The sequence below is a fragment of the Methanobrevibacter sp. genome, assembly GCF_050872065.1.
Taxonomy (GTDB): domain Archaea; phylum Methanobacteriota; class Methanobacteria; order Methanobacteriales; family Methanobacteriaceae; genus Methanocatella.
In genome coordinates this window covers 1-42,231 of record NZ_JBNMGD010000006.1, presented here as the reverse complement: position 1 = coordinate 42,231, position 42,231 = coordinate 1, and the positions used below count along the sequence as shown (strand labels likewise).

General features: G+C 32.4%; 57 protein-coding genes and 1 tRNA gene. 54 read left to right on the top strand and 4 right to left on the bottom strand.

Annotated elements, in window-relative coordinates:
* Both ACR0P1_RS01775 and ACR0P1_RS01770 read left to right on the top strand, forming a co-directional pair.
* On the top strand, positions 1-383 hold a 383-nt coding region (locus tag ACR0P1_RS01775; RefSeq protein ID WP_432644689.1), incomplete at its 5' end, for a hypothetical protein.
* Complete coding sequence (locus ACR0P1_RS01770; protein ID WP_432644688.1) at positions 384-1,538, top strand: TIGR03576 family pyridoxal phosphate-dependent enzyme; 1,155 nt, start codon at positions 384-386, stop codon at positions 1,536-1,538. It begins immediately after the preceding gene.
* On the opposite strand, the gene ACR0P1_RS01765 is transcribed toward ACR0P1_RS01770, so the two are convergent.
* Together ACR0P1_RS01765 and ACR0P1_RS01760 are read right to left on the bottom strand one after the other, a co-directional pair.
* Complete coding sequence (locus tag ACR0P1_RS01765; protein WP_432644687.1) at positions 1,528-2,445, bottom strand: biotin--[acetyl-CoA-carboxylase] ligase; 918 nt, start codon at positions 2,443-2,445, stop codon at positions 1,528-1,530. The genes ACR0P1_RS01770 and ACR0P1_RS01765 overlap by 11 nt on opposite strands.
* Before the next feature lie 15 nt (positions 2,446-2,460).
* Positions 2,461-3,948, bottom strand: a complete 1,488-nt coding sequence (locus ACR0P1_RS01760) for an acetyl-CoA carboxylase biotin carboxylase subunit (RefSeq protein WP_432644686.1) — start codon at positions 3,946-3,948, stop codon at positions 2,461-2,463.
* A gap of 346 nt (positions 3,949-4,294) precedes the next feature.
* Here ACR0P1_RS01760 and ACR0P1_RS01755 point away from each other — a divergent pair, with 346 nt between their 5' ends.
* The 33 genes from ACR0P1_RS01755 to ACR0P1_RS01595 all read left to right on the top strand — a co-directional run bounded on the left by ACR0P1_RS01755 (position 4,295) and on the right by ACR0P1_RS01595 (position 26,784).
* Positions 4,295-5,122: a putative RNA uridine N3 methyltransferase gene (locus ACR0P1_RS01755; RefSeq protein WP_432644685.1), complete on the top strand. Its 828-nt coding sequence runs from the start codon at positions 4,295-4,297 to the stop codon at positions 5,120-5,122.
* A gap of 338 nt (positions 5,123-5,460) precedes the next feature.
* On the top strand, positions 5,461-6,471 hold the full coding sequence (gene rpl3p, locus ACR0P1_RS01750) for a 50S ribosomal protein L3 (RefSeq protein WP_432644684.1): 1,011 nt from the start codon (positions 5,461-5,463) through the stop codon (positions 6,469-6,471).
* 2 nt (positions 6,472-6,473) lie between these two features.
* Positions 6,474-7,238: a 50S ribosomal protein L4 gene (gene rpl4p, locus ACR0P1_RS01745; RefSeq protein WP_432644683.1), complete on the top strand. Its 765-nt coding sequence runs from the start codon at positions 6,474-6,476 to the stop codon at positions 7,236-7,238.
* 21 nt (positions 7,239-7,259) lie between these two features.
* The gene (locus ACR0P1_RS01740; protein ID WP_432644682.1) at positions 7,260-7,520 is read left to right on the top strand and encodes a 50S ribosomal protein L23; all 261 of its coding nucleotides are present in this window, start codon (positions 7,260-7,262) and stop codon (positions 7,518-7,520) included.
* A gap of 12 nt (positions 7,521-7,532) precedes the next feature.
* Entirely contained in the window at positions 7,533-8,258 is a 726-nt protein-coding gene (locus tag ACR0P1_RS01735; protein WP_432644681.1) for a 50S ribosomal protein L2, read from the top strand.
* A 15-nt stretch (positions 8,259-8,273) separates the two neighbouring features.
* Positions 8,274-8,684, top strand: a complete 411-nt coding sequence (gene rpsS, locus ACR0P1_RS01730; RefSeq protein ID WP_432644680.1) for a 30S ribosomal protein S19 — start codon at positions 8,274-8,276, stop codon at positions 8,682-8,684.
* Between the two features lie 12 nt (positions 8,685-8,696).
* Entirely contained in the window at positions 8,697-9,161 is a 465-nt protein-coding gene (locus ACR0P1_RS01725) for a 50S ribosomal protein L22 (RefSeq protein ID WP_432644679.1), read from the top strand.
* Entirely contained in the window at positions 9,161-9,916 is a 756-nt protein-coding gene (locus ACR0P1_RS01720) for a 30S ribosomal protein S3 (RefSeq protein WP_432644678.1), read from the top strand. Before ACR0P1_RS01725 ends, ACR0P1_RS01720 begins: the two co-directional genes overlap by 1 nt.
* Before the next feature lie 34 nt (positions 9,917-9,950).
* Positions 9,951-10,157: a 50S ribosomal protein L29 gene (gene rpmC, locus ACR0P1_RS01715; protein WP_432644677.1), complete on the top strand. Its 207-nt coding sequence runs from the start codon at positions 9,951-9,953 to the stop codon at positions 10,155-10,157.
* Positions 10,158-10,496 (top strand): stress response translation initiation inhibitor YciH, encoded by a 339-nt coding sequence (gene yciH, locus ACR0P1_RS01710; RefSeq protein ID WP_069574692.1) that lies wholly within the window; start codon positions 10,158-10,160, stop codon positions 10,494-10,496.
* Between the two features lie 82 nt (positions 10,497-10,578).
* The gene (gene rnp1 / locus ACR0P1_RS01705) at positions 10,579-10,857 is read left to right on the top strand and encodes a ribonuclease P protein component 1 (RefSeq protein WP_432644676.1); all 279 of its coding nucleotides are present in this window, start codon (positions 10,579-10,581) and stop codon (positions 10,855-10,857) included.
* A gap of 11 nt (positions 10,858-10,868) precedes the next feature.
* Positions 10,869-11,186 (top strand): 30S ribosomal protein S17, encoded by a 318-nt coding sequence (locus ACR0P1_RS01700; RefSeq protein WP_432644675.1) that lies wholly within the window; start codon positions 10,869-10,871, stop codon positions 11,184-11,186.
* 5 nt (positions 11,187-11,191) lie between these two features.
* Positions 11,192-11,590, top strand: a complete 399-nt coding sequence (locus tag ACR0P1_RS01695) for a 50S ribosomal protein L14 (RefSeq protein WP_432644674.1) — start codon at positions 11,192-11,194, stop codon at positions 11,588-11,590.
* Positions 11,591-11,598: 8 nt separating this feature from the next.
* A complete protein-coding gene (rplX, locus tag ACR0P1_RS01690; RefSeq protein WP_432644673.1) occupies positions 11,599-11,949 on the top strand; it encodes a 50S ribosomal protein L24 in 351 nt (116 codons plus the stop codon).
* Position 11,950: 1 nt separating this feature from the next.
* Complete coding sequence (locus tag ACR0P1_RS01685) at positions 11,951-12,679, top strand: 30S ribosomal protein S4e (RefSeq protein ID WP_432644672.1); 729 nt, start codon at positions 11,951-11,953, stop codon at positions 12,677-12,679.
* The gene (locus tag ACR0P1_RS01680) at positions 12,676-13,188 is read left to right on the top strand and encodes a 50S ribosomal protein L5 (protein WP_432644671.1); all 513 of its coding nucleotides are present in this window, start codon (positions 12,676-12,678) and stop codon (positions 13,186-13,188) included. The genes ACR0P1_RS01685 and ACR0P1_RS01680 overlap by 4 nt, the downstream gene beginning before the upstream one ends.
* A gap of 9 nt (positions 13,189-13,197) precedes the next feature.
* Positions 13,198-13,341, top strand: a complete 144-nt coding sequence (locus ACR0P1_RS01675; RefSeq protein WP_069574686.1) for a 30S ribosomal protein S14 — start codon at positions 13,198-13,200, stop codon at positions 13,339-13,341.
* Between the two features lie 11 nt (positions 13,342-13,352).
* The gene (locus ACR0P1_RS01670; RefSeq protein WP_432644670.1) at positions 13,353-13,745 is read left to right on the top strand and encodes a 30S ribosomal protein S8; all 393 of its coding nucleotides are present in this window, start codon (positions 13,353-13,355) and stop codon (positions 13,743-13,745) included.
* Positions 13,746-13,753: 8 nt separating this feature from the next.
* Positions 13,754-14,290, top strand: a complete 537-nt coding sequence (locus ACR0P1_RS01665; protein WP_432644669.1) for a 50S ribosomal protein L6 — start codon at positions 13,754-13,756, stop codon at positions 14,288-14,290.
* 14 nt (positions 14,291-14,304) lie between these two features.
* On the top strand, positions 14,305-14,634 hold the full coding sequence (locus ACR0P1_RS01660; protein ID WP_432644668.1) for a 50S ribosomal protein L32e: 330 nt from the start codon (positions 14,305-14,307) through the stop codon (positions 14,632-14,634).
* A gap of 126 nt (positions 14,635-14,760) precedes the next feature.
* On the top strand, positions 14,761-15,216 hold the full coding sequence (locus ACR0P1_RS01655; protein WP_432644667.1) for a 50S ribosomal protein L19e: 456 nt from the start codon (positions 14,761-14,763) through the stop codon (positions 15,214-15,216).
* Positions 15,217-15,218: 2 nt separating this feature from the next.
* Complete coding sequence (locus ACR0P1_RS01650) at positions 15,219-15,800, top strand: 50S ribosomal protein L18 (RefSeq protein ID WP_432644666.1); 582 nt, start codon at positions 15,219-15,221, stop codon at positions 15,798-15,800.
* A 2-nt stretch (positions 15,801-15,802) separates the two neighbouring features.
* The gene (rpsE, locus tag ACR0P1_RS01645; protein WP_432644665.1) at positions 15,803-16,444 is read left to right on the top strand and encodes a 30S ribosomal protein S5; all 642 of its coding nucleotides are present in this window, start codon (positions 15,803-15,805) and stop codon (positions 16,442-16,444) included.
* Positions 16,445-16,455: 11 nt separating this feature from the next.
* The gene (locus ACR0P1_RS01640) at positions 16,456-16,914 is read left to right on the top strand and encodes a 50S ribosomal protein L30 (protein WP_432644664.1); all 459 of its coding nucleotides are present in this window, start codon (positions 16,456-16,458) and stop codon (positions 16,912-16,914) included.
* Positions 16,915-16,929: 15 nt separating this feature from the next.
* Positions 16,930-17,367, top strand: coding sequence for an uL15m family ribosomal protein (locus ACR0P1_RS01635; protein WP_432644663.1), 438 nt, complete (start codon positions 16,930-16,932; stop codon positions 17,365-17,367).
* A 33-nt stretch (positions 17,368-17,400) separates the two neighbouring features.
* Positions 17,401-18,762 carry a preprotein translocase subunit SecY gene (secY, locus tag ACR0P1_RS01630; protein WP_432644662.1) on the top strand — a complete coding sequence of 454 codons (1,362 nt, stop codon included), beginning with the start codon at positions 17,401-17,403 and terminating at the stop codon, positions 18,760-18,762.
* Between the two features lie 43 nt (positions 18,763-18,805).
* A complete protein-coding gene (locus ACR0P1_RS01625) occupies positions 18,806-19,366 on the top strand; it encodes an adenylate kinase (protein WP_432644661.1) in 561 nt (186 codons plus the stop codon).
* Positions 19,367-19,385: 19 nt separating this feature from the next.
* On the top strand, positions 19,386-19,955 hold the full coding sequence (locus tag ACR0P1_RS01620) for a DUF106 domain-containing protein (protein WP_432644660.1): 570 nt from the start codon (positions 19,386-19,388) through the stop codon (positions 19,953-19,955).
* A 113-nt stretch (positions 19,956-20,068) separates the two neighbouring features.
* Positions 20,069-20,335 (top strand): 50S ribosomal protein L34e, encoded by a 267-nt coding sequence (locus ACR0P1_RS01615; RefSeq protein WP_432644659.1) that lies wholly within the window; start codon positions 20,069-20,071, stop codon positions 20,333-20,335.
* Complete coding sequence (gene cmk / locus ACR0P1_RS01610; protein WP_432644658.1) at positions 20,335-20,856, top strand: (d)CMP kinase; 522 nt, start codon at positions 20,335-20,337, stop codon at positions 20,854-20,856. The genes ACR0P1_RS01615 and cmk overlap by 1 nt, the downstream gene beginning before the upstream one ends.
* Complete coding sequence (locus tag ACR0P1_RS01605) at positions 20,857-21,078, top strand: 50S ribosomal protein L14e (protein WP_303346877.1); 222 nt, start codon at positions 20,857-20,859, stop codon at positions 21,076-21,078. It abuts the gene before it with no gap.
* A gap of 75 nt (positions 21,079-21,153) precedes the next feature.
* Positions 21,154-22,119, top strand: coding sequence for an RNA-guided pseudouridylation complex pseudouridine synthase subunit Cbf5 (locus ACR0P1_RS01600; protein ID WP_432644657.1), 966 nt, complete (start codon positions 21,154-21,156; stop codon positions 22,117-22,119).
* 270 nt (positions 22,120-22,389) lie between these two features.
* Positions 22,390-26,784, top strand: a complete 4,395-nt coding sequence (locus ACR0P1_RS01595; RefSeq protein ID WP_432644656.1) for a right-handed parallel beta-helix repeat-containing protein — start codon at positions 22,390-22,392, stop codon at positions 26,782-26,784.
* Positions 26,785-27,076: 292 nt separating this feature from the next.
* Here ACR0P1_RS01595 and ACR0P1_RS01590 read toward each other — a convergent pair whose 3' ends face one another.
* Positions 27,077-28,849, bottom strand: coding sequence for a DUF2207 domain-containing protein (locus ACR0P1_RS01590; protein ID WP_432644655.1), 1,773 nt, complete (start codon positions 28,847-28,849; stop codon positions 27,077-27,079).
* A 24-nt stretch (positions 28,850-28,873) separates the two neighbouring features.
* On the bottom strand, positions 28,874-29,428 hold the full coding sequence (locus ACR0P1_RS01585) for a LemA family protein (protein ID WP_303346872.1): 555 nt from the start codon (positions 29,426-29,428) through the stop codon (positions 28,874-28,876).
* A gap of 205 nt (positions 29,429-29,633) precedes the next feature.
* Between ACR0P1_RS01585 and ACR0P1_RS01580 the strand changes: the two genes are divergently transcribed.
* From ACR0P1_RS01580 to idsA, 19 genes are all read left to right on the top strand, one after another.
* A tRNA-Ser gene (locus tag ACR0P1_RS01580) sits at positions 29,634-29,718 on the top strand.
* Positions 29,719-29,900: 182 nt separating this feature from the next.
* Positions 29,901-30,350, top strand: coding sequence for a 30S ribosomal protein S13 (locus ACR0P1_RS01575; RefSeq protein WP_303346871.1), 450 nt, complete (start codon positions 29,901-29,903; stop codon positions 30,348-30,350).
* Positions 30,351-30,413: 63 nt separating this feature from the next.
* A complete protein-coding gene (locus ACR0P1_RS01570) occupies positions 30,414-30,953 on the top strand; it encodes a 30S ribosomal protein S4 (protein ID WP_432644654.1) in 540 nt (179 codons plus the stop codon).
* 11 nt (positions 30,954-30,964) lie between these two features.
* Positions 30,965-31,357: a 30S ribosomal protein S11 gene (locus ACR0P1_RS01565; RefSeq protein ID WP_432644653.1), complete on the top strand. Its 393-nt coding sequence runs from the start codon at positions 30,965-30,967 to the stop codon at positions 31,355-31,357.
* A 14-nt stretch (positions 31,358-31,371) separates the two neighbouring features.
* A complete protein-coding gene (locus ACR0P1_RS01560) occupies positions 31,372-32,175 on the top strand; it encodes a DNA-directed RNA polymerase subunit D (protein ID WP_432644652.1) in 804 nt (267 codons plus the stop codon).
* Complete coding sequence (locus ACR0P1_RS01555; protein WP_432644651.1) at positions 32,175-32,540, top strand: 50S ribosomal protein L18e; 366 nt, start codon at positions 32,175-32,177, stop codon at positions 32,538-32,540. Before ACR0P1_RS01560 ends, ACR0P1_RS01555 begins: the two co-directional genes overlap by 1 nt.
* 8 nt (positions 32,541-32,548) lie before the next feature.
* The gene (locus ACR0P1_RS01550; RefSeq protein ID WP_432644650.1) at positions 32,549-32,971 is read left to right on the top strand and encodes a 50S ribosomal protein L13; all 423 of its coding nucleotides are present in this window, start codon (positions 32,549-32,551) and stop codon (positions 32,969-32,971) included.
* Between the two features lie 18 nt (positions 32,972-32,989).
* Complete coding sequence (locus ACR0P1_RS01545; protein ID WP_432644649.1) at positions 32,990-33,391, top strand: 30S ribosomal protein S9; 402 nt, start codon at positions 32,990-32,992, stop codon at positions 33,389-33,391.
* Positions 33,392-33,438: 47 nt separating this feature from the next.
* The gene (locus ACR0P1_RS01540) at positions 33,439-33,609 is read left to right on the top strand and encodes a DNA-directed RNA polymerase subunit N (protein ID WP_303346866.1); all 171 of its coding nucleotides are present in this window, start codon (positions 33,439-33,441) and stop codon (positions 33,607-33,609) included.
* A gap of 62 nt (positions 33,610-33,671) precedes the next feature.
* Positions 33,672-33,869: a DNA-directed RNA polymerase subunit K gene (locus ACR0P1_RS01535; RefSeq protein ID WP_432644690.1), complete on the top strand. Its 198-nt coding sequence runs from the start codon at positions 33,672-33,674 to the stop codon at positions 33,867-33,869.
* A gap of 135 nt (positions 33,870-34,004) precedes the next feature.
* On the top strand, positions 34,005-35,252 hold the full coding sequence (eno, locus tag ACR0P1_RS01530; RefSeq protein WP_432644648.1) for a phosphopyruvate hydratase: 1,248 nt from the start codon (positions 34,005-34,007) through the stop codon (positions 35,250-35,252).
* Between the two features lie 17 nt (positions 35,253-35,269).
* Positions 35,270-35,464, top strand: coding sequence for a 4Fe-4S binding protein (locus ACR0P1_RS01525; RefSeq protein WP_432644647.1), 195 nt, complete (start codon positions 35,270-35,272; stop codon positions 35,462-35,464).
* A gap of 12 nt (positions 35,465-35,476) precedes the next feature.
* On the top strand, positions 35,477-36,079 hold the full coding sequence (gene rpsB / locus ACR0P1_RS01520) for a 30S ribosomal protein S2 (RefSeq protein ID WP_432644646.1): 603 nt from the start codon (positions 35,477-35,479) through the stop codon (positions 36,077-36,079).
* A 9-nt stretch (positions 36,080-36,088) separates the two neighbouring features.
* Positions 36,089-36,937 carry an MEMO1 family protein gene (locus ACR0P1_RS01515; RefSeq protein WP_432644645.1) on the top strand — a complete coding sequence of 283 codons (849 nt, stop codon included), beginning with the start codon at positions 36,089-36,091 and terminating at the stop codon, positions 36,935-36,937.
* Positions 36,938-36,948: 11 nt separating this feature from the next.
* A complete protein-coding gene (mvk, locus tag ACR0P1_RS01510; RefSeq protein ID WP_432644644.1) occupies positions 36,949-37,911 on the top strand; it encodes a mevalonate kinase in 963 nt (320 codons plus the stop codon).
* 4 nt (positions 37,912-37,915) lie between these two features.
* Complete coding sequence (locus tag ACR0P1_RS01505; RefSeq protein ID WP_432644643.1) at positions 37,916-38,716, top strand: isopentenyl phosphate kinase; 801 nt, start codon at positions 37,916-37,918, stop codon at positions 38,714-38,716.
* A 1-nt stretch (position 38,717) separates the two neighbouring features.
* Positions 38,718-39,764 carry a type 2 isopentenyl-diphosphate Delta-isomerase gene (fni, locus tag ACR0P1_RS01500; protein ID WP_432644642.1) on the top strand — a complete coding sequence of 349 codons (1,047 nt, stop codon included), beginning with the start codon at positions 38,718-38,720 and terminating at the stop codon, positions 39,762-39,764.
* A gap of 3 nt (positions 39,765-39,767) precedes the next feature.
* Entirely contained in the window at positions 39,768-41,111 is a 1,344-nt protein-coding gene (locus tag ACR0P1_RS01495) for an RNase J family beta-CASP ribonuclease (protein ID WP_432644641.1), read from the top strand.
* Positions 41,112-41,122: 11 nt separating this feature from the next.
* Positions 41,123-42,103, top strand: coding sequence for a short chain isoprenyl diphosphate synthase IdsA (idsA, locus tag ACR0P1_RS01490; protein WP_432644640.1), 981 nt, complete (start codon positions 41,123-41,125; stop codon positions 42,101-42,103).
* Positions 42,104-42,231: the final 128 nt, after the last annotated feature.

Sequence of the window (42,231 nt, the reverse complement as noted above, 5' to 3'; positions counted from 1 at the left end):
TTTCATATTATATTTTAATAAAATTAGAGATTATAAAATTATGGTGTATTATCATGGCAGATATTAATGAACTAGCAGAAAAAAAATTGAAATCAAGAATGACAAAAATTAGAAAATGCAACAGGGAAAGTGAAGAAAAAGCAAAATTCTCAGAAAAATTAGGTGTTTCTTTTGATGTAGAATTCCATAATAAGAACCCTGATAAACTTGCAGATGGTATAACTTTCATTACTACTCCTGAAGGTAGGATTTTATTAGCTGAATATTATTATGAAATTCCTGAAACTCAGGAGTATACTTCCATATCTATTGATGAGAAAAAATTAAAATCAATATTGGAATTCTTTGATGATTATAAATTAGAAATTGATGACTCTGATTAGATGATAGTTAATAATTCTTTAGATGAAGTTAAGAAAAGAGAAAATGCTCTTTTCATCATCAAAAATTTTGTTGAAACAAAAGGACGTTCTTGTTTATTTGATTTGACTGGTCTTGCAGGTGGATTTATTGCATCATCTTCTGAGTTAAGTCTTTTGGAAACTTATGTTGGTCCTGCAATATTTGAAGATGCTATTCAAGAGGTTGGAAAGGAGCATATGGGTGGAGAAAAAATCCTTGCTGTAAACAGGACTTCTTCAGGTATACTTGCTACAATATTGTCTCTTGTTAGTAAGGATTCAAATGTGGTGCATTATCTTGCTGAACTTCCGGCACACCCATCTATTCCAAGAAGTTGTGAATTGGTTGGTGCTGATTACTCTGAAACCGATGTTTTTGAAGAGTTTGATATACCCGAAAACACATCACTTGTGGTAGTTACTGGTTCTACTATGGATCATAAAGTAATTGATGAAGATGAATTTAAAAAGGTAATTGAAATGGCACATGCAAAGAGTATTCCTGTTATGGTGGATGATGCTTCTGGTGCAAGACTTAGGACAGTTGTATTTGACCAGGAAAAAGCATGTGATTTAGGTGCTGATATTGCAATTACAAGTACCGATAAATTAATGCCAGGTCCAAGGGGAGGATTAATGGCTGGTCGTGAAGATTTAATTGATGAAATTAAGATTAAAGTTAATCAATTCGGTCTAGAAGCTCAACCACCAGCAGTTCTTGCAATGGTAAACGGTATTAAAAATTTTAAAGAAGAAAATTTAATTAAAAGTTTTACAAAAAAAGATGAATTATACGATTTATTATCAGTAAGGTTTGCTAACTTTAAAAAATCCCCGACTGGAGTTATGATTTCTCCTGAAGGGTTAGGAGATGAAGTCACTGTTTCACATAATTTATCAGATGATGATTTAGCATATGTATTCTCGTTTATTTTATTAAAAGATTATGGAATAATAACAATTCCACCAGTTTCAATGCCTGGTGCATCAGCTACAATAAGATTTGAATTATCATCAAGTGATGCAATTAATTTAGATTTAAAAGATTTAAATAAAAAAATAGAATCTTCATTTGAAAAATTACAAGAAGTAATTACAAATGAAGAAAAATGTAGGGAGATTGTATTTAATTTTTGATTATACATTCTCCAGAAATTACTTTTTCTAAGGTTCCGTCGATTTTTTCAACGATTAGTGCTCCTTCTCTGTTAATACCTATTACGTATCCGTCATAATATTTATTGAATGGTTCTCTTACTTCTACAATTTTTCCAATAGAATAGGAACGTTTTCTCCATTCTTTGAGTATTGCTTCAAATCCTTCGCCATCAAAGATATCTCTGATGCCTTCGAATTCTTCCAAGAAGGTTTTAATTAAATAATTTTCACTTATCTTTTCACCTAGTTCTCTTTCAACTGTTGTACTTCCATCTTTTAGGAGTTCAGGGAAATTATCAATATCGACGTTTGCATCAATACCGACACCGAGAATAATATGTTCGATGGTATTAAATTTTGCAACGGCTTCAGTTAAGATGCCGCAAATTTTTTTACCGTTAATCATTATGTCGTTTGGCCATTTGATTTCCGGATTTTTAATTCCAACTTTTTCAAGAGTTTTTGCAACTGCAACGCCGGTAGCTAGTGTTATTAATGGAAGTTTTGAATGGTCAACATTAGGATTTAGAACTATTGATAACCATACACCACCTAGTGGGGATTCCCATGATTTTCCAGATCTGCCTTTTGCAGCTGTTTGTCTCTCAGAGATTATGACACTACCATCAGGAATGCCGTTTGCTGATAGGAATTTAGCTACAGTATTGGTTGATTGAACTTCTTTGAATACATATAAGTTTTTTCCGATGTATTTGGTATTCAAATCTTTTGAAATTTCATCAGCGTTAATGTATTCTGTTTTTTCTTTTCCAATTTCTTCAACCATATTTGTGAAATCATTGATATTGATTTGTTGTATTTCATCAATGGTTTCATCGGAAAGTTTACCTTCCTTTTTTAATAAGTTTATTATTTCTTCTTTCATTGAAAAACCCCTAGTTTATTTTTGTATATGATTTTTTACCATGTTTTGATATGATCCTACAGCTGCAGATATTGCAGCTATTTTTTTACCAGGCATAAATGTTGATTTTAGTTTGTTAACATACTCAAGGTCTTCTGCGATAACATTTTCCATTTCTGCTTCAATACCTTTTTTATATGTATCAATAAAGTGAGTGTTTAAATCACCGGAAATAAAGTTAGGGTTTCTCAATATTGCCTTATGGAATGGTATTGTTGTTTTAATACCTAAAATAATATATTCGCTTAATGCTCTTTTCATTCTGTTGATTGCATCGTTTCTGTCACGTCCGTAAGTAATTAACTTGGAAATCATTGAATCATAGAATGTTGGAATTGTATAATTCATGTAAACTCCACTGTCTAAACGTACACCCGGACCTCCAGGGGATCTGTAACCTGTGATTTTACCTGGATTTGGTGCAAAATCATTAAGTGGATCTTCAGCATTAATACGACATTCGATAGCGTGTCCTGTTACTTTAATGTCATCTTGACTATAGCTTAATTCATCACCGTTAGCTATTAAAATTTGTTGTTTTATCAAGTCGGTATTAGTAACAAGCTCGGTAATTGGGTGTTCTACTTGAATACGAGTATTCATTTCAAGGAAGTAATATTGTCCATTGTCATATAAGAATTCAACAGTACCTGCACTGGTATATCTTATATATTCAGCAGCTTTAACCGCACTTCCTCCCATTTCTTCTCTTAACTCTTCAGTCATAATTGGGGATGGTGCTTCTTCTAAAAGCTTTTGATGTCTTCTTTGGATAGAACATTCACGATCACCGACGTGGATTACATTTCCGTGTTCGTCTGCTAGAAGCTGGAATTCAATGTGACGTGGTTTTTCAAGGTATTTTTCTATAAATACTGTTGAATCTCCAAAGTTAGTTGATGCAACAGATTGTGTTGATTCGATTGCACGTACAAGTTCGTCTTCTTCGTAAACTGCACGCATACCAATACCCCCACCACCTGCGGAAGCTTTTACAATTACAGGATATCCAATTTGGCGAGCTATATCTTTAGCATCTTCAATATCGCTAACACCTTCAGGTGTACCTTCAATCACTGGAACTCCTGCTTTTTTCATGAGAGCTTTGGAAGTAATTTTATCTCCCATTTTATTAATTACATCTCCAGTTGGTCCGATGAGTTTGATTCCATTTTTCTCACATTCTTCACCGAATTTTGGATTTTCAGCTAAAAATCCGTATCCTGGGTGAATTGCATCAGCACCAGATTCAAGTGCAATGTTTATAATTTTTTCAATATTCAAGTAAGATTTTGCAGGTGAAGGGTTTCCTAATGGGTAGCTTTCATCTGCATAATTTGTATAAAGAGAAGTTTTGTCTGCATCGGAGTATATGGATACACTTTTAATGTCAAGTTCACGACATGCTCGCATAACTCTTATTGCAATTTCTCCTCTATTTGCAACTAATACTTTTTCAAACATTTGAAACCTCAAAGTAATTTTTTTATAATAATTATAATATATAATAAACTTAATATATTAAATCTTTGTAATGGATTTATCAAAATAATTTTTTAGGGATTTAACATGCTTAAAAATTTCATTCCGTTGTGGTTTTTCCTATTTTTAATGTAAAAAGCAATATCTTTATATACTACTTTGTACATATTTTATATTAATATATTCTCTGAGTATAAAAAAGTTGGTAGCATAAAAAGAAGCTACGGATATTATAACTGATATAATATCTTGTAAATGTGTAAAATTAATTAGTAATATATAAATGTAGGGAAATCTTTATATACTTTATTTTATATAGATTATAGTAATGTATAAAGATGAGCTATCTGTATTTATTCCAAACTCATTTCTTTCTGAGTCTAAAGATCTTAAAATTCGTACTTATAAAGTAGGTATTTTAGGTAGAGCTTTAGCTATTTTTCAAGCAGACAATGTTGTCATTTATAATGATGATAATGTTAAGAACGAAGATGGGGAAATGGATGGAGAATTTATTGCTGAAATTTTGAATTATATGAATACTCCTCAATATTTGAGGAAAAAAGCATTTCCTATAAGATCTGAATTAAAGCATGTTGGTATTCTTCCACCGCTTAGAACTCCGCATCATCCTGTTAATAATCAACCAGACGTGGGCGATTATAGGCAAGGTTTCACTGTTAAGAGAAATAAGAAAGGAACTTATGTGGACATAGGTATGGAGAAACTTGCATTCTGTAAAGAGCAACTTTCTGTTAAAAGAATTTTTGACTTTAAGATTACTAAAATTGCTAAGAAAGAAGTAATAGTCACACCTGATAAACCAGATGACATTTACTGGGGATATAATGTTATATCTTCTACTAAGAGTCTTAAAAATAGCTTAAAATTAATTAAACCTAATCTTGTTGTTGAAACTACAAGATATGGAGATTATATTAATTCTATTTTTGATGAATTAAAACCAAAATTGGATGAATCTAAAAGTATTGCTATTTTATTTGGTGGCCCATATTCTTCAATCCAAGATGATGTTTCTAATCCAAATTGGGATTTATTTAAATTAAATACTATTCCAGGACAAGGAACTGAAACTGTTAGAAGCGAAGAGGCTGTTGTCGCTACACTTTCTTTATTCAATTGTATGAGATTTTAATTCTCGTGATTTATTAGTTTTACACTCTAATAAATAACTTGCTCAACTTTTTATACATGGATGTTTTTAGGACTTTCTAAAAATAATCTTAGCACAGAATTATTTATACATTAAGTATATTCTTTATTGTGCTCCAATTGAATTTAACTCAATAGAGTATATTAGAATTTAATATTTATCTAGTTGTGGGCTTGCTTACAGCTATTTATTAACTCGATGGGATTATAATATTATGATCTTGTCAAAGCTTATTAAATGGTCATTAAATGACTATTAGGCTACAAAAATTAAAATAATTTAAAAAATAAGGAAAAATATTAATAAGGAGGTTAAATTAAATGGTAAGACATCACCAGCCAAGAAAAGGGTCTGTTGCTTTTAGTCCAAGGAAAAGAGCAGCTAAAGAAACCCCTAGAGTAAAATCTTGGCCTCAAATTGATGAACCAAAATTACTCGGCCTCGCAGGTTATAAAGTCGGTATGACTCACGTCTTAATGACTGATTCCGATAAAAACTCTCCAACTAATGGTATGGAAGTTTTCACTCCAGTAACCGTATTGGAAGTACCTCCAGTCGTAGTAATGGGAATTAGAGCTTATGAAAAAACTTCTCGTGGATTGAAAGTAATCACCGAGGTTCTTGCAGACAATTTAGATAAAGAACTTTCAAGGAAAATTTCTCTTCCTAAAGAGTATGATAAATCTAAAGCTATTGCAAAAATACAAGGTGCATTAGAAAACACAGAAGAAATTAGGGTATTAGTACACACAAATCCAAAAGTAACTAGCGTACCTAAGAAAAAACCAGATATATTCGAATGTGGTATTGGTGGATCCAATCCTGAAGAAAAATTAAACACTGCATTAGAATTATTAGGTAATGAAGTGAAAGCTAGTGAAATCTTCAATGAAGGAGAATTTGTTGATGCTATCGCAACTACCAAAGGAAAAGGATTCCAAGGTGTAGTTAAAAGATGGGGAATTAGAATTCAATATGGTAAAGCTGTAAGAGCAGGTAAAGGTAGACACGTAGGTTCTATCGGACCTTGGACTCCTAGAAGAACCATGTGGACTGTAGCTCAAGCAGGTCAAATGGGATACCATAAAAGAACTGAATTCAACAAAAGGATTTTAAAAATCGCATCAGCAGATGAAGTTGATCAAATCAATCCTGACGGTGGATTTATAAAATACGGTCTTGTTAAAAACGATTACGTTTTAGTTAAAGGATCTCTCCCAGGACCTTCTAAAAGATTAGTGATTTTAAGACAACCTATTAGACCTAATAATAAAGCTGAGGATATCCCTCAAATTAATTATATTAGTACTAAATCTAAACAAGGGGTATAATCATGAAAGTTAATGTTTATTCTATTAATGGGGAAGTTAAAGAAGAAATTGAACTTCCAGCTATTTTTGATGAAGTATACAGACCAGATTTAATCAAAAGAGCAGTACTTTCCGCACAATCTGCAAGAGTACAACCATGGGGTAACGATCCAATGGCAGGTAAAAGAACTTCTGCTAAAGGATGGGGTTCCGGTAGAGGAACTGCTAGAGTACCTAGGATTAAAAATGGTTCTAAAGCAGCATTTGTACCAATGGCAATTGGTGGTAGAAAAGCACATCCTACTAGAGCTGAGAAAAATCATCATGAAAAAATCAACATAAAAGAAAGAAGACTCGCAATCAGATCTGCTGTTGCAGCAACTACTAATAAAGAAATTGTTGAAAACAGAGGTCACAAAGTTGCAGATTTAGAACAAGTTCCTATTATTGTTGAAGATGAAATCGAAGCTGTAAAAACTACTAAACAAACTCGTGAAATTTTCCAAAACTTAGGTGTTTACGACGATGTTGTACGTGCTAAAGAAGGAAAAAGAATCAGAGCGGGTAGAGGTAAAACTAGAGGAAGAAAATACAAAAAAGTAAAAGGACCTCTCGTAGTTGTTGGTGAAGATAAAGGCATTCATTTAGGAGCAAGAAACCACGCTGGTGTCGATGTGGTTGTTGCTGAAAACTTAAATGCTGAATTATTAGCACCAGGTACCCATGCAGGAAGACTTACTATTTACACTAAATCAGCAGTTGAAAAATTAGGAGGTTTATTCCAATAATTTTGGAAATAGGTGATTATTATGAATGCTTACTCAGTTATTATTAAACCTCATGTTACTGAAAAAACCATGAACTTAATTGATCAAAATAATGAAATTACTTTTGTCGTAAATCGTGAATCTAATAAAGGTCAAATTAAAAGAGCTTTTGAAGAATTATACGAAGAAAAAGTAGCTAGAGTTAATACTCATATTACTACTAGTGGTGTAAAAGTAGCATACATTAAACTTGTTGAAGAAGAAATGGCAGAAGAACTTGCTGTCAGAATAGGTGTATTCTAAGGAGGAATTTGAATGGGAAAACGATTAATACATCAAAGAAGAGGAAGAGGAACTCCTGCTCACCGTGTTGCTTCTCATCGTTTCAAAGATAAAATTAGATACCGATCTTACGATGCATTAGAAAAAGAAGGCAGTATTAAAGGTAAAGTTATTGATATTTTACACGATCCAGCAAGAACCGCTCCTATCGCAGAAGTAAAATTCGAAAATGGTGAAAAGAAATATATCTTAGCACCTGAAAGTATCCAAATCAATGATGAAATTGAATGTGGTATTTCTGCTCCTATTAAATTCGGTAATACCTTACCACTTGCTGAAATTCCTGAAGGTACTCCAATTTATGATATTGAAAACACCCCTGGTGACGGTGGACGTTTTGTAAGATCTTCTGGAACTTATGCTTCAGTAGTTACTCATGATGCAAATCAAGCTGTTGTTGAATTACCATCTGGTGAATTAAAATACTTAGATCCTAACTGCCGTGCAAGTATTGGTGTAGTTGCTGGTGGAGGTAGAAAAGATAAACCATTCCTTAAAGCTGGTAAAAAATGGCATGCTTATAAAGCTAAAGGTAAGAAATTCATGACTGTTAGAGGTGTAGCAATGAACGCTGTTGACCACCCTCACGGAGGAGGTAACAGACAACATCCTGGTCGTCCAACCACTGTTTCAAGACATGCACCACCAGGAAGAAAAGTTGGTTCAATTGCAGCTAAGAGAACAGGTTTAAAAAGATAGATAGAGGGTGTTTCATTGGCAAGAAAAATATTCAAATATAAAGGTTATACTCTTGAAGAACTTCAACAAATGTCTTTAGAAGAAGTAATGGAATTATTCCCTGCAAGACAAAGAAGATCTTTAAAAAGAGGATTCTTACCAAGACAACAAATTGTTTTGGATAAAATGAGAAAATTAAATAAAGAAGAAAGTAAAGATGGCCGTCCTGTTGTTATTAGGACCCATTGTAGAGACATGATTGTTATACCTGAAATGGTCGGAACCACTTTCGGTATTTATGATGGTCAAAATTTCGTTGAAGTCACTATTGAACCAGAAATGATTGGTCATTACTTTGGTGAATACGCACCAACAAGGAAAAGAGTTCAACACGGAGACCCAGGTATGGGTGCTACCAGATCATCCATGTTTGTACCACTTAAATAAGGAGATTAGAACATGGCTAACAAATATGCTTATAATGAAGAAGTTGATGAAGCAAAAACTGCACGTGCTATGGCAAAATCTCTTAAGATTTCTCCAAAACACAGTGTTGAGATTTGCAGCGCAATCAGAGGAATGGAAGTAGCTAAAGCTAAAAGTTACTTGGAAGATGTTATTGAAATGAAAAAAGCAGTTCCTTTCAAAAGACACAACAAAAAAGTTGGTCACAGAAAAGGACTCGAAGGATGGGCTTCCGGTAGATACCCTGTAAAAGCAGCTGAGCAAATTTTAAAAGTTTTAGAAAATGCAGAAGCTAATGCAGAGTACAAAGGTATGGACACTGAAAAATTAGTCATTGAACATATCTCTAGTCACAAAGGTGTTGTAATTCCGGGATATATCCCAAGAGCATTTGGTAGAATGACTCCATTCAATACACCTACTACCCATATTCAAATTGTATTACAGGAGGCTAACTAATGATAGAAAAAGATTTTGTCACAGAGGGCCTTAGAAGAACTAGAATTGATGAATACTTAGAAAAAGAACTTGAAAGAGCAGGATACGGAGGTATGGATGTTCAAATTACCCCTTTAGGAACCATGGTTGTTGTTTACGCAGAAAGACCAGGTATGGTTATTGGTAGAGGAGGTAAAAATGTAAGGGCTATTACCAACACTCTCAAATCCGAATTCGGATTAGATAATCCTCAAATTGAAGTTAAAGAAGTTGAAGTTCCTGAACTTAACCCTAAAATCATGGCTTATAAAATAGCTAACATGTTAGAAAGAGGTATGCACTTCAGAAGAGTTGCTTACTCAACTATCCGTAGAATTATGGGTGCAGGAGCTCAAGGTGTAGAAGTAACTATTTCTGGTAAAATCAGAGGTTCTAGATCTGCTGTAGCTAAATTCGTTGAAGGATACATTAAAAAATGTGGTGAACCTTCCATCAGATTAGTTGAAGAAGGTTTTGCTACTGCTCAATTAAAACCTGGTGTTTTAGGTATTTATGTAAGAATTATGCCTCCTGAAACTGTATTACCTGATTCAGTTGAAATTCTTCCTCCTACAATGATTATCGAAGATAATGATGAAGTTATTGAAGAAGAAATTGATGTTGAAACTGAAGAGATTATTGAAGAAGAAATCATTGAAGAAGTTGAAGATCTCGACGAATTAGAAGAAGTTGTTGAAGAAGAATCTACTGAGGAAGTAGCGGAAGATGATAGTTAAATTTCAATTTAATTATCTTTAAAGAGTTGGAACAATGGCAATTTTAAGAAGTAAAGAAATTTGGGACATGGAAGTTGATGAGATTCAAGATAAATTAGTTGAACTCAGAGCTGAATTATCCAAAAACGTTTCTAAAAGTGCAGCTGCTGGGGTAAATGAAAACCCTGGAAAAATTAGAGAATTAAAAAGAACTATTGCTCGTGTTCTTACAATAATGAACGAAAAACAAAAGGAGAATTAAATGTCAAAAATTTGTGATGTATGTGGGCTTCCTGAAGAACTTTGTGTTTGTGAAGAAATCGCACGTGAAGTTCAATCTTTAAAAGTTTTTACTGTTAGGAGAAGATTTGGGAAACTCATGACTATTATCGAAGGTATAGATGAACACGATATTGATATAAGAGAACTCACAAAAACCCTCAAAGCAAAATGTGCTTGTGGAGGAACTGCTAAAAACGGTCAAATAGAACTCCAAGGAGATCACAAAGTTAAAGTTAAAAAAGTTTTATCTGACATGGGTTTCTCATCTGATACTATTGAAATTCGTGAATCTAAAAAAAATAATAAGAAAAGGAGATAATTCATCTATTCGATATGTTTTTCAATTAAATTATTGTAATTCTGCATAATTTATTGTAAATGTTATATTAAGAGATGATTCTATGATTACTTCAAGGAATTTAGTTCATCATGAATTCATTGGATTAAAAGTTCATGCTATGAATCCTAATAATCCCTCTCTTAATTTAAAAGGAACAGTTATTGATGAGACAAAAAATACCATTAATATTGAAGAAGAGGACAACAGCGAAAAAATGATTCCTAAAAAAGGAACATTTTTCGTGTTCGAACTTCCGAACGGGGAAAAAGTTGAAGTTGATGGTAATATTTTGTCCATTCGTCCTGAAGATAGAATAAAAAAAAGATTTAAAAAAATATAAATGGTGATAATATGGTTGGGCTTAACGTTCAAGAACCAGAAACTACATGTGATGATCCTAACTGCCCTTTCCACGGAACTTTATCTGTAAGAGGTCAAGTTCTTGAAGGAATTGTTGTAAGTAACAAAGCAGAAAGGACTATTACTGTTGAACGTAGTTACTATAAATTCATTAAAAAATATGAAAGATATGAAAAAAGGAAATCTAAAATCAATGTTCACAAACCAGATTGCTTAAATGTGAATGTTGGTGATTCTGTAAAAATTGCAGAATGTAGACCATTAAGTAAAACTAAACATTTTGTTTTAGTTGAAGTTAAAGGAGAGTAAATATTATGAAACCATTAACCTCAAGTGTAACTAAAGCATTACCAATTGGAGCAACCCTTCAATGTGTTGACAATACTGGTGCTCGTGAAATCGAAATTATTTCCGTAAAAGGATTTAAAGGTGTAAGAAGAAGACTCGACGTTGCTGGTGTTGGAGACTTAGTTGTTGCTTCTGTTAAAAAAGGAACTGCTGCCATGAGAAGAGAAGTTGTCAACGCAGTTGTAGTTAGACAAAAAAAGGAATATAGACGTGCTGATGGTCTTCGTGTTAAATTTGAAGATAATGCTGCTGTTATTATTACTCCAGAAGGAATTTTAAAAGGATCTGAAATCAGAGGTCCTGTTGCTAAAGAAGCAGCTGACAGATGGCCTAGTGTAGGTAGTGCGGCTAATATTTTAGTATAGGTGAAAAAATGTCAATTCAACCAAGAAAACAAAGAAAAGCTCGTTATACTGCTCCTGCTCACTCACGTAGTAAATACTTAAGTGCTTCTGTAAGTAAAGATTTAAGGGAAAAAGTAGGTAAAAGATCTTTACCAGTTAAAACAGGAGACAAAGTTAGAGTTGTCCGTGGAGATTTCAAAGGACATGAAGGGGAAGTTCTCACTGTAGATTACGATTCTTACAAAGTTACTATTGATGAAGTTACTTTATCTAAACCTGATGGAACTGCTACTTTCCTTCCAGTTGATCCATCTAACTTAGTAATTATTGAAGCAGATTTAAAAGACGATAGAAGAATTAAAAATAAAGGAGATAATTAATATGGCTAAAATGGGATCTAGAAAACATCTTAAAAGATATAAAGCACCTAAATCTTGGCCTATTCATCCTAAAGAAGATACTTGGACTGTAAAACCTTCCGCAGGTTCTCATTCCATTAGCAAATCTATTCCATTAACTTTAGTTATTAGAGATGTTTTAAAATTAGCTGATAACGCTAGAGAAGCAAAAAGAATTATCAACTCTGGTAATATCTTAATTAATGGAATTGTTGTTAAAGATTATAAATTCCCAGTAGGATTTATGGATGTTATTGACATTCCAAAAACTGAGGAATCTTATAGAGTTCTTTTAGATAGAAAAGGAAGATTACAATTAAAATTAATCGAAGACGCAAGTGCTAAATTATCCAAAATTGTTAATAAAACCACTATCAAAGGTGGAAAAACTCAATTAAATCTTCATGATGGTAAAAATGTCATCATTGAAGAAGATGCTTACTCTGTTGGAGATGTAATTTGTTTAAAAGTACCTGAACAAGAAATTGTTGATGTATATCCATTAGAAGAAGGAGCTACTATCCTTGTTACTGGTGGTAAACACACTGGTGAATTAGGTACTGTATCTGAAATTATTGAAAATAAATCTACTAATCCTAACACTATTATTATTGAAAATAGTGCTAAAGATGAATTCTTAACTTTAAAAGAATATGCATTTGTAGTTGGTAGTGATGCACCAGTAATCGATTTATTGGAGGTTAATAAATGAACCCAATGAATGAAGTACGTATCGAAAAAGCTACTGTTAGTATCGGTGTTGGTGAAGCAGGTGAAAAATTATCTCGTGCTATTACTCTTTTAGAAAGTATGTTCGATCAAACTCCAGTTAAAACTTTTTCCAAAGTTACTAACCCAGAATGGGGAATTAGGAAAAAACAACCTATCGCATGTAAATTAACTTTACGTGGGGAAAAAGCAGAAAAAGCTATTAACATGGTTTTAGAAGGTATTAGTAGGAATATTAAACCTACTCAATTTGATGCACAAGGAAACCTTTCTTTTGGTATTAAAGAACATATTGATATCCCTGGTATGAGATATAATCCAGATATTGGTATTTTCGGTATGAATGTTTCTGTCACCTTTGAAAAACCAGGTTATAGAATATCTAAAAGAAAAATCCAACAAAAGAAAGTTCCTCAAAAACATAGAATTTCTAAAGAAGAAACTATGAAATTTATGGAAGAAAACTTTAAAGTTAATTACGTAACTGAATAAGGTGATATTTTGCCAAGAAAATACGGAAAAGCTGCTAAAAAATGTAGTCGTTGTGGAGACCACTCTGCTATGATTAGTAGATATGGATTAAACTTATGCAGACAATGTTTTAGGGAAATTGCTCCTAAAATTGGATTTAAAAAATATAATTAGAGGTAATTACTATGAGTCTTATGGATCCTCTTGCTGATGCTTTAACTAATATTAGAAATAATGAATTACAAGTAAATGATTCTTGTGTTATTTCTCCTGCTTCCAAATTAATTGGACAAGTTTTAAGCACAATGCAAAAAGAGAATTATATTGGTAATTTTGAATATGTTGATGACAATAGGGCAGGTAAATTCAATGTTGAATTAATCGGTAACATTAACAAATGTGGTGTTATCAAACCTCGTCATGCTGTTAAAAAAGATGAATTTGAAAAATTTGAGAAAAGATATTTGCCAGCAAAAAACTTTGGTATTTTAATCGTCACTACTCCTCAAGGAATTATGACTCACACTGAGGCTAAAGAAAGAGGAATTGGCGGACGTTTGTTGGCTTACATGTATTAGGTGATAAAATGGTAGTAGCTGCAGCTATAAGGGAAGAAATTGAAATCCCTGAAGGCGTTGAAGTTATAATTGATAATAATGAGGTCTCTGTAAAAGGACCTAATGGAGAAGACTCCAGAAAATTTACTTATCCTAATGTAAGTATTAAGGAAGAAGAAGATGTTGTTATTTTAGAAACAGCATTTCCTAAAAAGAAAGATAAAGCAATGATTGGAACTACAAGAGCACACATTAACAATATGATTGTTGGTGTAACTGATGGTTTTACTTACCATATGAAAATTGTATTCGCTCACTTTCCAATGACTGTAAAAGTTCAAAAAGATACTGTTGTAATTGACAACTTCCTCGGGGAAAGACACCCAAGAACTGCTAAAATTGTAGGTTCTGCTAAAGTATCAGTTAAAGGTGATGAGGTAACAATTACTGGTATTAATAAGGAACATGTTGGTCAAACTATGGCTAACTTAGAACAAGCAACTAAAATTAAAGGAAGAGATCCTAGAGTATTCCAAGATGGAATATACTTAATTAGCAAAGAATAAATTTGGTGATTTAAATGGCTAATAAAAGATTTAAAAGACAAGAATATGCTCGTTATAAAAAACTTGGAATCAAATGGAGACGCCCTAGAGGTAAAACCAGTAAAATGAGAAGATATGAAGCTGGTAAACCTGACATGCCAGCAATTGGTTACAGAACCCCTAGAGCTATTAGGGATTTACACCCTTCAGGATTCAAAGATGTTCTTGTTCACAATATGCAAGAATTAGAAGACTTAGATCCAGCTACTGAAGCTGCAAGAATAAGTGCTTCTATCGGGAAAAGGAAAAAAGATGTAATGCTTGCAAAAGCATTAGAACTTGGTATTAAAGTTTTAAATAAATAAATCATAATTATAAACCAGTCAATTCCGGGTTTTTTATGAATTGACATGGTTATTAAATTAAATTAAAATAAGGGAATTTAGATTATATCTAAATTTAACAGCTATGCTGTATGGAGGATTATATATATGAATCTTACAACTCAAAAAAGATTAGCTGCTAGTATACTCAAAGTAGGTCTTAATCGTGTTTGGATTGATCCAGAAAGATTAGAAGAAGTATCTATGGCAATTACTAGGGAAGGAGTAAAGCAGTTAATTAATGATGGTGCTATTAAAGCAAAACCTCAAAAAGGTATTAGTAGCTACAGATCTAAAAAAATTAAAGAACAAAAAGCAAAAGGAAAAAGAAAAGGTAGAGGTAGTATTAAAGGAGCTAAAAAAGCTCGTACTCCTAAAAAACAAGCTTGGATGACTACTATCAGGGCTTTAAGAAAAGATCTTAAAGAAATGCGTGAAGATGAAATAATTGATGTTACTACCTACCGTAAATTATATAAAATGGCTAAGGGTGGCGCATTCAGAAGTAAATCTTACATGAGAAACTATGCCCGTGACCATGATTTAATTAAAGGAGATGAGTAAACATGGCACAAGGAACTAATTATAAAGTAGCTTTCAGAAGAAGAAGAGAAGGTAAAACTGATTATGCAGTAAGGATGAAATTAGTCAATTATGACAAACCTCGTTTAGTTGTTAGAGTTTCTAATGCTCATGCTACTGTTCAAGTTATTAATTATGCTCCTGAAGGAGATTTAACTGTTGCTTCAGCTGTAAGTAAACAATTAGCTAAATATGGTTATTTAGGACATACTGGTAACCTTACTTCATTTTACTTAACTGCTTACCTTTGTGCTAAAAGAGCTTTAGCTAAAGGTATTGAAAACGCAATTTTAGACATTGGTTTAAAATCTCCAATTAAAGGATCAAAAGTCTTTGCAGCTCTCAAAGGTGCTATCGATGCAGGTTTAGAAGTTCCTCACGGTGATTTCATTTTCCCAGAAGATGATCGTATTAACGGAGGACACATTGCTGCATATGCTGAATCTTTAGAGTCTGAAGAAGTTGCTAAAAAATTCTCAAAGTATTTTGAAAGAGGTCTTGATCCTAAAGATTTACCTGCAAACTTTGAAGAAACTATTAAGAATATTGATGAGGCAGAGGAATAACTATGAGTTTTAATATTGATGAATGGGAACCTAAAACTAAATTGGGTAAATTAGTTAAAGATGGAACCATTACTGATATCGATGAAATCTTTGAAAAAGGTCTTCCAATTATGGAATTAGAAATAGTCGATGCCTTAATTCCGGATTTAGAAGAAGAAGTAATGGATGTTAACTTAGTTCAAAGGATGCACAAATCTGGTAGAAAAGTTAATTTCAGAGTAATTGTTGCTGTAGGTAACAAAAATGGTTATGTAGGATTAGGCCAAGGTAAAGCTAAGGAGGTTGGTCCTGCTATTAGAAAAGCTGTAGACAATGCTAAATACAATCTTATTAAAATAAGAAGAGGTTGTGGAGATTGGGGTTGTGTATGTGGAAGAGAACACACAGTACCATTCAAAGTACAAGGTAAAACCAGTAGTGTAAGTGTAAACTTAATCCCTGCACCTGCAGGAGTAGGTTTAGTAATTGGTGATGTTGGTAAAACTATCCTAAAACTTGCTGGTATTCACGATGTATGGTCTCAATCTTTCGGACAAACTCAAACTACTGTAAACTTTGCTAATGCAGTATTTGCTGCTTTAAAAGAGTTAAGTAATGTAAAAGCAAGTCAAGAAGACCTCAAAAAAATGGGCGTTAACTACTAAATGGTGATTATATGTTTTTAGTTATTAGAGTTAGAGGAACCACTGGTGTTATTCAAAATATTGCTAACACCTTAGATATGTTAAGACTTAACAGAATCAGCCATGCAGTACTCGTCGAAGAAAATCCTAGTTTTGAAGGTATGCTTCAAAAAGCTAAGGATTACATCACTTGGGGTGAAATTGATGCAGAAACTTTATCTGCTATCATCGCTAAAAGAGGAAGACTCCCAGGTAATGTAAAAGTTACTGATGAATACGTTGCTGAAAATACTGATTACAAAGACATCGCTGATTTAGCTCAAGCAGTAATTGAGTCTAAAGTTAAATTAGCTGATGTTGGAATTAAACCTGTATTCCGTTTACACCCTCCTAGAAAAGGATATGAAGATATTCGTTTATCTGTAAAAGAAGGTGGATCCTTAGGTTACAGGGGAGAAAATATTAAAGAACTCGCAAAGAAAATGCTTTAAACCGGGTGTATATTTATGATTAGAACAAAACGTAAAATTAACAAACAAAGAGGTTCTAGATCCAACGGTGGAGGCTGTACTAAAAAACGTAGAGGTGCAGGTAATAAAGGTGGAAAAGGAAAAGCAGGTATGGGTAAACAACATTGGACCTGGACTGTAATTCACGATCCTAAACACTTTGGTAAATACGGTTTCAAAAGACCTCAAAAAATGATTAATAAAATTAATGCTGTTAATTTAAATTATTTAGAAGAACAAGCTGATAAATTACTTGCAAATGGCAAAGCATCTCAAGATGGTGACGCTATTGTAATTGATGTAACTGAATTAGGTTACGACAAAGTTTTAGGTAAAGGTAAAATTACCAAAACTTTCAAAATTTCAGCTCCTCAATTTTCAGCATCAGCTGTTGAAAAAATTGAAGAATTAGGAGGAGAAGCTATAGAATTATAGCTTTTTTCTCTTTTATATTATTAGAGGAAAAAAATGTCATCACTAGAATTTTTAGAGCCGGTCTTTAGAATAATTCCTGAAGTTAAATCTCCTGTTCACAGAGAAGATTTTAATGAAAAACTTAAATGGACCGCTCTTGTTTTAGTTTTATATTTTATATTGACTGAAATTCCGTTATATGGATTAGCTCCTGGAGCTATTGATTCTTTTGCTCAGTTAAGAGCAGTTATGGCAGGAAGTTTCGGTTCTATTCTTACTTTAGGTATTGGGCCGATTGTTACTGCATCTATTGTTTTACAATTATTAGTTGGTTCGAATATATTGGATTTGGATTTATCTTCTCATAAGGACAAATCTCATTTTCAAGCTACTCAAAAAATTCTTTCTATTGTTTTTACAATTTTTGAAGCATCTGTTTTAGTATTAACTGGTAACTTATTACCAATTGATGGTTCGTATACTTTAATATTAATTGCTCAACTTGTTGTTGGGGCATTAGTAATTATTTATCTTGATGAAGTTGTTTCAAAATGGGGATTTGGTAGTGGTATTGGTTTGTTCATTGCTGCTGGTGTATGTCAAGCTATTATTGTAGGTACTTTCAGTTTCTTAAGTGGTGCAGATGGACTATTCGCAGGTATTATTCCTAAATTTATCCAACTTGTTGCTGGTGGTACTGTGGACCTATCTATTCTAGTTCCATTATTTGCAACTATCATTGTGTTTATAGTTGTTTTATATGGTGAGGCAATGAAAGTAGAAATTCCTATTTCCCATGGTCAAGTTAAAGGTCACGGTAGGATTAGAGGATCTGTTGGTAAATATCCATTGAAATTTGTTTACTCAAGTAACATGCCTGTAATTTTAACAAGTGCATTACTTGTGAATGTTACTTTATTTGCAAACATTTTCCAAAAAATGGGCATTCCACTATTAGGACATCTTGAAAATGGTAAAGCTGTTGATGGTATTGCTTGGTTGTTATCTACACCTAATTTATCCATGTTTATTACAGAACCAATTCATGTTCTTATATATGCAGTATTCTTCATAGCTTGTTGTATTTTATTCTCATACTTATGGGTAGAAATCAGTGGATTAAATGCTAAAAAGATTTCTGAGCAACTATATAAATCAGGTATTCAAATACCAGGATTTAGAAGTAGTAAACGTCAATTATATAAAATTTTGAAAAAATATATTCCTGCACTCACTATTATTAGTGGTATTTATGTGGGACTCATTGCTTTCCTTGCGGATTTAACTGGTGCTTTAGGTGGAGGTACTGGTGTTTTGCTTACTGTAGGTATTCTTCATAAACTTTATGAGGAAATGGCTCAAGAGCAACTCATGTCTACAAATCCTGTTCTTAGGAAAGTTTTAGGAGGAGATTAATCTTTCTCCTTTTTTTTCTTTTAACAATATGTGGGGGATTAAATTGAAATTAGTAGTATTAACTGGTATTCCAGGTTCTGGAAGTACAACTTTACTTAATAAAGCTTTAGAACAAGTTGATTATGTACATTTAAACTATGGAGACATAATGACTGAAATTGCAATTAAGGAAAATATTGTTGAAGATAGAGATTCTTTAAGAAAGTTACCAGCTGAAACACAAAAAGAAATTCAAGCTAAAGCAGCAAAAGAAATAAAACAAAGATCTGAAAATGATAATGTTATTGTAGATACTCATTGTACTATTAACACACCTGCTGGATTTTTACCAGGGCTTCCAAATTGGGTTTTAGAACAATTACAACCGGATCTTTTTATTTTAATTGAAGCTAATGCTGATGAAATCATTTACAGAAGATTAAATGATGAGTCTCGTCAAAGAGATATCCAAAAAGCTAAAGAAATTCAATTACATCAAGAAATGAACAGAGCAACTTCTATGGCTTACGCAACTTTAACAGGTGCTACCGTTAAAATAGTTGAAAACCATGATAATCATTTAGATTCTTCTGTTTCAAAATTAGTTGATGTTTTAAATTTATAAATTATTATTGGGGTATAATATGTTTGAAATTATCTATGATGCTTTGAATGCAGTTTTTAATCCGATTCTTGCTATGGATCCAAATCCAAGTAATCCTGCTTTAACTGTATTGATTATTGCATTTATTGTATCTTTAATTACAACTATTGCTAATAAGTATTTAGTTGATCAAGATGCTTTAAATGAAAGGCAAGAAAAAATGCAAAAGTTCAATAAAGAACTTAGGGATGCTCAAAAAAGAGGTGACGGTAAAAAAATGGCCGAACTTCAAGCTAAACAAGCAGAAATGATGAAAGAGAATACTGCAATGATGTCTGAACAGTTCAAACCAATGATTGTTACTTTTGTTCCTATTATTTTAATATTCTTTTGGATGAGAGCATCTGCAATTCATGATTTAGTCGTTATATTACCTTCCACTGTTTATTGGGTTACTTTGACTCCTCTTTGGCATTTTGTTGGTAGTATTTTCTATGGTGGTCAAGCTACTATTCCATATGGAATTGGTTGGCTATTGTGGTATATGATTTGTACTTTTGGTATGAGTCAAATTTTAAGAAAATTCTTAGGATTCAAACAAGGGTTCTAGATAACCCTAAAACTATACCTTTATTAATAATGAGGAATATATATTATAGTATTCTATTTTGAATACGCTATTACACAATTATTAAATTATTAAAAATTATTATAGGTGATTAAATGCCTGCTAATAGGTTTAGATCAAGATCATATAAAAGAGTTCATAAAAACACTCCTGGCGGAGAAAATGTTTTAAGATACAAAAAGAAAAAACCATCTAAGCATGTTTGTGCTGAATGTGGTGCAGTATTACATGGTGTTCCTCGTGGACGTCCATATGAAATTAGAAAATTATCAAAAACAGCTAGAAGACCTAGCCGTCCATACGGTGGGTACTTATGCTCAGCTTGCGCTCGTAAACATTTCAAAAACGAGGCTAGAAAATAATGATAATTACAATCGGCGGATTAGCTGGAACTGGAACAACTACACTTGCTGAAGTATTAAGTGAAAAGTTAAATGTTCCTTATATTTCTGCAGGTTTTATCTTTAGGGAAATGGCTGCAGAGAGGGGAATGAGTGTTCTTGAATTCAGTGAGTTTGCTGAAGGTAATGATGATATTGATAGGGAAATTGATGAAAGGCAAGCTGAAAAGGCCAAATCAGCAGATAATCTAATACTCGAAGGACGATTATCCGCATTTTTTGTTGAAAATGCTGATTTAAGGATTTGGTTAATGACTCCTTTTGATGTTCGCTCAGAAAGGATTGCACAAAGGGAAGAAAAATCTGTTGAAGTGGCTAGAGATGAAATTATCATTCGCGAAAACAGCGAAGCCTTAAGATACAAAGAAATCCATAATATTGACATTGGCAATATGGATATCTATGATTTAATTATAAATACTGATAGCTTTAATCCAGAAAGCATATCAGAAATCATTACAACAACATTAAAGGTGATATAAATGGTATCAATTGAAGTAGGTAGAGTATGTGTTAAAACTGCTGGTAGAGAAGCTGGTGAAAAATGCGCAATCGTCGAAATTATCGATGAAAATTTTGTAGAAGTAATTGGTGAAGCTGTAAAAAACAGAAGATGTAATATTGCTCACTTAGAACCAACTGCAGATTCTATCGATGTTTCCGGTGATGCAGATTCTATCAAAGCAGCTTTAGCTGATTTATAAGTGAATAATTAATTATTATTCATAATCTTTTTTTATTTAACTATTTTTTTTTATTTAATATTCAAGGTTTTTTTCATGAAGTTTAATATGGTCACTAAATCAAAAAGTTTTACTTCTCAGGATTTCGGTTGTAAACCTGAAGAACGGCAAATCGATGAGTATATTTCCAAAGGGGTAATTAATTTAGACAAACCCTCTGGTCCGACTTCCCATGAAATCGATTCTTGGATTAAACGCATTCTGCCATTAGGAAAATCAGGTCATGGCGGAACATTGGATCCTAAGGTAACAGGAATTTTGCCTGTTGGCTTAGATGATGCAACAAGAGCAATTCAACTACTTTTAACAGCTCCTAAAGAATATGTCTGTTTATTGACACTGCATCAGGATGTTTCAGAAGAAAGAATTCGGGAGGTCTTTAGTGAATTTACAGGTAAAATATTCCAACTTCCTCCTGTGAAATCTGCTGTAAAACGAGAATTAAGAACACGTAATGTCTATTATTCCACTATTTATGAAATAGATGGTCGTGATGTTTTATTTAGAATAGGTTGTCAGGCAGGAACTTATGTTAGAACTTATTGTCATAATATTGGTGAAGCTTTAGGTGTGGGAGCTCATATGGCTGAACTTAGAAGAACTCAAGTCGGTTCATTTACCGAAAAAAATAATTTAGTAACATTGCAGGATGTAACTGATGCATATCATTTCTATATTGAAGATGGTGATGATTCATTCTTACGCCAAGCTATTATGCCAATGGAGAGAGCTGCTGATTATTTGCCAAAAATTATAGTTAAGGATTCTGCTGTTGATGCAATTTGTCATGGCGCAGACTTGGCTTGTGGAGGTATTTCTGAGTTAGCAGACAATATTCAAAAAAACGATTTTGTCGTTATTAAAACACTTAAAAATGAATTGGTTGGTGCAGGACATTCATTATTGACTTCTCAAGAAATTTTGGAAGCAGATTCAGGCTTTGCAGTTAATGTTTCTAAGGTATTTATGAAACCTGATACTTATCCAAGATTTTGGAAGTAACCTTTTTATTTTTTCAGCATACACTTTTTTAAAGCACAACATCTAAATAAACAAGCTTTAATTTAACTTCTTTTTTATAATAAACGCTTATAATATTATTATTTTAAGAGTTTATTTATATTTTTTTTTTTTTTTTTTATCGTGATTGTAATCTATTTTTTATTAAAACGGGATTTTTCCGACCGAATAGTATATATACTATTTAATAACAATAAAGTATCATAGAAAGCTGTTTTTTTAGGGTTTTCTATTGTACGTTGGAGGTAAATTATGAAATTATTAAACAAATATTTTTTATCTGTATTTTTGATATTATTTGTTTTAGTTCTCGCTGTTAATTCAGTTAGTGCTGCTGATAATGATAATTTAACAGATATAAATGATGGTAATTCAGATTTATACGATGCAGTTGAAATTCCTTTTGATATTGAAAAAGATAATATTCAAACTGTTTTAATGGATAGTGATGATAATGATTTGCAAAATTTTTCTTCAAATAGTATGAATGATGAGTTAAGTATTGATAAGTTCGATTCAAATAATTCTATTGAAGTTTATGATGAGTTTAGCGATTTGAATGGTCCGTCACTCACATCTGTGGTTCCGGAGGATATCGTATTTAATGGAATTTACCATGTTGGTCCAGGTCAACAGTATGCAACCATACAGGCTGCATTAAATCAATGTAGAAATAATAATGGTAATTATCAGATTATTATACATGCAGGTACTTATACTGGATCAGGCAATATCGGTTTAGATATTAAACCGAATAAGTTCTTTTCTGGAAAATTTGGTTACTTAGATATTCGAACTGCAAATGATGGTGATGTTGTATTGAATGCCAATAGAGCTTCAAATATTTTCACCATCAAATCTAGAAATGTGCATATTACTGGATTAACATTTAAAAATGCTTATGTTTTAGGTGATGATTCTAACAGGTTTGCAGGTGTTGCTATAAGAATTAATTCAGGGGACGTGTCTATTGATAATTGTTCTTTTATTGATAATGAGGCTAAAAACGTTTGGGGTGGCGCATTACATATTCCATCTAGTGTTTCTAACGTGAATATTACAAATTCATTATTTATTAATAATAGTGCAGAGGTAGGTGGTGTTTTACGTGCTGAATCTAATTCCGGGAATATTAATATAATTAATAATACTTTTATTAATAATACTGCAACTTCTCATGGTGGCGTTTCTTGTGTATTTAGTACACATGTGACTTTTGCAGGATGTACTTTTATAAATAACTCCGCTCCTTCATCTGGAGCTATTCATTTCCATTCAGCAGGACATCTTGTTGATAATTGTACTTTCATAAACAATAGTGCTAATGGTACTGGTAATGATGGTTATGCGGGGGCTGTTGGTTTAGTTTACAGTACTAATGGTGGAGTTACTATTTCTAATTCCAAGTTCTTCAATAATTCTGCTAATAATTATGGTGGTGCTATTGAGGTAGAGGGTGGAGGTAGCAATGCAAAAATAGTGAACTGTACTCTTGAAAACAATACTGCAGGTTATGGTGGTGCTATCCGTATTCAAGGTTCTAACACTCTTGTTGAAAATAGCATCTTAATTAATAATAAAGCTACTGGTTCTAGTGGTGGAGCAATTCATGTTGAAGGTACCAGTACCCAAATATTGAATGCTACTTTTATTAATAATTCCGCTATTACAAATGGTGGAGCCATATCCATTACAGGTAATGATGCTATTGTTTCAAATTCCATCATTGCTAATAACACTGCAGCTAATGGTGCAGGGGTTTATATTCAAGGTAGAAAAACAACTATTTCTAAGTCTTTCATTGAAAATAATACTGCTAGCAATAATGGTGCTGGTGTTTACATTCAAGGAAACCAAGCTACTTTAAAAGATTCTACTATTTATAATAATAATGCCTCTGTTAATGGAGGAGGAGTTTATATAAATGGTAATGACGCTTCCATATCAAATGTTAACTTTACATTAAACAATGCTATTCCTGATGAAGAAAAGTTAGATGACGGTCTTGGTGGAGCTATTTTCATTGCTGGCGGTAATAATCATATTGCTGATAGTAATTTTACATACAATACTGCTCGTAATGGTTCTGCGATTTATATAAATCCATCTAGTCCTGATGTGAACAATTATATTGATAATTGTATTTTTACTGATAATCAAGCTTGGAGTTATTGGTTACCAATCTTTTATAATAATGTAAATAAAACCATTGAAACTAATTTAACCGGTGGAGATAATATATTAAATGCCATTCATAATAACGGAAGTAACTTGCGCATTTTCATTGATGGTAAGCATCCTGTTTTAGGATGGGAAAACTCTCAAGGTGGTACAATATTGTATCAAGATAATCGTGAGTTTAACCAAACTATTGTAACTCTTGTTTATGATATGTATGGTAATTTAGTATTTAATGAAACAGCTATTACTGATTTGGCTGGTAGAGTTAGTTATGATATTCCTCAGGATACTCATTCATGGTTTATAGTTAATATGACTCATTTAGAAGATACTTATTATAAAGAAATTACCAATATTACTGGTATTAATATTAATCCAGGTTTGACAATGAGTGATGTAACTATGTATGAAGGCAATGCAACTCCTCAAACTATTTTCCTTGTGTTAACTGACGATGATTCTGATCTTTTACCTAAGGAAGGTCCAATCAATATTTATATCATGATTAATGGTGAAAAAGTTTATATTGGTAGTGGTTATACTGATAATAATGCATTGTTGATTTTCTATGAAAGTTTAATATTTAAAACACTCAATCCTGGTAATTATACAACTATTGCAGAATATAAATATAGTTATTGGGATGAAACTACTCATACAATAATTGATAAAACATTTTCTACTAAAGCTAATTTGGAAGTGCTCCCATATTTATGGAGTATTAATAAAACCATCGCATATGTTAATGGTATTCCATATACTGGAGATATGATTATTCATGTAAATGACATTATAACATTTAACATAACTGTTTCTAATAATATTAAAGATAATCTAACCGGATTAAAATTAATTGATTTGGATACTGACGGTTTAAGTTATATTTCAACTACTGGTTCTACTTGGAACTATGAAGGTAATAATGTTTGGTCATTAGATAATTTAATTGGTTTTGGAAATTCTTCATTACTAGTTAATTTTAAAGTTCTCAGTCTAGGCAATTTAAATAATACTGTTAAGGGCAGTATATTAAATGGTTTAAGAAGTAAAAGTGCTAATGTTACTTTTACAGTTAATAAATATTTAACCAACCTTGCTGTATCTAATCATACTGTACTTCCAGGTACTGATGTTACAGTTACAATTACTGTTACTGGTGAATTAGATAATATTAATGGCCTGGCTACTGTCACTATCAATGGGGCAGCTATCCCTAATGTAATCATTACTAATGGTGTTGGTACTTTCAATTTCAATGTTCCTGATTCTGATGTTAATGGAACTTTGTATGATATTTATGCAGAATTCATTGATGAAACTGGTATGTCTGCCAGTTCTAATGGTAATGGTTGGATTAAAGTTATCCAATATACTACAAATATCGTTGTTTCTAATGTGACTGTTTATCCTGGTGATAAGGTTGCTGTAACTATTGAGGTTAGTACTGAGGATGGTGCTTTGTTTAATGGTGTTGTTAATGTTGTTTTAAATGATGCTGCAGGTGCTGCTTTTAGTGTTGATATTGTTGATGGTGTGGGTTCTTTTGAGTATAATGTTCCTAAGGCGCTTGTTGAGGGTTCTCATATAGATATTAGTGCTAGTTATGATGGTGATGCTACTTACTTGGGATCTGAGGCTTCTGGTTGGATTGAGGTTTTGCCTGTTTCTTTCCATGTTGATAAGTCTGTTGATGGTAGTGGTTTTGTCATTGGTGATGAGGTAGTGTTTGTTGTTGTTGTTTCTAATGATTGTGATGGTATTTTGTATGATTTGACTGTTAGTGATGTTCTTCCTAGTGGTGTTGAGTTGGTTGAGGGTGCTAGTTATGGTTCTTGGATTTATGATGGTAATTCTTGGAGTTATGGTGATTTAAGTCCTGGTGCTAGTGCTACTTTGGTTATTCCTACTCGTGCTGTTAGTGCTGGTGAGTTTACTAATGTTGTTAGGGCTACTGTGAATGATGGTGTTCTTTCTAGTGAGGATTCTGTTGATTTCGGTATTTCTAGGTTGCATACTAGTATCGTTGTTTCTAATGCAACTGGACATCCTGGTGATAAAGTTACAATAACTATTAAAGTCAGTACTGAAGATGGGGTTCTATTTAATGGGGATGTTGATGTTATTTTACCGGATGGTAAGAAAATAACTGTTCCTGTAGTTAATGGAGCTTATGAATTAGAATGGATTATCCCAAAAGATGCAAAAAATAATGATATGTTCAGTATTTTTGTATTGTTTGGAGGCAATTCAACATACTTCGGATCCAACAGCACAGGATTTATTAAAGTCATTGAGAATCAAGATCATAATAAGACTAATCATACCAACAAAACTAACCATACTAAACACGGTAGTTTAAATGATAATAATATGCTTATGAATAAGACTGGTAATCCATTATTAGTATTGCTAACTTCATTGGTTGTTTTATTTGTATCATTCAAACGCAGAAAAGACAAATTTTAATATTACTATTTGGTATTAAGGAGAATTTAATTCTCTTTAACTTTTATTTTTTTTTATAATAATTTTAAGCTGTATTTTATTTCCAGTATTTTCCGCCTATTGAATATTGATTTGCTTTTACTGGATATTTCATAACTTTATTTCTTGTAATAATTGTCTCTGTAATCATTTGTTAATTAATTTTTATCTAGATTATATTTTATTCGTAAAAAAAGAAAATATTTAAGGGCTGTTTTGAAAATTAAAAAAAGAGATTTTTAGAAATTTAAAAAATAAAAAGAAGATGGTAGAGCTAGAAAGCTCCTCCACCTCCTCCTCCTGAACCTCCTCCAATATTACCAAAGTCGCTGGAATCGGAATAACTGTTTGTAGTTTCACTGGTGATGAATGCTGTACTCATCATTCCATATCCTCCATAATAATGATACCTTATTATATCATCATCGAATTCGGAAATATTCGGCATTTGCAGTTTCATGGATTCATAAACCTCTTCAGCTACTCCAAGAGCAGCTCCATAAATCAAGTATTCTTTCCAGATAACTATTGATTCTGGAGGGTGTTCTTTAATTAAACTGTTGTCTATTAAAAAACTCTTTAAGTTATTCCATTTGAGATAGTAGGTTCTGCCCTCTTCAGTCCATCTTCCAAAAATATCTTCATCCATCATAATAATTGCAAATGAAAATATTCCTAAAGCGATTCCTGCTACAACACAGAAAAATCCGGTTGAAAGGTTTGTATAAAATCCAAGAGGAGCTATAATTATTGCGTATATGATTCCCAATATTCCCATAATATTAATTATTGTAGAACCGGTATCATCAAAGTATTTCTGAATGTTGATTTCATCTTTAACGGAGGCTTCCCAGTCATGAACTTTATCATTAAACCATAGGGCTTCATCTTCTTGTGTTAATTTATTGCTGAATGATGAGAGATTTAACATTTCATTTGTTGAAAAATTATGCAAAGCGTCATATACAATTTTCTCAGAGTCAGTTAATCCTTCTTTGCTATTAAATTTTAAAAGCAAATCGCTCATTTCACTATCATCATCAATGCCTGAATCTAATGTAATGGCTTTTTTGTCAATGAGATTCATTATTGAAGCTTCAAAACCTTTCATATTCGGGGTTCCGATTTCTTTTTTGTTTTCAATTAATGCATTAACAATTTCCGGCGGATCATCAGTTGGCAAATCCCTTTCATAAATTCCATCATAGGCTACTTCAGGTTCTCTACCGTATCTTAAATAGATAAATAATGCACTAATAGGGCTTATAAGTGTCAATAATCCCAAGATTATATAAGCCACGCTCCAAAAATTTCGTTCGTTAATGCTGTCTTCTAAATTTTTCAGTATCATTTCGCGACCATTTTTGTCAACGTTTTTTGCATATGCTGCATTGTCATCGAAGTCGGTTAATGGCATTAAAACGAGTAATTCATAGAATTCGCCTTTTGGAATTGAATTGCTTTCTGCTGTAATTGTATTGTTGTTTATTGATGATGTTTCATTGTATTCCTGAGGATTTAGGAAATATTCATTTCCGCTGTCTCCTGGTAAATGTATGCTGGCTGTTAACTTATCTACCCCTACATCCCACTCTTCACCCCAGAGTTTAAATTGAAGAGCTCCAATATCATTAAAAAGAGTTACTACATTAGTCATATCATAGCTAATGTAAATTTTCACGTTACAGTCTTTTATTCCCTGTGTGTGAGCAGCATCAGAGTATAAATAAATCTTTAAATGTTTATAACCGTCATCATCATCAATTTCTTTTAAAACAGGATATGCTCCCTGGGCATCAACCTTAATATTTTCAATGCTTTCTCCGGATTTTAGGGGAATGTCTCTATAAACTCCATTAAAAGCTCCGTCAAATGAATAATCATATTCTTCTTCTACATGTAGCAGACCATCCTTTCCAACTGTTAAGTCAACAAATGCATGTGTTATTGAATAGCTTCGGTCATCATCATCTGCTGATACACATGAAAGGGTGGAAAACAGTATTAGAAACAACATGATTATACAAAATGTTTTTCTAATAGTCATATAAACCCACCATTTATTATTTTTTTAAAATTCAACTTTAGGTACGGCCTTTTCTGTTTCTGGAGCTTCAAAGAATGTTTCTTCTTTAAAACCGAATAAACGTGCAAGAATGTTGCTTGGGAATTGTTGACATGAATTATTGTATTTTAAAACAACATCATTGTAAAATTGTCTTGAATATGCAATTTTATCTTCAGTTTCACTTAATTCATTTTGCAATTCTTTAAAATTAGTGTTGGCCTTTAAATCAGGATAACTTTCAGCAACTGCAAAAAGTGTTTTCAATGCTCCTGTTAACTGGTTATCTGCAGCACTTACTTCTTCAATAGAAGATGCATTCATAACTCCTGCTCTGGCTTTGGTAACTTCTTCAAGAACACCTTTTTCGTGAGAAGCGTAACCTTTAACAGTTTCAACAAGATTAGGTATTAAATCGTTTCTACGCTTAAGCTGAACATCAATTTGTGAATAACTGTTTTTCACACGATTTCTAAGTCCAACAAGATTATTGTACATATGTATTATTGTTCCAATAACAATAACTATTATTACCACTATAACTATTATTATAAGGCTCATTGTATCACCACATTGTTATATATATAAGTAGGATTGATATATAATTTTGTTTTCCGTATAGTAAAAATAAATTAATTGATGCAATCATTTAATTTGTATAAATTATAGCTTTTAAACAATACCTTTATATAGGTGAAAGTTAATACATTATTATATCATATTGTTCTAGACGATATGATTTGCAAGTATTTGCTAGCTATTATATGCCGAGATAGTCTAGCCTGGTAAGGCGCGAGACTGGAAATCTCGTGGGCGTTCAGCCCTCCTGGGTTCAAATCCCAGTCTCGGCGTTTATTAGTTTTTAACTATATTTTTTTAACTTTATTAAAATACTTGTTAAGCTGATATTTTTGCACTCTTAGTTATCATTAACTAAGTTTATAACTGTTGAAAGAACTGTGTTTTGAAAATCAAAACATTCGAATCTATTACTAACGTCTCGTAGATTCGCTCTATAAATGGAGGTTATTTAATGGAAGACGATTTTAAACATTTAGTGCGTATTTCAAGAAAGGATGTAAATGGTAATAAAACCATCGAACATGCTTTAACTGAAATTAAAGGTGTAGGAATCTCTTTATCTAAAACTATGTGCCGTACTTTAGACTTAGATTTAGATGCTAAAATTGGATACATCGCTGACGAAGATGTTTTAAGAATTGAAGAAATTTTGGAAAACCCTCAGAAATTTGACATTCCAAGATGGATGTTAAACCGCAGGGAAGACTATGAAACTGGTGATGACATTCACTTAATCGAATCTGATCTTGATATGACTTTAAGGGATGATTTAAACAGAATGAAAAAGACCAGAAGTTACAAAGGTAGAAGACACGAAGTTGGTTTACCTGTTAGAGGTCAAAGAACAAAATCTACTTTCAGAAAAAGTTCTTCAGTTGGTGTAAAACGTTCACGCGGATAGACATGGAACTTTTTTTTAAGAAATTTAATATTTTAAATTCAATTTTATAAAGGAGATGTTTTAATGGGACAACCTAGAAAATCAAGGAAAAAGTATAATACACCACCACATCCTTGGAATGCGGAAAGAATTAAAAATGAAAATAAATTAATGGCTAAATACGGTTTAAAAAATAAAAAAGAAATTTGGAAAGCTGATACTTTAGTCAGAAGATACAGTAGGGAAGCAAGATATTTACTCGGTTTTGCTACTGATCAAATGCAAGATGAAAAATTAGAATTATTAGGACACTTAGCTAGAACTGGTATTTTGCCTGAAGGTGCTGCTCTTGAAGAAATCTTAGATTTAAATGTAGAAGATATCTTAAGAAGAAGATTACAAACTATTGTATATAATAAAGGTTTAGCTCGTACTCCTAAAGAAGCAAGAATGTTTGTTGTACATGGACACATAGCTTTAAATGGTAAGAAAATTAATTCACCAAGTTATGTTGTTTTAAAAGGTCAAGAAGATGATATTGGATTTTACCGTTCTTCACCTGTAGCTAAACAAATTGAAGAGTACAACAATAATAAAGCTGACAAAGTTAATACTGAGGAATAGAGGGTGTAATTATGGCAAAAGATGAAAAATGGGGTATAGCTAATATTTACTCATCATTCAATAACACTATTATTACTGTAACAGATATTACTGGTGCTGAAACTATTTCCCAATGGTCTGGTGGAAAAGTTGTACGTGCAGATAGACAACAAGCTTCACCTTTCGCAGCTATGGCTGCAGCAAATAGAATTGCTGATGATGCAAAAGAAAAAGGATTCGTTGGTTTACATATTAAGGTAAGAGCTCCTGGTGGAAATGGACCTAGAAGTCCAGGTCCTGGTGCACAAGCAACTATTCGTGCTTTAGCAAGAGCTGGAATTAAAATAGGAAAAATAGAAGATATTACTCCTATTCCTCACGATGGTACTGGAAGACCTGGTGGTAAAAGAGGAAGAAGAATTTAGATGGAAGGTTTAATATGGAGATAGAAGTTAAAAGTCAAAACGATGATGAAATTGTATTCATTGTTCGTGATGCAGAAGTGCCTTTTATTAATGCAATTAGAAGATGCGCTATGGTCAATGTACCAAAAATAGCTATCGAAGATGTAAACATTATTAGAAATGATTCTGCTATGTTTAATGAGGTACTTGCTCATAGACTTGGTTTAACTCCTTTAGTTTCTGATTTTGATGCTCTTGAAGGATTACTTTTACCTGAAGATGATGATTGGGAAGAGTATGCTAACGGAATTATGTTCACTTTAAATGAAGAAGGACCTAAAGTAGTTTATTCAAAGGATTTAATATCTTCAGACTCAAAAATTAAACCAGTATACGATACCATTCCTTTAGTAAAACTTAAAGATAATGAAAAACTTAACATTGAAGCTGTTGCAAAAGTTGGATATGGAAAAGATCATGCAAAATGGATGCCAACTACTGTTTGTGCTTATAAACAATATCCTGAAATCACTTTCAATGATGATTTGGAGATTGATTATGACTGTGCATCTGCATGTCCTAGAGGTGTTTTAAAATCTGATAAAAGATCTAAAAAGATTAAGATTTTAGACATTGAAAACTGTTCTATGTGTAAGAGTTGTGTAAGAGCTTCATCTAATGGATACATTAATGTAGGGTATCGTGAAAATGATTTCATATTTAGAATAGAAACTGATGGATCAATGCCTCCTAAAGAAGTTTTATTAAAAGCTTGTGAAGTATTAGGTGAAAAAGCAGATAAGTTTATCAGATTTAGTGAAGAAGGAGGAAGTAAATAATGGCTAAAAAGATTATAAAAACTAATCCTAACCTTATTGAACTTATTAATAAACTTTATGAACAATCAAGGAACGAAGATGTAGCTATTTGGAAAGATGTTGCACAAAGACTTGAGAGGTCTAATAGAAGAACAGCTGAAGTAAATTTGTCTGATATTGCAAGACATGCTGAAGCTGGTGAAACTATTTTAGTACCAGGTAAAGTTTTATCAAATGGTAATTTAACAGAAAAAGTAGATGTTGTAGCATTAAAATTCTCAGCTAAAGCACAAGAAAAAATCGAAAGTGCTGGTGGAGAATGCATCGCAATTGATGAAATAATCGAATCTAATCCTAAAGGATCAAACATTAGGATTATGGAATAGGTGTTATTATGATTATTGATGGAGAAGGATGCGTTTTAGGAAGATTAGCTAGTGTAACTAGTAAAAATCTTTTAGAAGGCGAAGAAGTAATTATTATTAATGCTGAAAAAATTATGTTAACTGGTAATAAAGATTGGGCTTATGCTAAATACAAACAAAGAGTTGACAGGGCAAGTATTTCTAACCCTCGTGATTTAGGTCCTAAATATCCTAGAAGACCAGATGATATATTTAGAAGAACTGTAAGAGGTATGTTACCTTTCAAAAAATCTAAAGGTAAAACTGCATTCAAAGGATTAAAAGCATTTGTTGGCGTACCTGCTGAATATGCAGATGCAGAACTCACCGCAGTTCCTGAAGCAGAATACAGAAACATTAAAAAAGGTATCGAATTAGGAGAAATCTCTAAACTTTTAGGAGCTACCTTTTAGATAAATGGATGTGTAATTATGGTTAAAGTTATTCATACTAGTGGAAAACGTAAAACAGCTATCGCAAGAGGTACTGTTCGTGAAGGAACTGGTAAAGTTAGAATTAACAGAGTTCCTTTAGAACTTTATTCTCCAGAGCTTGCTAACTTAAAATTACAAGAACCATTAACCTTAGCTGGCGACTTAGCTAATGAAGTGGATATTAATATCCATGTTATTGGTGGAGGAGTAATGGGTCAAGCTGAAGCTGCACGTATGGTTATTGCAAAAGGACTCGTTCAATGGTCACAAGATATGGATTTAAAAGATAAATTCATTCACTACGACAGAACCATGTTAGTTGGTGACCCAAGACGTTCCGAACCTAAAAAATACGGTGGTCCTGGTGCAAGAGCTCGCAAACAAAAAAGTTACAGATAATTTTTTCTGTACTTTTATATTTTATTTAAATTAAAAAGATGATATAAATGATTCCTATTAGGTGTTTAAGTTGTGGAAAACCTGTATCAGCAGTATTTGATGAATATAACAAAAGAGTTGCTGCTGGTGAGAAATCTAAAGATGTTTTAGATGATTTAGGTTTAACTAGATATTGTTGTAGAAGAATGTTAATTTCTCATGTTGAAACATGGGAATAATTTTACATATGTAGGGATATTTTTTTAATAAAAATATAATCTTGGTAAAATATATGCCTAAAATGGAAGTAATATTCATGGATGTTGAAAAAAGATTGACAAGGTTTGAAAGAGCTAGACTTCTCGGAGCTAGAGCAATTCAAATATCAATGGGTGCTAGACCTTTAGTTGAAATTAAAGATTCTTTAGATCCTATTGATATAGCTTACGAAGAACTCAAAGCTGGAGTTTTACCATTAGATGTTATTAGATATGAATAAATAGTATATCTATTTATTCCTAATATTTATTTAAAAAAAATAAAAAATACCAATATAACTCTATAAATTAACTTACTGATTTTTTCGGAGTATAGGTTAGTTGGTAATAAATTAATTGGCACTGAGGTGTTTTTTTTGGTTAGTATAATAGAGGACGTCCAAGTTCGAAAGATTTTGGACAGCAGAGGTAATCCTACTATTGAAGTAGATGTAATTACTTGGAATAGTAAGGGTAGAGCTGCTGCACCTAGTGGAGCAAGTACTGGTTCACGGGAAGTAGTACCGTATCCTAAAGGTGGAATCGATGAAGTTGTTAGTGAAATGGAAGATTTAATCGCTTCTGAACTCATAGGGATGGATGCTGAAGATTTAGCAACTATTGATGAAGTATTAAAAGAAGTTGATGGAACAGATAATTTATCTGCTATTGGAGGTAATACTACTGTTGCTATCTCAATGGCAGTATCTAAAGCTGCAGCTGCATCTTATAACATGCCATTATTTAAATACATTGGTGGGAATTTAGTAAACGAATTACCTTTTCCTTTAGGAAATATGATGAATGGTGGAGCACATGCAGGTATTAATGCACCAGATATTCAAGAATTTTTAGTTGTTCCTGTTGGAGCTACTAATGTTGGTGATGCAATTTTTGCAAATGCATCTGTTCATAAAAGATTAAAAGATTTAATTCAAACTAAGGATTCAAACTTTACTGGAGGTAAAGGTGATGAATGTGGTTGGGTACCTAATATTTCAAATGATACTGCTTTAGAAATTCAAGCTCAGGCTTGTGAAGAAGTAGGGGATGAATTAGGTATTGAAATTAGACCTTCTCTTGATATAGCTGCATCTGAATTATGGGATGCAGATGAGCAGAAATATATTTATGCTCAAGACGGTATTAAAAGAGATACTGGAGATCAAATTGATTTCGTAAAAGATATTATTGATACTTACAATATGTTTTATGTAGAAGATCCATTTGATGAATCTGACTTTGGAGGATTTTCTCAATTGACTGCGAAAGTTGGAGATAAATGTCTTATTTGTGGTGATGATTTATTTGTAACAAATAAAGAATTATTATCCAAAGGTATTGAGATGAATGCTGCGAATGCTATCATTATTAAACCTAATCAAATTGGTTCTTTATCTGAAACTTATGCTACTGTCAAATTAGCTAAAGAAAATAATATTGTTCCTGTTGTATCACATAGATCTGGTGAAACTACCGATGAGACTATTGCTCATTTAGCAGTTGGTTTTTCATCTCCGTTGATTAAAACTGGAGCTATTGGTGGGGAAAGAATAGCTAAATTAAATGAACTAATTCGTATTGAAGAGGAACTTCCAAATTCAACTATGAGTAAATTCAAATAGTTTTGGAGAAAGTAATTATGGCTAAAGTGACTATTGATTATGATAAATGTGATGGTGCAGATTGTGCAGAATGTTCTGACGTCTGTCCTATGGAAGTATTAGTTCTTAAAGGAGACAATATTGAAATTGTTGATCCTGAAGAATGTAGTTATTGTGAAGTATGTATGGACGTATGTCCAAATGATTGTATTAAAATTGAAGATGATTTTTAAATAGGTGATAAAATGGCAAATGATGAACTTTTAATTGATTTAGATAATTATTTAGCTGCTGGTTTACACATTGGTACTCAACAAAAAACCAGCGATATGGAAAAATATATATTCAGAGTAAGATCTGATGGTTTATACGTATTAGATATTCAAAAAACTGATGAAAGAATCAGACAAATTGCAAAACTTTTAGCAAAATATGATCCAGAAGATATTTTAGTAGTAGCTACCAGACAATATGGTCAAGCTCCTGTTAAAAAATTCGGAGAAGTTACTGGTGCAAAAACTATTCCTGGTAGATTCATCCCTGGTACTTTAACTAATCCAAATTATGCTAAATTCATTGAACCAAAAGTTATTGTTGTAACTGACCCAAGATCTGATGCACAAGCAGTTTTAGAATCTAAACAAAACGGTATTCTCGTTGTTGCATTATGTGATACTGAAAACTTACTCAGTTTTGTTGATATTGCAGTACCTGTTAACAACAAAGGTAGGAAAGCTATCGCTTTAGTTTACTGGTTACTTGCAAGACAAATTTTAAGAGAAAGGGGAGAAATTCCTGAAGATGGTGAATTGGATATTGATTCTACTGACTTTGAACTTAAATTTTAAGTGAGTTAAATGTTAAGAAAACCTGCTGTAGCTGGATCATTTTATCCAAATGATGCCGAAAATCTAAAAAAACTAATTGAAAGTTGTTTTTTAGATGAATCTGGCGTTGGTTTCTTGCCTGATTTAAATAAGTTTGAAGGTAAGAATTATCCTGTCAATGTAATGGTTCCACATGCAGGTTATCAATATTCTGGTGCAATAGCTTCTCATAGCTATTGCAATATTGTTAAAAATGGTTTTCCTGAAGTTTTTATTATTATAAGTCCAAATCACACTGGTTTCGGTAGTGAAATTTCTGTTTTTAATGAAGGTGAGTGGATAACACCTTTAGGGAATGTGGAAGTTGATAGTGAATTTGCAGATGAAATAATTTCTATTTCTGATATTGCAAGTTCAGATTTCAGTGCTCATGTTCATGAACATAGTATAGAAGTCCAATTACCTTTCCTTCAATATTTTTCGTCTGATTTTAAAATTGTTCCAATTACTATGGGAACACAAACTTTTACGACTTCAAATGACTTGGCTAATGCTATTTTTGAAGCTGGAAACAAGTTAAATAAATCTTATTGTGTTATTGCAAGTACTGATTTATCTCATTTTAATAATCAGGAAAAGGCAAATAAGGTTGATGGTTTTGTTTTAGATGATATTAAAGAAATGAATGAATTCAAACTATTTGAAGAAGTTGTTCAGTATAATATTACAATGTGTGGTTATGGTCCTGTAATGACCAATATTTCACTTTCTAAGAGATGTGAGAAAAAATCTTGTGAGATATTAGCATATCAAACCAGTGGTAATGTTACTGGTGATTTTAGTTCCGTTGTAGGATATGCTTCAGGAGTGTTTAAATAAGGTGTTTTTTCATGATTGCAAAAGCTTCTGCTCCGGCAAAAACTATTTTATTTGGTGAACATTCAGTTGTTTATGATGAACCTGCAATTGCAGGAGCACTTAATAAAAGGGCATATGTTACAATTAAAGATTCAGAATCTGATAAATCTATTTTTAGAGCTTTAGATATAGGTTTTGAAGCAGAATTATTTTTAAAACAAAAGAAATATGTTTTAAAAAAGGGAAAACCAGGTATTATTAGATATATTTTAGAATCTCTTTACAGAGTACATGACCACTCTCCAATCGAAATAACATTATCATCAAATGTTCCTATTGGTTCAGGGCTTGGTTCATCAGCAGCGGTTACTGTAGCTACACTTGCTGCATTATATAGATATCATAATATTCGTTTTACTAAAAAATCTTTAGCACATGAAGCTCATATGGTAGAGCAGGCGGTTCAAGGAATAGCTAGTCCTCTTGATACATTAGTTTCTACTTATGGGGGGCTTGTCTATTTATCCAGAAATAAAAAAATTGAGCATTTTAAAGTAAACTTTAATGCTCCTTTGGTTGTAGGTTATACTACTAGGCATGGAAATACTGGAAAAATGGTTAAAGATGTTAAAAATTTAAAAAATAGAAATCCAAAAATTATTAATCCTGTAATTACTGCAATGGGTAATTTAACTAATTATGCAAAGCAAGCTATTTTGAAAAAGGATTATAATAAAGTTGGAGAATTAATGAATATCAATCATGGATTTTTGGATGCTATTGGTGTTAATACATTAGAATTATCTCGTATGGTATATAATGCAAGAGAATCTGGTGCTATAGGTTCTAAAACTACTGGTGCTGGTGGTGGAGGAAGTATTATTGCACTTTGTCCAGGTAAAGTTGAGGAAGTTGCAAATGCTATTGCTCGTGATGATAATATTCTAAAAGTTAAATTTACTAGAAGAGGAGTCTCTTCAAGGGTTTATAAGTGATTTCATGATTATTTTAAAAATTGGGGGAAGTAGTTTAACTAATAAAGATTCTTCTAAAAGTGAAGTTAATTTTAAGAGTCTTGAAAGAATTGCTTTAGAGATTAAATCTTCTTTAGATAATTCCCCAAAAGAGTTAATTATTGTCCATGGTGCTGGATCATTTGGACATCCACCTGCTAAAAAATATAAAATTGGTGAAGTATTTGATAAATCTGAGTATCCGCAAAAAAGAATAGGATTCTGCGAAACTCAGAATGCTGTTAAAAAATTAAATGCGTATGTTTGTGAAGCATTTATTGAACAAGGTTTACCTGTTGTTGCAATTCCAGCTTCAAGTTTTATGACAGCTACTAATAAAAGAATAACTCATGGTAGCTTAGATTCATTTAAAAATTATTTAAAAAAAGGATTTATTCCAGTAATTTATGGTGATGTGGTATTGGATGATGAATTAGAAATGTGCGTTATTTCCGGTGATCAGTTAATTCAATACTTAGCAATGAATTTAAACCCTGACCAGGTAGTTCTTGGAACTGATGTTGATGGTGTGTATAACAAAAATCCAAAAACACACGATGATGCTGTATTTTTTGATAAGTTCTCTTCTCTTGAAGATTTAGAAACATTAGAAGGAACTACAAATGTAGATGTTACTGGTGGAATGGTTGGAAAAATTAAAGAATTATTATATTTAGCTGATTTAGGAATTGAATCTAAAATAATAAATGCTGAAGTTGAAAATAATATTTTTAAAGTATTGGAAAATGAAGCGGTAAAAGGAACTGTAATTTCAAGGGGAAATTAACATGATTTCAGATAGAAAATTAGAGCATTTATTGATTTGTGAAAATTATGATGTTTCATTTAAAAATAAGACTACTGGTTTTGAAGACATTGAATTAATCCATAATGTTTTACCGGAAATTGACAAACAAGAAATTGACTTATCTACTTCTGCTTTTGGTAAAAAATTAGATTCACCTTTATTTATTACTGCTATTACTGGTGGACATCCTGCTGCAAAAGAAATTAATAAACAACTAGCTATTGCAGCTGAGAATAATAATATTGCATTAGGTGTTGGATCTCAAAGAGCTGCATGTGAACATTCAGAACTTGAGGATACTTACACTGTTGTTCGTGAGAATGCACCTAATTGTTTACTTGTTGGTAATATTGGTGCACCTCAATTAAATTTAGCTGAAAAAGCAGTGGAAATATTGGATGCAGATATTTTAGCAATTCATCTAAATCCTCTTCAAGAATCAATACAACCTGAGGGTGATTTAGATGCAAGAGGATATCTGGATTTAATTAGTCAAATTACAAGTTCAGTTAATATTCCTATTGTTGCAAAAGAAACTGGTTGTGGTATCTCAGCAGAGTCTGCAAATTCATTAGTTGATGTCGGTGTTGATTTTATTGACATTGAAGGTGCTGGAGGAACTAGCTGGGCTGCTGTTGAAACATACCGTGCTGAAGATAGATATCTAGGTGAAATATTCTGGGATTGGGGAATTCCAACTGCAGTCAGTACTGCCGAAGTTGTTAGTGCTGTTGATGTTCCAGTAATTTCATCTGGTGGAATTCGTAATGGTCTTGAAGCAGCAAAAGCAATTGCTCTTGGGGCAGATGCTGTGGGTATGGCTTTACCATTCTTAAAAAATGCTACTTCACAGGAACAATTAAACAAATTCATTTCAAGATTCAATGATTCATTAAGAATAGCAATGTTTTTAGTGGGTGCTAGTAATATTGAGGAATTAAAAGAATCTAAGCTAGTTATTCGTGGAAAAACAAGAGAGTGGCTTAATGAAAGAGGTATTAACACAAAAAATTATTCAAGGAGATAAAACATGAGCGTTGAAGTAATCGCTATTGGAGGATACCAAGAAGTTGGGAAGAACATGACTGCTGTTAAAATTGGTGAAGATGTCATCATTTTTGATATGGGTATCCATTTGGACAGAATTAGTATGCATGAAGATACTGATATCGATAGAATGCATAGTTTAGATTTAATTGAAAGAGGAGTCATTCCTGATGATACATTAATGAAAGATGTAGATGGTAAAGTTAAAGGAATAATCTTTTCACATGGTCACTTAGACCATATTGGTGCTGTTGCTAAATTAGCACACAGATATGATGCACCATTAATTGGGACTCCGTATACTGCAGCTTTAATTGAAAAACAAATTAAAGGAGAACGTAAATTTAAGGTGAATAATCCAATTAGACCTTTAAACGCAGGTAGTAAATTAAAACTTTCAAAGGATATTACTTTAGAATTTGTTCAATCAACTCACAGTATTCCACAAGCAGTATTTCCGGTTTTACATACTCCAGAAGGAGTTATTGTTTATGCTTTAGATTTTAAATTTGATAATCATCAAAAAGTATCTCCACCACCTGATTATAAAAGATTAAGAGAATTAGGTAGGGAAGGAGTACTTGCTTTGATTGTAGAAACTACTAACGCTACTAATTATAATGAGGTTAAGACTCATTCTGAGCGTGTTGCTCGAAATATCTTGGAAGATGTAATGAGAGGGCCTCTCCAAGAAAAAACAGGTATGATAGTTACTACATTTTCATCTCATGTTGAACGTGTACAAGCTATTGCGGATATTGCTAAAAAAAGTCATAGAGAAATATTTTTCCTTGGTAGATCTATGGAAAGATTCTGTGGTATTGCACAAAAGTTAGGTATCTTAAAATTACCTAAAAATGCAAGTATCTACGGATCTCCTAAAGCAATCAATAAAGCTTTAATGAGAGCTGATGAAGATAGAGCTAATTATCTGCTTGTAACTACAGGGCACCAAGGTGAACCTGATGCATTACTCCCAAGGATTGCTAATGGAAGAACTCCATTCAATATTAAAAAAGGAGATAATGTAATTATTTCAGCACCGATTATTCCAAATCCAACAAATGCTGCAAACAGGCATATTATGGAAAGGAGATTAAAGTTAAAAGGTGCGAGAATTTATCCTAATGCTCACGTTTCTGGACATGCTGGAAGAGAAGACCACAGAGAATTCTTACGTATGTTAAAACCACAACATATTATACCAGCACACGGAGATTTATCAATGCTTGCAGCTTATGCAGAACTTGCAGAAGAAGAAGGATACAGAATTGGATATGATATTCATATCTTAAGGAATGCTCAAGCACAAGTTTTTAAAAGTTAAGAGGTATGTATATGAGTAATGTAAAAGAAATACTTGGAAATTATTCTAAGGATATTACAAAAACAATAGAAGAAGAATTAGCAGTGATTACTCCTAATAATCTTGCAGAAGCATCAGTTTACCTCACAAGAGCTGGTGGTAAAATGCTTAGGCCTGCTTTAACATTAATTACTGCTGATGCTGTTGGTGGAGCTCGTGAATCTGCATTAAAATCTGCAGCAGCTATTGAATTAATCCATACATTTTCACTTATCCATGATGATATTATGGATCAAGATGATATGAGAAGGGGAATGCCTTCAGTTCATAAGGTTTGGGGTGATGATGTAGCAATTCTTTCAGGAGATACATTATTTTCAAAAGCTTTTGAGATTATTATTGGAAATGAAGGAACTACTTCAGATCAAAACAATAAATCTTTAGCTACTGTTGCTGATGCTTGTGTAAAAATTTGTGAAGGTCAAGCATTAGATATGGGTTTTGAGGAAAGATTTGATGTTAATGAAGAAGAATACATGGAAATGATTTTCAAAAAAACTGGTGCACTAATTGCTGCAGCTACTAAAGTTGGAGCTATTATGGGTGGAGCATCAGAAGAAGTTATCAATGCAATGTATGAATATGGTCGTTTAATTGGTCTTGCTTTCCAAATTCAAGACGATTATCTTGATTTAGCATCTGATGAAGAAACATTAGGTAAACCAATTGGATCAGATATTGGTAAAGGTAAAATGACTGTCATTGCGATTAATGGTTTAGCTAGTGATGATAATGGTAGATTGCTTGAAATCTTAAAAGACAATGAAAACTCAGATGAGGATATAGCTGAGGCAATTGATATTTTAACAAATTGTGGTGCTATTGAATATGCTCGTAATTTAGCATTAGAATCTGTTAACCAAGCAAAAGAAGTACTTGAAATATTGGATGATTCTTCATCTAAACAATTACTTGTGGATATTGCAGATTTTGTACTTGAGAGAAGTGCATAATTTTTCTCTCACTTTTTTTTATTTTTTTTATTTTTTTTACTATTTGTCATATGATGAATATATTTTTAATTTACATCTTTTAAAATAATATAATTTCTAGTTATTGATATTTTCAATATTTTTTTTAT

Coding starts and splice junctions, on each gene's coding strand:
- ACR0P1_RS01770 (WP_432644688.1), top strand. CDS start 384: ATGATAGTTAATAATTCTTTAGATGAAGTTAAGAAAAGAGAAAATGCT.
- ACR0P1_RS01765 (WP_432644687.1), bottom strand. CDS start 2,445: ATGAAAGAAGAAATAATAAACTTATTAAAAAAGGAAGGTAAACTTTCC.
- ACR0P1_RS01760 (WP_432644686.1), bottom strand. CDS start 3,948: ATGTTTGAAAAAGTATTAGTTGCAAATAGAGGAGAAATTGCAATAAGA.
- ACR0P1_RS01755 (WP_432644685.1), top strand. CDS start 4,295: ATGTATAAAGATGAGCTATCTGTATTTATTCCAAACTCATTTCTTTCT.
- rpl3p (WP_432644684.1), top strand. CDS start 5,461: ATGGTAAGACATCACCAGCCAAGAAAAGGGTCTGTTGCTTTTAGTCCA.
- rpl4p (WP_432644683.1), top strand. CDS start 6,474: ATGAAAGTTAATGTTTATTCTATTAATGGGGAAGTTAAAGAAGAAATT.
- ACR0P1_RS01740 (WP_432644682.1), top strand. CDS start 7,260: ATGAATGCTTACTCAGTTATTATTAAACCTCATGTTACTGAAAAAACC.
- ACR0P1_RS01735 (WP_432644681.1), top strand. CDS start 7,533: ATGGGAAAACGATTAATACATCAAAGAAGAGGAAGAGGAACTCCTGCT.
- ACR0P1_RS01725 (WP_432644679.1), top strand. CDS start 8,697: ATGGCTAACAAATATGCTTATAATGAAGAAGTTGATGAAGCAAAAACT.
- ACR0P1_RS01720 (WP_432644678.1), top strand. CDS start 9,161: ATGATAGAAAAAGATTTTGTCACAGAGGGCCTTAGAAGAACTAGAATT.
- rpmC (WP_432644677.1), top strand. CDS start 9,951: ATGGCAATTTTAAGAAGTAAAGAAATTTGGGACATGGAAGTTGATGAG.
- yciH (WP_069574692.1), top strand. CDS start 10,158: ATGTCAAAAATTTGTGATGTATGTGGGCTTCCTGAAGAACTTTGTGTT.
- rnp1 (WP_432644676.1), top strand. CDS start 10,579: ATGATTACTTCAAGGAATTTAGTTCATCATGAATTCATTGGATTAAAA.
- ACR0P1_RS01700 (WP_432644675.1), top strand. CDS start 10,869: ATGGTTGGGCTTAACGTTCAAGAACCAGAAACTACATGTGATGATCCT.
- ACR0P1_RS01695 (WP_432644674.1), top strand. CDS start 11,192: ATGAAACCATTAACCTCAAGTGTAACTAAAGCATTACCAATTGGAGCA.
- rplX (WP_432644673.1), top strand. CDS start 11,599: ATGTCAATTCAACCAAGAAAACAAAGAAAAGCTCGTTATACTGCTCCT.
- ACR0P1_RS01685 (WP_432644672.1), top strand. CDS start 11,951: ATGGCTAAAATGGGATCTAGAAAACATCTTAAAAGATATAAAGCACCT.
- ACR0P1_RS01680 (WP_432644671.1), top strand. CDS start 12,676: ATGAACCCAATGAATGAAGTACGTATCGAAAAAGCTACTGTTAGTATC.
- ACR0P1_RS01670 (WP_432644670.1), top strand. CDS start 13,353: ATGAGTCTTATGGATCCTCTTGCTGATGCTTTAACTAATATTAGAAAT.
- ACR0P1_RS01665 (WP_432644669.1), top strand. CDS start 13,754: ATGGTAGTAGCTGCAGCTATAAGGGAAGAAATTGAAATCCCTGAAGGC.
- ACR0P1_RS01660 (WP_432644668.1), top strand. CDS start 14,305: ATGGCTAATAAAAGATTTAAAAGACAAGAATATGCTCGTTATAAAAAA.
- ACR0P1_RS01655 (WP_432644667.1), top strand. CDS start 14,761: ATGAATCTTACAACTCAAAAAAGATTAGCTGCTAGTATACTCAAAGTA.
- ACR0P1_RS01650 (WP_432644666.1), top strand. CDS start 15,219: ATGGCACAAGGAACTAATTATAAAGTAGCTTTCAGAAGAAGAAGAGAA.
- rpsE (WP_432644665.1), top strand. CDS start 15,803: ATGAGTTTTAATATTGATGAATGGGAACCTAAAACTAAATTGGGTAAA.
- ACR0P1_RS01640 (WP_432644664.1), top strand. CDS start 16,456: ATGTTTTTAGTTATTAGAGTTAGAGGAACCACTGGTGTTATTCAAAAT.
- ACR0P1_RS01635 (WP_432644663.1), top strand. CDS start 16,930: ATGATTAGAACAAAACGTAAAATTAACAAACAAAGAGGTTCTAGATCC.
- secY (WP_432644662.1), top strand. CDS start 17,401: ATGTCATCACTAGAATTTTTAGAGCCGGTCTTTAGAATAATTCCTGAA.
- ACR0P1_RS01620 (WP_432644660.1), top strand. CDS start 19,386: ATGTTTGAAATTATCTATGATGCTTTGAATGCAGTTTTTAATCCGATT.
- ACR0P1_RS01615 (WP_432644659.1), top strand. CDS start 20,069: ATGCCTGCTAATAGGTTTAGATCAAGATCATATAAAAGAGTTCATAAA.
- cmk (WP_432644658.1), top strand. CDS start 20,335: ATGATAATTACAATCGGCGGATTAGCTGGAACTGGAACAACTACACTT.
- ACR0P1_RS01605 (WP_303346877.1), top strand. CDS start 20,857: ATGGTATCAATTGAAGTAGGTAGAGTATGTGTTAAAACTGCTGGTAGA.
- ACR0P1_RS01600 (WP_432644657.1), top strand. CDS start 21,154: ATGAAGTTTAATATGGTCACTAAATCAAAAAGTTTTACTTCTCAGGAT.
- ACR0P1_RS01595 (WP_432644656.1), top strand. CDS start 22,390: ATGAAATTATTAAACAAATATTTTTTATCTGTATTTTTGATATTATTT.
- ACR0P1_RS01590 (WP_432644655.1), bottom strand. CDS start 28,849: ATGACTATTAGAAAAACATTTTGTATAATCATGTTGTTTCTAATACTG.
- ACR0P1_RS01585 (WP_303346872.1), bottom strand. CDS start 29,428: ATGAGCCTTATAATAATAGTTATAGTGGTAATAATAGTTATTGTTATT.
- ACR0P1_RS01575 (WP_303346871.1), top strand. CDS start 29,901: ATGGAAGACGATTTTAAACATTTAGTGCGTATTTCAAGAAAGGATGTA.
- ACR0P1_RS01570 (WP_432644654.1), top strand. CDS start 30,414: ATGGGACAACCTAGAAAATCAAGGAAAAAGTATAATACACCACCACAT.
- ACR0P1_RS01565 (WP_432644653.1), top strand. CDS start 30,965: ATGGCAAAAGATGAAAAATGGGGTATAGCTAATATTTACTCATCATTC.
- ACR0P1_RS01560 (WP_432644652.1), top strand. CDS start 31,372: ATGGAGATAGAAGTTAAAAGTCAAAACGATGATGAAATTGTATTCATT.
- ACR0P1_RS01555 (WP_432644651.1), top strand. CDS start 32,175: ATGGCTAAAAAGATTATAAAAACTAATCCTAACCTTATTGAACTTATT.
- ACR0P1_RS01550 (WP_432644650.1), top strand. CDS start 32,549: ATGATTATTGATGGAGAAGGATGCGTTTTAGGAAGATTAGCTAGTGTA.
- ACR0P1_RS01545 (WP_432644649.1), top strand. CDS start 32,990: ATGGTTAAAGTTATTCATACTAGTGGAAAACGTAAAACAGCTATCGCA.
- ACR0P1_RS01540 (WP_303346866.1), top strand. CDS start 33,439: ATGATTCCTATTAGGTGTTTAAGTTGTGGAAAACCTGTATCAGCAGTA.
- ACR0P1_RS01535 (WP_432644690.1), top strand. CDS start 33,672: ATGGAAGTAATATTCATGGATGTTGAAAAAAGATTGACAAGGTTTGAA.
- ACR0P1_RS01525 (WP_432644647.1), top strand. CDS start 35,270: ATGGCTAAAGTGACTATTGATTATGATAAATGTGATGGTGCAGATTGT.
- rpsB (WP_432644646.1), top strand. CDS start 35,477: ATGGCAAATGATGAACTTTTAATTGATTTAGATAATTATTTAGCTGCT.
- ACR0P1_RS01515 (WP_432644645.1), top strand. CDS start 36,089: ATGTTAAGAAAACCTGCTGTAGCTGGATCATTTTATCCAAATGATGCC.
- mvk (WP_432644644.1), top strand. CDS start 36,949: ATGATTGCAAAAGCTTCTGCTCCGGCAAAAACTATTTTATTTGGTGAA.
- ACR0P1_RS01505 (WP_432644643.1), top strand. CDS start 37,916: ATGATTATTTTAAAAATTGGGGGAAGTAGTTTAACTAATAAAGATTCT.
- fni (WP_432644642.1), top strand. CDS start 38,718: ATGATTTCAGATAGAAAATTAGAGCATTTATTGATTTGTGAAAATTAT.
- ACR0P1_RS01495 (WP_432644641.1), top strand. CDS start 39,768: ATGAGCGTTGAAGTAATCGCTATTGGAGGATACCAAGAAGTTGGGAAG.
- idsA (WP_432644640.1), top strand. CDS start 41,123: ATGAGTAATGTAAAAGAAATACTTGGAAATTATTCTAAGGATATTACA.